Source organism: Pseudomonas sp. V98_8, assembly GCF_029967975.1.
Classification (GTDB): Bacteria; Pseudomonadota; Gammaproteobacteria; order Pseudomonadales; family Pseudomonadaceae; genus Aquipseudomonas; species Aquipseudomonas umsongensis.
This window is the reverse complement of sequence record NZ_JASCAE010000039.1, coordinates 1-57,671: the sequence shown is the minus strand read 5'-3', so window position 1 is coordinate 57,671 and position 57,671 is coordinate 1. Positions and strand designations below refer to the sequence as shown.

48 protein-coding genes and 1 tRNA gene (1 of these 49 running past the window's edge) are annotated in these 57,671 nt (G+C 60.0%); 29 read left to right on the top strand and 20 right to left on the bottom strand.

Going from position 1 to position 57,671, the window contains the following annotated elements:
• The 9 genes from QLG10_RS11400 to QLG10_RS11360 all read right to left on the bottom strand — a co-directional run.
• On the bottom strand, positions 1-532 hold the 5' portion of the coding sequence (locus QLG10_RS11400; protein ID WP_033044298.1) for a phosphoglycolate phosphatase. The gene continues 287 nt to the left of window position 1, outside the view; the window shows 532 of its 819 coding nt (coding positions 1-532); its start codon is at positions 530-532; its stop codon lies off the left edge, out of view.
• Positions 529-1,203: a ribulose-phosphate 3-epimerase gene (gene rpe / locus QLG10_RS11395; RefSeq protein ID WP_033044299.1), complete on the bottom strand. Its 675-nt coding sequence runs from the start codon at positions 1,201-1,203 to the stop codon at positions 529-531. Before rpe ends, QLG10_RS11400 begins: the two co-directional genes overlap by 4 nt.
• Positions 1,204-1,283: 80 nt before the next feature.
• On the bottom strand, positions 1,284-2,432 hold the full coding sequence (locus tag QLG10_RS11390) for an iron-containing alcohol dehydrogenase (RefSeq protein ID WP_188265126.1): 1,149 nt from the start codon (positions 2,430-2,432) through the stop codon (positions 1,284-1,286).
• 221 nt (positions 2,433-2,653) lie between these two features.
• Positions 2,654-3,478, bottom strand: coding sequence for an ABC transporter permease (locus QLG10_RS11385; RefSeq protein ID WP_008061581.1), 825 nt, complete (start codon positions 3,476-3,478; stop codon positions 2,654-2,656).
• A 12-nt stretch (positions 3,479-3,490) separates the two neighbouring features.
• Entirely contained in the window at positions 3,491-4,738 is a 1,248-nt protein-coding gene (locus tag QLG10_RS11380) for an ABC transporter permease (RefSeq protein ID WP_188265125.1), read from the bottom strand.
• Positions 4,739-4,930: 192 nt separating this feature from the next.
• Positions 4,931-5,974, bottom strand: coding sequence for an ABC transporter substrate-binding protein (locus tag QLG10_RS11375; RefSeq protein ID WP_020798800.1), 1,044 nt, complete (start codon positions 5,972-5,974; stop codon positions 4,931-4,933).
• A gap of 48 nt (positions 5,975-6,022) precedes the next feature.
• Positions 6,023-7,147, bottom strand: coding sequence for an ABC transporter ATP-binding protein (locus QLG10_RS11370; RefSeq protein WP_110754844.1), 1,125 nt, complete (start codon positions 7,145-7,147; stop codon positions 6,023-6,025).
• A gap of 254 nt (positions 7,148-7,401) precedes the next feature.
• A complete protein-coding gene (locus tag QLG10_RS11365) occupies positions 7,402-8,031 on the bottom strand; it encodes a response regulator transcription factor (RefSeq protein WP_020798801.1) in 630 nt (209 codons plus the stop codon).
• Complete coding sequence (locus QLG10_RS11360; RefSeq protein WP_282487348.1) at positions 8,032-10,431, bottom strand: sensor histidine kinase; 2,400 nt, start codon at positions 10,429-10,431, stop codon at positions 8,032-8,034.
• Positions 10,432-10,504: 73 nt separating this feature from the next.
• Between QLG10_RS11360 and QLG10_RS11355 the strand changes: the two genes are divergently transcribed.
• A complete protein-coding gene (locus QLG10_RS11355) occupies positions 10,505-11,497 on the top strand; it encodes an alpha/beta hydrolase family protein (RefSeq protein WP_282487347.1) in 993 nt (330 codons plus the stop codon).
• 44 nt (positions 11,498-11,541) lie between these two features.
• Here the strand turns inward: QLG10_RS11355 and QLG10_RS11350 are convergent, their stop codons facing one another.
• The 3 genes from QLG10_RS11350 to QLG10_RS11340 are packed head-to-tail and all read right to left on the bottom strand — an operon-like array spanning position 11,542 to position 13,998.
• On the bottom strand, positions 11,542-12,309 hold the full coding sequence (locus tag QLG10_RS11350; RefSeq protein ID WP_110754841.1) for a TerB family tellurite resistance protein: 768 nt from the start codon (positions 12,307-12,309) through the stop codon (positions 11,542-11,544).
• A 1-nt stretch (position 12,310) separates the two neighbouring features.
• Complete coding sequence (gene murU, locus QLG10_RS11345; protein WP_110754840.1) at positions 12,311-12,982, bottom strand: N-acetylmuramate alpha-1-phosphate uridylyltransferase MurU; 672 nt, start codon at positions 12,980-12,982, stop codon at positions 12,311-12,313.
• Complete coding sequence (locus QLG10_RS11340) at positions 12,979-13,998, bottom strand: phosphotransferase (protein WP_110754839.1); 1,020 nt, start codon at positions 13,996-13,998, stop codon at positions 12,979-12,981. Before QLG10_RS11340 ends, murU begins: the two co-directional genes overlap by 4 nt.
• Before the next feature lie 130 nt (positions 13,999-14,128).
• On the opposite strand from QLG10_RS11340, the gene QLG10_RS11335 reads away from it, so the two are divergent.
• The 11 genes from QLG10_RS11335 to QLG10_RS11285 all read left to right on the top strand — a co-directional run bounded on the left by QLG10_RS11335 (position 14,129) and on the right by QLG10_RS11285 (position 28,319).
• Positions 14,129-16,927 (top strand): LPS-assembly protein LptD, encoded by a 2,799-nt coding sequence (locus tag QLG10_RS11335; protein WP_248678476.1) that lies wholly within the window; start codon positions 14,129-14,131, stop codon positions 16,925-16,927.
• Complete coding sequence (surA, locus tag QLG10_RS11330) at positions 16,908-18,224, top strand: peptidylprolyl isomerase SurA (protein ID WP_110754837.1); 1,317 nt, start codon at positions 16,908-16,910, stop codon at positions 18,222-18,224. Before QLG10_RS11335 ends, surA begins: the two co-directional genes overlap by 20 nt.
• Complete coding sequence (pdxA, locus tag QLG10_RS11325; RefSeq protein WP_110754836.1) at positions 18,221-19,210, top strand: 4-hydroxythreonine-4-phosphate dehydrogenase PdxA; 990 nt, start codon at positions 18,221-18,223, stop codon at positions 19,208-19,210. Before surA ends, pdxA begins: the two co-directional genes overlap by 4 nt.
• A complete protein-coding gene (gene rsmA / locus QLG10_RS11320) occupies positions 19,207-20,025 on the top strand; it encodes a 16S rRNA (adenine(1518)-N(6)/adenine(1519)-N(6))-dimethyltransferase RsmA (protein WP_110754835.1) in 819 nt (272 codons plus the stop codon). Before pdxA ends, rsmA begins: the two co-directional genes overlap by 4 nt.
• A gap of 121 nt (positions 20,026-20,146) precedes the next feature.
• A complete protein-coding gene (apaG, locus tag QLG10_RS11315) occupies positions 20,147-20,527 on the top strand; it encodes a Co2+/Mg2+ efflux protein ApaG (protein ID WP_110754834.1) in 381 nt (126 codons plus the stop codon).
• Positions 20,527-21,411 (top strand): symmetrical bis(5'-nucleosyl)-tetraphosphatase, encoded by an 885-nt coding sequence (locus QLG10_RS11310; protein WP_110754833.1) that lies wholly within the window; start codon positions 20,527-20,529, stop codon positions 21,409-21,411. Before apaG ends, QLG10_RS11310 begins: the two co-directional genes overlap by 1 nt.
• A 33-nt stretch (positions 21,412-21,444) precedes the next feature.
• Positions 21,445-21,774: a thiosulfate sulfurtransferase GlpE gene (glpE, locus tag QLG10_RS11305; RefSeq protein ID WP_282487346.1), complete on the top strand. Its 330-nt coding sequence runs from the start codon at positions 21,445-21,447 to the stop codon at positions 21,772-21,774.
• Positions 21,775-22,071: 297 nt separating this feature from the next.
• On the top strand, positions 22,072-23,994 hold the full coding sequence (locus QLG10_RS11300; protein WP_020798814.1) for a PrkA family serine protein kinase: 1,923 nt from the start codon (positions 22,072-22,074) through the stop codon (positions 23,992-23,994).
• A 204-nt stretch (positions 23,995-24,198) separates the two neighbouring features.
• The gene (locus QLG10_RS11295; protein WP_110754831.1) at positions 24,199-25,470 is read left to right on the top strand and encodes a YeaH/YhbH family protein; all 1,272 of its coding nucleotides are present in this window, start codon (positions 24,199-24,201) and stop codon (positions 25,468-25,470) included.
• The gene (locus tag QLG10_RS11290) at positions 25,467-27,029 is read left to right on the top strand and encodes a SpoVR family protein (RefSeq protein WP_020798817.1); all 1,563 of its coding nucleotides are present in this window, start codon (positions 25,467-25,469) and stop codon (positions 27,027-27,029) included. Before QLG10_RS11295 ends, QLG10_RS11290 begins: the two co-directional genes overlap by 4 nt.
• A 63-nt stretch (positions 27,030-27,092) precedes the next feature.
• Positions 27,093-28,319 carry a multifunctional CCA addition/repair protein gene (locus QLG10_RS11285; protein ID WP_282487345.1) on the top strand — a complete coding sequence of 409 codons (1,227 nt, stop codon included), beginning with the start codon at positions 27,093-27,095 and terminating at the stop codon, positions 28,317-28,319.
• Positions 28,320-28,402: 83 nt separating this feature from the next.
• On the opposite strand, the gene folK is transcribed toward QLG10_RS11285, so the two are convergent.
• Positions 28,403-28,921, bottom strand: a complete 519-nt coding sequence (folK, locus tag QLG10_RS11280; RefSeq protein ID WP_282487344.1) for a 2-amino-4-hydroxy-6-hydroxymethyldihydropteridine diphosphokinase — start codon at positions 28,919-28,921, stop codon at positions 28,403-28,405.
• On the bottom strand, positions 28,912-29,268 hold the full coding sequence (folB, locus tag QLG10_RS11275; RefSeq protein ID WP_110754828.1) for a dihydroneopterin aldolase: 357 nt from the start codon (positions 29,266-29,268) through the stop codon (positions 28,912-28,914). The genes folK and folB overlap by 10 nt, the downstream gene beginning before the upstream one ends.
• 74 nt (positions 29,269-29,342) lie before the next feature.
• Here folB and plsY point away from each other — a divergent pair, with 74 nt between their 5' ends.
• Positions 29,343-29,912, top strand: coding sequence for a glycerol-3-phosphate 1-O-acyltransferase PlsY (plsY, locus tag QLG10_RS11270; protein ID WP_110754827.1), 570 nt, complete (start codon positions 29,343-29,345; stop codon positions 29,910-29,912).
• 22 nt (positions 29,913-29,934) lie between these two features.
• On the opposite strand, the gene tsaD is transcribed toward plsY, so the two are convergent.
• Positions 29,935-30,960, bottom strand: a complete 1,026-nt coding sequence (gene tsaD / locus QLG10_RS11265; RefSeq protein WP_110754826.1) for a tRNA (adenosine(37)-N6)-threonylcarbamoyltransferase complex transferase subunit TsaD — start codon at positions 30,958-30,960, stop codon at positions 29,935-29,937.
• Between the two features lie 199 nt (positions 30,961-31,159).
• Between tsaD and rpsU the strand changes: the two genes are divergently transcribed.
• The 5 genes from rpsU to QLG10_RS11240 all read left to right on the top strand — a co-directional run bounded on the left by rpsU (position 31,160) and on the right by QLG10_RS11240 (position 39,701).
• Positions 31,160-31,375, top strand: a complete 216-nt coding sequence (gene rpsU / locus QLG10_RS11260) for a 30S ribosomal protein S21 (protein ID WP_002551877.1) — start codon at positions 31,160-31,162, stop codon at positions 31,373-31,375.
• Positions 31,376-31,857: 482 nt separating this feature from the next.
• A complete protein-coding gene (dnaG, locus tag QLG10_RS11255) occupies positions 31,858-33,828 on the top strand; it encodes a DNA primase (protein WP_033043880.1) in 1,971 nt (656 codons plus the stop codon).
• A gap of 67 nt (positions 33,829-33,895) precedes the next feature.
• Positions 33,896-35,743: an RNA polymerase sigma factor RpoD gene (gene rpoD / locus QLG10_RS11250; protein WP_110754824.1), complete on the top strand. Its 1,848-nt coding sequence runs from the start codon at positions 33,896-33,898 to the stop codon at positions 35,741-35,743.
• 121 nt (positions 35,744-35,864) lie between these two features.
• Positions 35,865-39,611 (top strand): EAL domain-containing protein, encoded by a 3,747-nt coding sequence (locus QLG10_RS11245; RefSeq protein ID WP_282487343.1) that lies wholly within the window; start codon positions 35,865-35,867, stop codon positions 39,609-39,611.
• A 13-nt stretch (positions 39,612-39,624) separates the two neighbouring features.
• Positions 39,625-39,701 (top strand) — tRNA-Ile (locus QLG10_RS11240).
• Between the two features lie 84 nt (positions 39,702-39,785).
• On the opposite strand, the gene QLG10_RS11235 is transcribed toward QLG10_RS11240, so the two are convergent.
• Both QLG10_RS11235 and QLG10_RS11230 read right to left on the bottom strand, forming a co-directional pair.
• Positions 39,786-40,463 carry a peptidase M41 gene (locus tag QLG10_RS11235; protein ID WP_282487342.1) on the bottom strand — a complete coding sequence of 226 codons (678 nt, stop codon included), beginning with the start codon at positions 40,461-40,463 and terminating at the stop codon, positions 39,786-39,788.
• Positions 40,464-40,855: 392 nt separating this feature from the next.
• On the bottom strand, positions 40,856-43,210 hold the full coding sequence (locus QLG10_RS11230; RefSeq protein WP_188265119.1) for a glucose/quinate/shikimate family membrane-bound PQQ-dependent dehydrogenase: 2,355 nt from the start codon (positions 43,208-43,210) through the stop codon (positions 40,856-40,858).
• A 185-nt stretch (positions 43,211-43,395) separates the two neighbouring features.
• On the opposite strand from QLG10_RS11230, the gene QLG10_RS11225 reads away from it, so the two are divergent.
• From QLG10_RS11225 to QLG10_RS11180, 10 genes are all read left to right on the top strand, one after another.
• Positions 43,396-43,857 carry an Lrp/AsnC family transcriptional regulator gene (locus QLG10_RS11225; RefSeq protein ID WP_110754775.1) on the top strand — a complete coding sequence of 154 codons (462 nt, stop codon included), beginning with the start codon at positions 43,396-43,398 and terminating at the stop codon, positions 43,855-43,857.
• 183 nt (positions 43,858-44,040) lie between these two features.
• Positions 44,041-45,723 (top strand): NAD(P)/FAD-dependent oxidoreductase, encoded by a 1,683-nt coding sequence (locus tag QLG10_RS11220; protein ID WP_110754773.1) that lies wholly within the window; start codon positions 44,041-44,043, stop codon positions 45,721-45,723.
• Between the two features lie 12 nt (positions 45,724-45,735).
• Entirely contained in the window at positions 45,736-46,530 is a 795-nt protein-coding gene (locus QLG10_RS11215) for a carbon-nitrogen hydrolase family protein (protein ID WP_188265117.1), read from the top strand.
• Positions 46,531-46,568: 38 nt separating this feature from the next.
• A complete protein-coding gene (gene pqqF, locus QLG10_RS11210) occupies positions 46,569-48,998 on the top strand; it encodes a pyrroloquinoline quinone biosynthesis protein PqqF (RefSeq protein WP_282487341.1) in 2,430 nt (809 codons plus the stop codon).
• Between the two features lie 154 nt (positions 48,999-49,152).
• Positions 49,153-49,227 carry a pyrroloquinoline quinone precursor peptide PqqA gene (pqqA, locus tag QLG10_RS11205; RefSeq protein WP_003422658.1) on the top strand — a complete coding sequence of 25 codons (75 nt, stop codon included), beginning with the start codon at positions 49,153-49,155 and terminating at the stop codon, positions 49,225-49,227.
• An 83-nt stretch (positions 49,228-49,310) separates the two neighbouring features.
• The gene (gene pqqB / locus QLG10_RS11200; protein WP_110754766.1) at positions 49,311-50,222 is read left to right on the top strand and encodes a pyrroloquinoline quinone biosynthesis protein PqqB; all 912 of its coding nucleotides are present in this window, start codon (positions 49,311-49,313) and stop codon (positions 50,220-50,222) included.
• 126 nt (positions 50,223-50,348) lie between these two features.
• Positions 50,349-51,101: a pyrroloquinoline-quinone synthase PqqC gene (pqqC, locus tag QLG10_RS11195; RefSeq protein WP_110755350.1), complete on the top strand. Its 753-nt coding sequence runs from the start codon at positions 50,349-50,351 to the stop codon at positions 51,099-51,101.
• Positions 51,098-51,373, top strand: a complete 276-nt coding sequence (gene pqqD / locus QLG10_RS11190; RefSeq protein ID WP_282487340.1) for a pyrroloquinoline quinone biosynthesis peptide chaperone PqqD — start codon at positions 51,098-51,100, stop codon at positions 51,371-51,373. Before pqqC ends, pqqD begins: the two co-directional genes overlap by 4 nt.
• A complete protein-coding gene (gene pqqE / locus QLG10_RS11185; protein ID WP_282487339.1) occupies positions 51,345-52,517 on the top strand; it encodes a pyrroloquinoline quinone biosynthesis protein PqqE in 1,173 nt (390 codons plus the stop codon). Before pqqD ends, pqqE begins: the two co-directional genes overlap by 29 nt.
• Positions 52,483-54,309, top strand: coding sequence for a S9 family peptidase (locus tag QLG10_RS11180; RefSeq protein WP_110750507.1), 1,827 nt, complete (start codon positions 52,483-52,485; stop codon positions 54,307-54,309). The genes pqqE and QLG10_RS11180 overlap by 35 nt, the downstream gene beginning before the upstream one ends.
• Positions 54,310-54,333: 24 nt before the next feature.
• On the opposite strand, the gene QLG10_RS11175 is transcribed toward QLG10_RS11180, so the two are convergent.
• Together QLG10_RS11175 and QLG10_RS11170 are read right to left on the bottom strand one after the other, a co-directional pair.
• Positions 54,334-54,492, bottom strand: a complete 159-nt coding sequence (locus QLG10_RS11175; RefSeq protein ID WP_003228885.1) for a YqaE/Pmp3 family membrane protein — start codon at positions 54,490-54,492, stop codon at positions 54,334-54,336.
• Positions 54,493-54,709: 217 nt separating this feature from the next.
• A complete protein-coding gene (locus QLG10_RS11170; RefSeq protein WP_282487338.1) occupies positions 54,710-55,993 on the bottom strand; it encodes an aspartate aminotransferase family protein in 1,284 nt (427 codons plus the stop codon).
• A gap of 169 nt (positions 55,994-56,162) precedes the next feature.
• Here QLG10_RS11170 and QLG10_RS11165 point away from each other — a divergent pair, with 169 nt between their 5' ends.
• Positions 56,163-57,092 (top strand): LysR family transcriptional regulator, encoded by a 930-nt coding sequence (locus tag QLG10_RS11165; RefSeq protein WP_020796023.1) that lies wholly within the window; start codon positions 56,163-56,165, stop codon positions 57,090-57,092.
• Between the two features lie 227 nt (positions 57,093-57,319).
• On the opposite strand, the gene QLG10_RS11160 is transcribed toward QLG10_RS11165, so the two are convergent.
• Positions 57,320-57,671 (bottom strand): acyl-CoA dehydrogenase C-terminal domain-containing protein (locus QLG10_RS11160; protein WP_282487337.1); only part of this gene is annotated, 352 nt, incomplete at its 5' end.

Sequence of the window (57,671 nt, the reverse complement as noted above, 5' to 3'; positions counted from 1 at the left end):
AGGATTGCGAGGCCGGGATATTGGCCATCTTCATTACGAAAAACAGCGCAGCCGGGTCGGGTTTTTTCTGTGGCAGGGTGTCGCCGCCAATGATCCACTTGAAATATCGGCCGATTTTCATCTGGTCCAGCAGCGGCGCGACGAAGCGCTCCGGCTTGTTGGTAATCAGCGCCATCTCGACGCCCTGCTTTTGCAGCCATTTAAGGGTATCGCGCACACCGGGGTAGACCACGGTCAACCCATGGCTATCGGCATAGGCCTGCATGAAAATCTCCAGCGCGCTGTCGGCCTCGGCGTCATCGACCTTCGAGTGGTCGATACCGCCGGCCAGGGCGCGGCGCACCAGCACGGGCGCGCCATTACCGACCCATTCACGCACCGCTTCGATACCTGCCGGAGCGCGACCGAGCTTGAGCAGCATTTTGTCCACCGCCACCGCCAGGTCCGGGACCGAGTCGACCAAGGTGCCATCCAGGTCGAACATCACCAGTCGTGGCAGGGTTCCGGGAAACAGCTGCTCAAAGCCACTCATGGGCGGGCCAGCGCCAGTTCGGAACGCATTTTTTCAATCACTTCCTGGTAGTTCGGTGCATTGAAGATCGCCGAACCGGCAACGAAGGTGTCAGCACCCGCCGCAGCGATTTCACGAATGTTGTTCACGTTGACGCCACCGTCGATTTCCAGGCGAATGTCACGACCCGACGCGTCGATCAAAGCCCGCGCCTCACGCAGCTTGTCGAGGGTGCCAGGGATGAACTTTTGCCCGCCGAAGCCCGGGTTGACGCTCATCAGCAGGATCATGTCGACCTTGTCCATCACGTACTTGAGCACGTCCAGCGGCGTTGCCGGGTTGAACACCAGGCCCGACTTGCAACCACCTTCACGGATCAGTTGCAGGGAGCGGTCGATGTGCTGGGTAGCCTCCGGGTGGAAGGTGATGTAGGTCGCGCCGGCTTCGATGAAGTCACCGACAATGCGGTCCACCGGGCTGACCATCAGGTGCGCGTCGATCGGCGCGGTCACGCCGTACTTGCGCAGCGCCGAGCAGACCATCGGGCCGATGGTCAGGTTCGGCACGTAGTGGTTGTCCATGACATCGAAATGCACGAAGTCGGCGCCGGCGGCCAGGACGTTGTCCACTTCTTCGCCCAGGCGGGCGAAGTCGGCGGAAAGAATTGACGGAGCAATTACGAAGGGCTGCATGACGCACCTTTTCTGAGCAGAATCACGATGGCGCGCATTGTATACCTCATGCTTTGGCCCGCGCACCGAAAGCGCGATGATCAGTAGGCCGCCCGGTAGATTTTCTCGATATCGACAGCACTCAACCGGCGCGGATTGTTGCGCATCAGGCGCTCGATCCCCGCTGCCTCCACGGCCATCGCCGCAATCGCATCCTCGGGAACCCCGACACTACGCAGGCCTTGGGGGATTTCCACCGCCGTGCACAGCGCAGCCATGGCCTCCACGGCCTTGTCGGCCGCTTCATTGGCGCTCAGATGAGCCGTCCTCACGCCCATGGCTTCGGCGATATCCTGCATGCGTTCAATGCAGGCCATCTTGTTCCAGGTCATGACATGGGGCAGCAGCAAGGCGTTGCTCACGCCATGGGCGATGTTGAAGCGCCCACCCAAGGGATACGCCAGCGCATGCACCGCACCCACCCCGGCATTGCCGAATGCCATGCCCGCCATCAGGCTGGCGGTGGCCATGTCTTCACGGGCCTGCAGGTTGGACGGGTTGGCGTAGGCCTTGGGCAACGCCTTGGCTATCAGTTTGATGGCGCCAATGGCCAAGGCGTCGGTAATCGGCGAGGCATTGACCGACAGATAGGATTCGATGGCATGCACCAGCGCATCGACGCCGCTGGCCGCCGTGACCCCGCGCGGACAAGTCAGCGTCATCTGCGGGCTTATCAATGCCACGTCCGGCAACAAGTAATCGCTGACGATGCCTTTCTTCAATTGCGCGACCTTATCGGAAAGGATCGCCACGTTGGTGACTTCCGAGCCGGTGCCGGCGGTGGTGGGGATGGCGATCAGTGGCGGGCCTTTGCGTGGTACCTGGTCAACCCCGAACAAATCTTCAAGGGCACCGTGGTAACCGGCGTAGGCCGCCACGCTCTTGGCGATGTCGATGGCGCTCCCCCCGCCCAGGCCGATCAGCCCGTCATGCCCGCCGTCGCGGTAGACCCGCATGCAGTCTTCGACGATGGCGATTTCCGGATCCGGCAGCACGCGGTCGAAGATTTCGAAGGTGCGACCACCCAACTGCGCCAGCGCCAGCTCTACCGTGCCAGACTTGACCAGCGCGGCGTCGGTGACGATCAGCGGATGGTCGATGTCCAGGCGTGCCAGTTCGGCAGACAGTTGCTCGATGGCCTCTGCGCCGGTGATCAGTTTGTGAGCGATCTTGAAGGAGGAAAGACCCATGTGCGCAGCCTCTTATGGATGTGGGAGCTGGGCACAAGAGTAGCTGGGGTTTAGGGGTGGGCTGATATTCAGGCGGTGAATGACCGGCGTGCTTCTGTGTCGATCGTTTCCCACGCTCCGCTTGGGAATGCAGCCAGGGACGCTCTGCGTCCCAAAAGCGGACGCGGAGCGTCCGATGAGGCATTCCCACGCAGAGCGTGGGAACGATCGTTAACCGTAGATCAGACCTGCGCGGTACGCAGTTTCTCGCTGCGCCCACGCAGCCATTCCAGGGTCAGCAGCAGGATCACCGAGAAGGCGATCAGCAGCGTCGCGGCGGCGGCGATGGTCGGACTGAGGTTTTCGCGGATGCCGCTGAACATCTGCCGTGGCAAGGTCGCTTGCTCGGGGCCGGCGAGGAACAGCGTTACCACCACTTCATCGAAGGAAGTGGCGAAGGCAAACAAAGCACCGGAAATCACCCCGGGCGCAATCAACGGCAAAGTCACCCGACGGAACGCCGTCAGCGGCGAAGCACCGAGGCTGGCCGCCGCGCGCACCAGATTCTGGTTAAACCCTTGCAAAGTCGCCGACACGGTGATGATCACGAACGGCACGCCCAACACCGCATGCACCACAATCAGTGAGAAGAAGCTGTTGCCCAGGCCCAAGGGCGCAAAGAACAGATAGCTGGCCACACCAATGATCACCACGGGCACCACCATCGGCGAAATGACCAGCGCCATCACCAGCGGTTTGCCGGGGAAGTCACCACGGGTCAGGCCGATGGCCGCCAGCGTACCGAACACCATGGCCAGCACCGTAGCGGCCGGCGCGACGATAATGCTGTTCTTCAGGGCGCGCATCCATTCCGCCGAGGCGAAAAAGTCGTGATACCACTGCAGCGAGAAGCCTTGCAGCGGGTACACCAGGAAACTGCCGGAGTTGAACGACAGCGGGATGATCACCAGCACCGGCAGGATCAGGAACAACAGAATCAAGCCGCAGAGAATCCGCAAGCTGTAGAACCACACCCGCTCGATGGGCGACATATAAGGACTCAGCATTTCATTCTCCCCTTAGCTCAGGCGCAGGCGACTGGCGCCCACCAGCCAGCTGTAAATCAGATAAAGCACCACGGTCGCCAGGAGCAACAAGCCGCCGAGTGCGGTCGCCATGCCCCAGTTGATGCTGGTGTTGGTGTAGAAGGCGACGAAGTAGCTGACCATCTGATCGTTCGGGCTGCCCAGCAACGCCGGGGTGATGTAGTAGCCGATGGCGAGGATGAACACCAACAGGCAACCGGCGCCGACACCGGCATAGGTTTGCGGGAAGTACACCCGCCAGAAGCTGGCGAATGGATGGCACCCCAGGGAAATCGCCGCACGCATGTAGGTCGGCGAAATGCCTTTCATCACGCTGTAGATCGGCAGGATCATGAAGGGCAGCAGGATGTGCACCATCGAGATGTAGACACCGATGCGGTTGAACACCAGCTCCAGCGGCTTATCGATGATGCCCATGGCCATCAGGCCGCTGTTGATCAGGCCACCCGATTGCAGCAAGACAATCCACGCGGCAACCCGTACCAGGATCGAGGTCCAGAACGGTAGCAGCACCAGAATCATCAGCAGGTTGCTCTGGCGCGACGGCAGGTTCGCCAACAGGTAAGCCAGGGGATACGCGAGTACCAGGCAGATCACGGTGATGATCAGGCCCATCCAGAACGTGCGGGCAAAGATGTCGAGGTAGATCGCCTGGTCCGGGGTGGCCGGGGCGATTTCGCCGAGGTCGTCGATGCGGTGATCGACCGCGGCCAGCAAATAATACGGCGTAATGCTGCTGGTATTGCGGCGTACGGCTTGCCAGTAGGCCGGGTCACCCCAGCGCTCGTCGAGACCTTCCAGCGCTTCTTTATAAGAGGCCGGTTCAGCGGCGAACGGCAAGGCGCGGGCGGTTTTGGTCAGCAGGCTGCGATAGCCGGCCAACTCCATGTTCAAGCGCTTGGACAAATCGCCCAGGGTCTGATTCTTGCGCGCTTCGGCGAGGTCTTCGCTGGCCGCCTTGTAGACCGGTTCGGCAGGCAGGCCTCGGCCGTCCCAACTGGCGATGGCCGCCACGGTGCGCGGCATGCCACCGACCACTTCCGGGTTACCCACGCTTTTGTAGAGCAGCGCCACGATTGGCACCAGGAACACCAGCAACAGGAACAGCACCAGCGGCGCGATCAACGCCTGGGCCTTCCAGCGGTTGACCCGCTCGGCGTGCTTGAGCCGCTGCTTCAAGGTGGGGTCAGTGCCCGCGTTCACGGGAACGGCGATAGCCATGGCGTACTCCGGAAATCTTTGGATGGGCGGCATCAAACAGCGCGATGCCGCATTACATCAATGTTCTTGAACCATTCACTGGCCCCTGTAGGAGCTGGCGCAGCCTGCGATCTTTTGGCGGCTTAGAGACCGCTGAAGATCAAAAGATCGCAGCCTTCGGCAGCTCCTACAGCGTAAGCCCGCGCTACGGTCTTACTTCGCAGCCCAGGAATTGAAGCGCTGTTCCAGTTGCTCGCCGTTGTCAGCCCAGAAGCTGACGTCGATCTGTACCTGGTTGGCGATGTTTTCCGGGGTGGTCGGCATGTCCTTCAGGACATCCTTGGCCAGCAACGGTACGGCCTGGGTGTTGGCCGGGCCGTAGGCGATGTTTTCCGAGTAGGTCTTCTGCTGCTGTGGCTGTACCGAGAAGGCGATGAATTTCTTCGCCGCTTCCGCACGCTTGGCATCCAGACCTTTTGGAATAGCCCATGCGTCGAAGTCGTAGATACCGCCGTTCCACACCACTTTCAGGTTGCTTTCTTTCTGCACGGCGGCGATGCGGCCGTTGTAGGCAGAGCTCATGACCACGTCACCGGAAGCGAGGTATTGCGGCGGTTGTGCGCCCGCTTCCCACCACTGGATGTTGGGCTTGAGTTCGTCGAGTTTCTTGAACGCGCGATCCTGTCCATCTTTACCGGCCAGCACTTTGTAGACGTCTTTTGGCGCAACGCCGTCAGCCATCAGTGCGAACTCCAGGGTGTACTTGGCGCCTTTACGCAGGCCTCGCTTGCCTGGGAATTGCTTGGTGTCCCAGAAATCCGCCCAGCTGGTCGGTGCGGTCTTCAGCTTGTCGGCGTTGTAGGCCAACACGGTCGACCACACGAAGAAACCTACGCCACATGGCTGGATAGCGCCTTTGACGTAGTCCTCGGTCTTGCCGAACAGGGCCGGGTCGAGTTGCTCGAACATGTCTTCGTCGCAACCACGGGACAGTTCTGGTGATTCGACTTCTACCAGATCCCAGGACACGCTCTTGGTGTCGACCATGGCCTTGACCTTGGCCATCTCACCGTTGTATTCGCCCGCCACGATCTTGCCGTTGCCTGCCGCTTCCCACGGTGCGTAGAAGGCTTTGACCTGCGCCGCCTTGTTCGCCCCGCCAAAGGACACCACGGTCAGGTCCGGGCCAGCCGCCATTGCGCTTGCTGCCCCCATCATGCCCAGTGCCAGAGCGGTGAATTTCAGGGATCTCAACATTTATTGTTCTCTCCACGTGCAGGGTTTGTGTTGTTGAAGCCGGGGCGATCAGTTCGCCTCTAGAATGGGATCGAGCGCGCGAACGTGTTCGACCTGCCAGCCAAGCGGAACCACGTCGCCGACCGCGAGCGCAGGATCGAGCTCGGCAATCGGTTGTTTCACGAAGAAGTCGGTCTTGCCACAGACCTCCAGGCGAACCCGGACGTGGTCGCCCAGATAGATGAATTCCGCTACCCGTCCCGAGAAGCGGTTGATGCAAGACTCGCTGGAGCCATTGAGACTCACGCGTTCGGGGCGAATGGACAAGGTCACCGGTTCACCGGTCCTGCCGACGTTCACCGCCAGGGCTTCAACTTTTTCACCACGGCCCAGTTCGACCACGCAACGGTCGCCGGTCTGACTGTGCAGACGGCCATTAAGACGGTTGTTTTCGCCAATGAAGTTGGCGACGAAGGTGTTTTTCGGCTCTTCATACAACGTACGTGGAGGCGCGATCTGCTGGATCTCGCCCTGATGGAAAACGGCCACACGGTCGGACATGGTCAGGGCTTCGCCCTGGTCGTGGGTCACGTAGACCACGGTCACACCCAGACGCTGGTGCAGGTGCTTGATTTCCATCTGCATGTGTTCGCGCAACTGTTTATCCAGTGCGCCGAGGGGTTCGTCCATCAGCACCAGTTGCGGCTCGAACACCAGTGCGCGGGCCAGTGCCACGCGCTGCTGCTGTCCACCGGAAAGTTGTGCCGGATAACGCTGGGCAAAGGCGTCGAGCTGCACCATGCTCAGGACTTTTTTGACCTTATCGCTGACGTCGCTTTTGTTCAGCCCGCGCACAGTCAGAGGGAACGCCAGGTTCTCGGCAACCGTCATGTGCGGGAACAACGCATAGTTCTGGAAGACCATGCCGATGTCACGCTTGTGCGGCGGCACGTTGTTGATGGCGCGTCCGGCCAGCAGGATCTCTCCCGCTGTCGGAGTTTCGAAACCGGCGAGCATCATCAGGCTGGTGGTTTTGCCGGAGCCGGAGGGGCCAAGCAAGGTGAGGAATTCGCCTTTGCGAATGTCCAGGTTGAGGTCCTTGACGATCAGGTTCTCGCCATCGTAGCTCTTCTGCACTCCACGAAAGCTGACCAGAACATCATTGGCCCCTGCGCTTGAATCGACCTGGCTCATACCCACACCTTTGTTGTTGATGACTGCTGTGGACTAAGCCTAGTGGACGCTGGGACCTGCGCAAATCGGGGGGCAAGAGAGAATCGCCTCAGCCATATGGAAGGCTGGGGGTAGGGATTGCCCTACAAGGATGGCGCGCTTTGGCAAGCGCAGCGGCGAGCGGTGAGCTGCACGCCGCAAGAACGAGCAATAAGCGGTTGTCCAGGCATGTCGCAAATGGACATGGCGACGCGCGCAGGGGGGCGGGGGTGTTTTCAGAGGAGCTTGTGTTCCATCGCGTACTTCACCAGCTCCGCCAGCGAGGTGATATTGAGTTTCTGCATCAACCGCGCCTTGTGGGTACTGATGGTTTTGCTGCTCAACGCCAGTTGCTGGGCAATGTCGTTGACGTTGGCGCCCTGGGCCAGGCGTTCGAACACCGAAAACTCACGCTCCGAGAGCAGTGAGTGCAACGGCCGCGAATCGGTCAGGCCGACTTCGAAGACCATCCGGTCGGCCAGGTCCGGGTCGATATAGCGCCCTCCCGCTGCCACCCGGCGGATGGCCGTCAGCAACAGCGCCGGATCACTGTCCTTGGTGGCATAGCCTGCCGCACCGACTTTCAACGCCCGTGCCGCCATTTGCGCCTCGTCATGCATCGACAACACCAGGATCACCGGCGGATTGTTCAAGGCACGGATCCGCGGGATCGCCTCAAGGCCGTTGACACCCGGCATGGAGATATCCAGCAGCACCACTTCGCAGGGCACATGCCGCAGGGTCTCGAGCAGCTGTTCGCCATTGCTCGCCTCCCCCACCACCAGCAAGTCCTTGGCCAGGCCGATCAATTGCTTGATGCCTTCGCGGACAATGGTGTGGTCTTCGGCAACCAGTACACGGATCACTTACGTCTCCTTATCCAAGGGTACTCGCACAGTCAGGGTCGTGCCCTCACCCGGCTCACTCTCAAGGGACAGTTGCCCGCCCATGATCAACACCCGCTCGCGCATGCCGACCAACCCAAAGGAAGTTTGCCTGCCGCTTTCGGCGACAAATCCTACGCCATCATCGCTGACGGTCAGGCACAACTCTTCGCCTTCAAGAGTAAGTGTCAGTTCGACAGTATGCGCCTGGGCGTGGCGCATGACATTGGTCAGTGCTTCCTGAAGTATACGAAACAGGCCGATGGCCTTGGCATCACTGAGCACGGGCAAGTTTTCAGGCACCTGTACCAGGCACGGAATCTGCGTGCGCGCCTCGAACCGGCGTGCCTGCCATTCGATGGCCGAGGCTATCCCGGCATCTAGAATCGGTGGCCGCAACGCCGTCGCCACATCGCGTACCAGCTGGAACAGCTGTGCGATCAAACGCTTCATGCTGTTCAGGCGCTCGTTCAATCCGGGGTCGAGTTGCGCATAAGCCAGCTCGCACATGGACGTTTCCAGCTTGAGCACCGTCAACATCTGGCCCAGTTCGTCGTGAACTTCCCGGGCAATGCGCGCCTTCTCCTCTTCGCGCACGCTTTCAAGGTGCGCCGACAATTCGCGCAGTTGCTCACGCGAGCTCGCCAGTTCCAGTTCGATGCGTTTGCTCTCGCTGATGTCCCAGACAATGCCATCCCAAACGTAGGCGCCGCCCTCGAGTCGACGGGTTATCGCCTTGATCTCCGCCCAGCGTTGTTCCCCCTGACGCGTAAGGATCCGCCCCTGCCAGGACCAGTCGCTGTCAGTGTCCAGCGCACGATCCTGGGTCTGGTGATAGCTGGCCTTGTCGTCCGGATGCACCAGGCTGCGCAGGCCTTTGTCACGATGGGCCAGGGTCGCTGGCGAATAACCCACCAGGCTCTCGCTGCCCTCGCTGATGTAGGCAAAGTCGATCTGGCCTGTCACCGGCGCCCGTTCCAGGCGAAAAACCAGGCCCGGCACATTCGCCGCGATCCCTTGCAAGCGTGCTTCACTTTCCTGCAACGCCGCCAGGGCGCGACGCCGTTCGGTGACATCGGTCAGGTAGACCACCAGGTACTCGCCATCGCGAAAGCGCAAAAAACTCAGGGAGACATCGGCCGGCAGGATGCTGCCATCGGCCCGCAGGCAATTGGATTCGAAACTTTGCGGCGCGTCGTCGCTGGCCCTGGCGCGCTTCCACAGGTTCAACCAGCGATCCATGTGCAGTTCGGGCTCGAACTCGATCAATGGCCGGTCGATAATCCCTCCGGGCGGATAGCCCAGCATGGTTTCGGCAGCGCGGTTGGCGTAGCGCACGTGGCTGTCCCAATTCACCCAGAGAATGCCGACGGTGCTCTGGTCGATGGAAAACTGCGTGAGCCGCAGGGCCTCTTCACTGGCGGCACGCAGGGCAATGTCTGCCTGCGCCGCCACCAGTCGTTGTTCCAGGCTGTGCTGCTGGCGTCGTTGCCAGAACACGATGGCCATGGCGCTGAGCGCCACCACCAATAGCAACAGGCAAAGGTTTTGCCAGAATCCCGGGGATTCGGTGAGCCGCGGGTACTTGGGTTGCAGCCACTGGTTGTGCAGCGCCTCCAGGTCCTTGGCCGGGATCGCCCGCAGCGCGCTTTCGACAATGCCGGCCAACTCGGGCAGGTCGCGTCGCGTGGCCACCCGCAGCAGCTGTGGCAAGCCGATATCACCGACCACCACCAGCCCGGAGAACTCAGGTTCAACGGACAGGCGCCCCAATTGTGCCTCGTCGACCACTGCGTAGGCGGCTTGCTGGCTCAACAACAGTTGCAAGGCCTGGCGTTCGGCCGGTACACCCTGCAGGTTCAAATGCGGATAGTTTCCACGCAGGTAGTCGGCGGTGGCACTGGGCATGCGCACGGCGACGCGGGTTTGGCTGTCGAGCTTTTCCAGCTCAACCGCCCCGGTGCTTTTCTGGTCGCTGACCACCAGTTGTGGCACCCGCATGTACGGGTCGGAAAACTGCCAGAGGCGCAGGCCGCCAGGGGTCTGGGTCAGCCCCGGGGCGAGATCGATTTCGCCGGCGCGCGCGGCCGCTTCCAATTGCTCGAGATCGGGAAAGTTGCGCCAGCTCAGTTCGACCTTGAGCGACTTGGCCAGCCACTTCATCAGCTCGACATTGACCCCGGACAGGCGCTGCAAGCGGCGGTCGTACTGCGCGTAGGGCGCTTGCAATACCAGTCCCACCCGCAAATCGCCCTGCCGCGCCAACCACTGTTGCTGGCCTGCCGACAATGGCGCGACATGCGCCGGTGGCGCGGCCGCCGCCCAGCCCATCAAGGGCAACCACAAACAGCCGATAACCCACAGGCAGCGAAAACGCATCATCGAACTCTCACACACTGACAAAAACTGACCAACCCATTAGGCTGCCGGAATAACTTCTGGCCTGGAATATCCAATGCTCCCTGTCTACCGCCTGGCACTGCCAGCATTGTGCCTGTCGCTGGTCCTGCCATGGGCTTTTTCCGTTGAAGCAGCCGACCCGACGCCTGCCACGGCAGAAACCCCCTCCGAAGCAAAACCACTCGAACGCCAGCCGTTGCCTGAGCGTAGTCAGGAAGAAGCCATTGCACTGGAGCGAAAAATTCCGCTCCAGGAACAACAGCAATTGCAATCAGGCTCCGATACGTTCCTGGCCCTGTGGAAGCCGGCCAATACCGCCGACCCCAAAGGTGCGGTCATTATCATTCCTGGCGCTGGCGAAACCGTTGACTGGCCGCAAGCAATCGGCCCGCTGCGCCGCCAATTACCGGATGCCCAATGGAGCAGCCTGAGTATCACCCTGCCTGACTTGCAAAGCGAAGCCATGGCGCCGCGCGTGGTGCAAGCCACTCCAGCAGCCAAAGCGCCAGACGTCGGCAGCAAAGACTCGACCACCGCCGCGCCCATCGAACAGGCCGCGGGCGGCGAAGCCGAGGTGGCGGACAAGGCCGTCGCCGAAACCGCTGACGAACAGAGCAAGGCTGACGCCGAGCGAATCTTCGCCCGCATCGACGCAGCCATCGCTTTTGCCGAACAGCAAAGTGCTCGCAGCCTGGTGGTGCTGGGGCATGGTACCGGCGCCTATTGGGCTGCGCGGTATTTGAGCGAGAGGCAGACGGCACAGGTCGAGCGCTTCGTCATGGTCGCCGCGCAGACGCCGAACAAGGCGGTCCCTGAACTGGACGACCTCGCGCCAAGCCTCAAGCTGCCCACCGCCGACTTCTTCTATATGGACAAGCCGCTGGACCGCAACGCGGCGCTGGCCCGCCTGCAGGCCAGCAAACGCCTGAAGACTTCGGCCTTCAGCCAGGTCTCGCTCAAGGCTCTGCCGGGCAATAACCAGGCACAACAGGAACAATTGGTGCGCCGGGTGCGGGGCTGGTTGAATCCGCAGAATGCGTCGAACTGATGGACTGAGTCGCCCCACTCTTGGGGCGACGCAACGCTTCGCTGCTAACGAAAGTCCCGCCGTTGACGAATCAACGTATAGGCATTGTGCAGCTCGCGTGTCTTATCGGTGGCCTCTCGAACCTGCGACGCCGTGGCACCACTGCCGGCAATCTTGTCCGGGTGATGACGACTGAGCAGGCGGCGATAGGCGCGCTTGATCTGGGCGGGCTCACTGGTGGCAGTTACACCCAACAGCCGCAAAGCGTCCTGATAGGTTGTCACACTGCTGACCAACGGACGATGCTGTGGCTCGTAATCGGCCGCCAACGCCCTGACATGCCGTTCGGACCACCCCAGCCAATTCCCCCACTGAAAGAGCAGCTCACGCTCGCGATTGCCCGCATGCCCATCAGCCCAAACCATCCGCCAACAAGCGCGCAAGACCCCTTCTGCCGCATAGGGTTGAGACTTTAGGCTGCGCAAATGGCCACGCAACCGGTCACTGCCCGACTTGCCACGATTGAACGCGGCAATCGCCCGACGCTGTGCCGATTCGGACATTTCCAGGGCACGCATCTCCGCGCGAGCCTGCTGGATATGCCCCTCCACGACCCGTCCATCACACTTGGCCAGGCGTCCCAGCAACACAAACAACAACTCGTCGTTGCGCAGGACAGGTCGCCCCCCGAGCTTTTCGCGCAAATGCGCCAGGCTTTGCAGGTGCAGGTGCCGATCCAGCACCTGCCCCAACAAGGCGCCAAGCATGGCTCCCGGAATGCTGGCGATGGCAAAGCCCACTCCGGTTCCGATCAGCGTCCCTGGCCACAGCATGTCAGCGGCTCGCTTCGATCAGGGTTTCAACTTCGGCCAGACGCTCGTGAGTGCCGACATCGACCCAATGCCCCCTCAGGCGTTCGCCGCTCACTAGCCCGTCTGCCATGGCTTTGCGCAATAGCGGCGCGAGCTTGAACGCTCCTGCCGAGCAACCATCGAACAACTGTGGATGCAGCACGGCGATACCGCTGTAGGTCAGGGTTGCGGTGTCCGGCTGACCGTCCCGGACCTGGCCGTCGCTCAGGCTGAAGTCTCCGGCGAGATGATGGGGTGGGTTGTCGGCCAGCACCAGATGCGCCAGCCCGGTAATGGGTTGATGCAGCACGCTGAAATCGTAGTCGGTCCAGATGTCACCGTTGACCACCAGGAAAGCTTCGTCACCCAATAACGGCAAGGCGCGGAAGATTCCGCCACCGGTTTCCAGGGGTTCACCTTCGGCCGAGTAGCGAATGCTCACGCCGTAGCGCGAGCCATCGCCCAGATAGTCTTCGATCTGCTGGCCCAGCCAGGCATGATTGATCACGATCTCGGTAAAACCTGCCGCCGCCAGGGCTCGCAGGTGATACTCGATCAGCGGCACGCCGCCGGCGCGCACCAGCGGCTTGGGCGTGGTCAGGGTCAAGGGACGCATGCGCTCGCCCTTGCCTGCCGCCAGAATCATCGCCTTCATGCGGTCACTCCGGCACGCAGGCTGGCCAGCAATACATCGAGCCCAGCCAGTTCAGGACGACGCGCAATCACTGCATCTATATAGGCAAAGAAGCGAGGCACATCGCCCAGGTAGCGCGGCTTGCCGTCGCGGTGGCAAATACGCGCAAAGATACCGATCACTTTCAGGTGACGCTGCACGCCCATCAGGTCGCTGGCGCGCAGGAAGTCTTCGAAGTCTGGCTGCACCGGAATGTTCAGCGCAGCCGCTTGCTGCCAGTAATTTTCCAGCCAGCCGCGCACGCGCTCCTCGGGCCAACTGAGGAAGGCATCCTTGAACAGGCAGGTTACGTCGTAGGTGACAGGACCATAGACGGCGTCCTGGAAATCCAGCACGCCCGGGTTGGGTTCGCTGAGCATCAGGTTACGTGGCATGTAGTCGCGATGCACCAGGACCTTCGGCTGGGCCAGGGCACTGTCGATCAACAGATCGCTGACCTGCTGCCAGAGCACTTGCTGCGCCGCATCAAACTCGACGCCCAATTCATGCTTGACGTACCACTCGGGAAACAATTGCAGCTCGCGTCGCAACAGCGCCACGTCGTAACTCGGCAATGGCGCAACCATCGGCAACTGCTGGAACGCCAGTAGCGCTTGCAGGGCATCGTTGAACAAATCGTCGGCGTTTTCGCTGTCGATCACGTCCAGGTAGGTCTGGTTGCCCAGGTCATTGAGCAAAAGAAATCCGCGTTCAAGGTCTTCGGCGTAGATTTTCGGCACATTTATCCCGGATTTCGCCAGCAGAAATGCGATATCCACGAAAGGCTTGCAGTTTTCCTGGGGCGGAGGTGCGTCCATCACGATCAAGCTTTGACCTGCACCCTCCCACCGAAAATAGCGCCGAAAACTCGCGTCGCTGCTTGCCGCAGTCAACGTGGCCGGGGGTACGGCACCCCACCCCTGTTGTGCAAAAAGAATTGCCAATTGCTCATCGAGCCAAACTTTCAGGTGTTGCAAACGTATATCTTGGTCAGGCATTGCAAGGGTCTCCGACGGCGCTAGCCGTCAAGCGGGTCATGCTTTATTATCCAGCATCTTTTTCAGACCATCGAGAGGCGTGCGGCCCACACCGCGGGCAGATGGCACGCAGGAAGCCCGGACTATTAAGATGGCATTGAAATCCCCCGCGTTTCGTAAAAAATTTCCGTTGTTGATGACCGGCAGTTTGCTGGCTCTGCAACCCTTGGCCACCCCTTTCGTGGTCGCCGCGGAACAGTATGACTGCTCGGTCTCCGCTTCGGGAGCCTGGAATTGTGCGCCAAAATCGCCAGCGGCTGCATTGCCACCGCGTCCAGTCCACGAGGGCAGCGCAGTCTCCGCCACCGGCGAGTCACCCGCCGAAACGGGCGCCAGCGAAGACACGGGGGCCAAACCTGCACTGGTCACCGAATCCAAAGGCCGTGGCCTGAAGTCGCGTAGCGCAGACTACAGCCACCTCGACTGGGTTCCGCGCGAGCAGCTCACTGCAGCACAATTGGCCGAAACCGGTCCTTATTGCTCTGGTTCCTATATCGAACCGATTCGTCCTGGCATGAATGACAAGACGAATAAAAGTGACGCTCCCACCTTTGTCGGCGCCAAAGCCTCCCGCTACAAGCAGGATGAGCAGGTCGCCAGCCTGGCCGGTGACGTGGTCATGCGCCAGGGCAGCATGCAGGTCGAAGCCGATGAAGCCAACCTTTACCAGGCCGAGAGCCGTGGCGAGCTGAGCGGCAACGTGCGCATTCGCGACAACGGTGCACTGATCGTGGGTGACCACGCCGACGTGCAGCTCGATACCGGTGAAGCCAAGATCGACAACGCCGAATACGTGATGCACAAATCGCGTATCCGCGGTAACGCGCTGTACGCCAAGCGTGCCGAGAACGCGATCATCCGCCTCAAGGATGGTACGTACACCACGTGCGAACCGAACAGCAACGCCTGGCAACTCAAGGGCAACAACATCACCTTGAACCCGGCGACCGGCTTCGGTACCGCGACCAACGTGACACTGCGGGTCAAGGACATTCCGGTCCTGTACACGCCATATATCTACTTCCCGATCGACGACCGCCGTCAATCCGGCTTCCTGCCGCCGACCATCGGCACCGGCAGCGATACCGGCTTCCTGCTGGTTACGCCGTACTACTTCAACCTGGCACCCAACTACGATGCCACGTTGTACCCACGCTACATGAGCGATCGCGGCCTGTTGATGGAAGGCGAATTCCGCTACCTGACCAAGTCCAGCGAAGGTCAGTTCGGCGCCGCGTACCTCAATGATGAGAACGACGATCGCAAGCTGCAGACCGATTACGATAAAACCCGCTACATGTACAACTGGCAGCACAAGGGTGGTCTTGATTCGCGTGTCCTGACCCAGGTCGACTACACCAAGATCAGCGACCCTTATTACTTCCAGGATCTGAAGACCGACCAGATTGGCGTGAAGAGTGCCGACTACGTCAACCAGCAGGGTGCTGTTACCTACCGTGGCGACAGCTACACCGCCCGCGTGAATGCCCAGGCCTATCAACTGGCGACTGTGTCGAACATCACTCCGTACGACCGTTTGCCGCAGATCACCTTCAACGGTGCGCTACCGGATCGTCCAGGCGGTCTGAATTTCACGTATGACACTGAGCTTGTGCGGTTCGATCGGGATTTGAAGACCGGCGACTACACCGATGAAGACGGCAATGTTGAGCCACGCCTCGACCAAAACGTTCAAGGCCTGGCCCGTGCCAATGGCGATCGCCTCAACCTTGCGCCAGCGGTCAGCTTCCCGATGGAGGCGAGCTATGGGTTCCTGACGCCTAAACTCAAGTACCAGTACACGCAGTACCAACTGGACCTGGACAGCATCGGCAAAAGCCAGATTGCCGCGCAGACTGCAGAACAGGACCGACTCAACGGCACGTTCGACAGCAACCAGAACCGTGGCGTGCCAATCGCCAGCATCGACAGCGGCCTGTATTTCGATCGCAAGACCAGCTGGTTTGGCAAGAACTATAACCAGACCCTCGAACCACGCCTGTTCTACCTCTACGTACCCGAGAAGGACCAGGAAGACATTCCGGTATTCGACACCAGCGAATACACCTTCAGCTATGCCTCGCTGTTTCGCGACAATCGTTTCTCTGGCTCCGATCGCGTCGGCGACGAGAACAAACTGTCCCTGGGCGTAACCAGTCGCTGGATCGAAGAAAACGGCTTCGAACGCCAACGCATCAGCGTCGGCCAGGCTCTCTACTTCAAGGACCGCGAAGTCCAGCTGCCGGGCATCGATGCAAAAACCCGCGAAGACGCGCACTCTGACGTTTCTCCTTATGCGCTGGAGTACGAATATCGCTGGAACCGCGACTGGCGCACCACGGCCGACTACAACTGGGACCCGGACAGCCGCAGCCCTCGTTCGGGCAGTGCGATGTTCCACTACCAGCCTGAGGACAACCCGAACAAGGTTATCAACGCCGGCTATCGCTATCGCAATGACCAGGTTCGTTACGACCAGAACTCCGGTACATGGCAGGTCGGCGGTGGTGACTATGGCGTCCCGGGCCAACCTGGCTACGTGAAGGACTACTACAAGATCGAACAGCACGACTTCTCGGTGATCTGGCCGGTCGTGCCGCAATGGAACGTCATCAGCCGCTGGCAGTACGACTACAACCGCAACCGTACCCTGGAAGCCTTCGGTGGCTTCGAGTACGACAACTGCTGCTGGAAACTGCGCCTGATCAACCGTTACTGGGTCGATTATGACGAAACCAGTCAAGACGCCCCGGAAAACGAAAAAGGCGACCATGGCGTCTTCCTCCAAATTGTTCTGAAGGGACTCGGCGGCCTCACCGGCGCCAAAGTAGAGAGTTTCCTCGACAAAGGCATCCAAGGTTATCGTGAACGTGAAGACCAAGCTTTCTGATTGTCTGCGCCCGCTGTTGCTGGGCGCGCTGTTCCTGGGTACCGCGGCCAACGCCGCGGTACAGTCCATCGACAAAGTGGTGGCCATTGTCGACAACGACGTGGTCATGCAGAGCCAACTGGACCAACGGGTCCATGAAGTCCAGCAAACCATTGCCAAGCGCGGCACCGCCGTGCCACCGGCCAGCGTATTGGAGCAACAGGTGCTTGAGCGCCTGATCGTCGAGAACCTGCAACTGCAGATCGGCGAACGCTCCGGCATCCGCATCACCGATGAAGAACTGAACCAGGCCGTCGGCACGATTGCCCAGCGCAACAACATGTCGGTGGAGCAGTTCCGCGCCGCCCTGACGCGTGACGGCCTGTCCTACGACGACGCACGTGACCAGATTCGCCGCGAAATGGTCATCAGCCGTGTGCGTCAGCGCCGCGTCGCCGAACGCATCCAGGTCTCCGAGCAGGAAGTGAAGAACTTCCTGGCTTCGGACCTTGGCAAAATGCAGCTGTCCGAAGAATTCCGCCTGGCCAACATCCTGATTCCTACGCCGGAAAGCGCCAACTCCGACGCCATCCAAAATGCCGCCAAGCAGGCCGACGCGGTTTACCAGCAGCTCAAGCAAGGCGCTGACTTCGGTCAGCTGGCAATCGCCAAGTCCGCCAGCGAAACCGCACTGGAAGGTGGCGACATGGGCTGGCGTAAAGCCGCTCAACTGCCGCCACCCTTCGATCGCCTGCTGAGCACCATGGCTGTGGGCGACATCACCCAACCGATGCGCACGCCGGGGGGCTTCATCATCCTGAAGATCACCGACAAGCGTGGTGGTGAGGCGCAAGTGCGTGACGAAGTGCACGTACGCCACATCCTGGTCAAACCAAGCCCGATCCGTGACGAAGCAAAGACCAAGGCCCTGGCCGAGTCGCTCTACGCCCGCATCGAAGCAGGCGAAGATTTCGGCGAACTGGCGAAAAGCTTCTCGGAAGATCCGGGTTCCGCCCTCAATGGCGGCGACCTGAACTGGATCGACCCGAATGTACTGGTTCCGGAGTTCCGCGAAGTGATGGCCAAGACCCCGCAAGGTCAGCTGTCCAAGCCATTCCAGACCCAATACGGCTGGCACGTCCTGGAAGTCCTTGGTCGTCGCGCCACCGACAGCACGAGCCAGGCTCGCGAACAGCAAGCGATGACCGTGCTGCGTAATCGCAAATACGACGAAGAGCTGCAAACCTGGCTGCGTCAGATCCGTGACGAAGCGTATGTGGAAATCAAACTCCCTGGCGCCGACCAGGCAGCACAGTGAAACCCAAGCGTTTCGCGCTGACACCCGGCGAACCGGCCGGCATAGGTCCCGACCTGTGCCTGCTGCTCGCCGCGCACGCCCAGCCACACCCCCTGATAGCCATTACCAGCCGCGACCTGCTCCTTGAGCGGGCCGCGCAGTTGGGCGTGGCCGTCGATGTGCTGCCCGTCACGCCGGACAACTGGCCGGATGCTCCCGCTCCCGCCAACAGCCTGTATGTGTGGGATACCCCGCTCAATGCCAAGGTGGTCGCCGGGCAACTGGACAAAGCCAACGCCACTTTCGTCCTGGAAACCCTCACCCGCGCCGGCCAGGGCTGCCTGGACGGGCATTTTGCCGGCATGATCACCGCCCCGGTGCACAAAGGCGTGATCAATGAATCCGGTATCGCGTTTTCCGGGCACACGGAATTCCTCGCCGACCTGACCCATACCGCGCAAGTGGTCATGATGCTCGCCACCCGTGGTCTGCGCGTGGCACTGGTCACCACCCACCTGCCGCTGCGCGAGATTGCCGATGCGATCACGCCGGAGCGTCTGGAGCGGGTGACGCGAATCCTGCACACCGACCTGAAAGAAAAGTTCGGCATCGCCCAGCCACGCATCCTGGTATGTGGGCTCAACCCCCATGCCGGTGAAGGCGGACACCTGGGCCATGAAGAAATCGATATCATCGAACCCACACTAGAGCGCCTTCGCGGCGAAGGCATGGACCTACGCGGCCCGCTGCCCGCCGACACTCTGTTTACCCCCAAATATCTGGAGCACTGCGATGCAGTGCTGGCGATGTACCACGACCAGGGCCTGCCTGTGCTGAAATACAAAGGCTTTGGCGCAGCAGTCAATGTGACTCTCGGCTTGCCGATCATCCGCACCTCGGTCGACCACGGCACCGCCCTGGACCTGGCCGGTAGCGGCAAGATCGACACCGGCAGCCTGCAAGTCGCCCTGGAAACCGCCTACCAGATGGCCGAGACCCGTTTATGACCGAGCAATACCAACACAAGGCGCGCAAGCGCTTTGGCCAGAACTTTCTGCACGATGCCGGCGTTATCGACCGCATCCTGCGCTCCATCCATGCCAAGGCCGAAGACCGCCTCCTGGAAATCGGCCCCGGCCAAGGCGCGCTGACCCAGGGCCTGCTCAGCAGCGGCGCCCAGCTCGACGTGGTGGAACTGGACAAGGACCTGATCCCGATCCTCAACCAGCAGTTCGCTGGCAAGAGCAACTTCAACCTGCATCAGGGTGATGCATTGAAGTTCGATTTCACCAGTTTGAATGCTGCACCTGGCAGCCTGCGCGTAGTCGGCAACTTGCCATATAACATCTCTACACCGCTGATTTTCCACCTGCTGCACAACGCCCACCTGATTCGCGACATGCACTTCATGCTGCAAAAAGAAGTGGTCGAGCGTCTGGCGGCAGGGCCTGGTGGCGGTGATTGGGGCCGGCTGTCGATCATGGTCCAGTACCACTGCCGGGTCGAGCATCTGTTCAACGTAGGTCCTGGCGCGTTCAACCCGCCACCAAAAGTCGACTCGGCCATCGTGCGCCTGGTGCCCCATGCAGTACTGCCGCACCCGGCCAAGGATCACCGCTTGCTGGAGCGCGTCGTGCGCGAGGCTTTCAACCAGCGCCGCAAGACCCTGCGCAACACCCTCAAGCTCCTGCTGAGCAACGCCGAAATCGAAGCCGCTGGCGTCGATGGCAGCTTGCGTCCCGAGCAGCTCGATCTGGCGGCGTTCGTACGCCTTGCTGACAAGCTCAGCGAACAAGCCCTACAGAAAACCGCGGACGCCTGACAGGACTGAAGCGTTATCGGGTAGGACACCAGCGCCCATGTCTGGTTTACTATCCGATACCTGGCCTAGACTGACTTATCAGCTATGTCCCGCGTTTCGCTTCGTTTTTAAGGCCCTTTGCATGTCCGATCCTCGTTATCAGGTCGACGTCAGCGTCGTCACCCGCTATCTGGCAGAACAATCGCAACCCGAGCAAGAGCGTTTTGCCTTCGCGTACACCATCACCGTGCAAAATAACGGCCTGCTACCGGCCCAACTGCTATCACGGCATTGGGTCATCACCGATGGCGATGGGCATGTCGAGGAAGTTCGCGGTGCGGGCGTGGTAGGTCAGCAACCGCTGATCGAGCCTGGGCAAAGCCATACCTACAGCAGCGGCACCGTCATGACATCCAAGGTCGGCACCATGCAGGGCACTTACGAGATGCTCGCCGACGACGGCAAACATTTCGATGCCATCATCGCCCCGTTCCGCCTGGCGGTGCCTGGAGCCTTGCACTGATGGCCACCTATGCCGTCGGCGACCTGCAAGGCTGCCTTGAAGCACTGCAATGCCTGCTCAAGAAGGTCGCCTTCGACCCGGCCGAAGACCGTCTGTGGCTGGTCGGCGACCTGGTTAATCGCGGCCCGCAGTCGCTGGAAACCCTGCGCTTCCTCTATAGCATCCGTCACTCACTGGTGTGCGTGCTTGGCAACCACGACCTGCACCTGCTGGCGGCCGGCAAGAATATCGAGCGCCTGAAGAAAGCCGACACCCTGCGCGAAATTATCGAAGCCCCGGACAGCGCCGAGCTGCTGGAATGGCTGCGCCAGCAAAAACTCATGCACTACGACGAGCAGCGCAACGTGGCGATGGTACATGCTGGCATTCCGCCGCAATGGTCGCTGCGCAAAGCACTGAAATGCGCGGCCGAAGTCGAGACGGCCCTGCGCGATGACAACCTGCTGCCGCCTTACCTCGATGGCATGTACGGTAACGATCCGGCGAAATGGGACAGTGACCTCAAGGGCGTCACGCGCCTGCGGGTGATTACCAACTATTTCACGCGCATGCGCTTCTGCACGGCCGAGGGCAAACTCGACCTCAAGAGCAAGGAAGGCCTGGGCACGGCACCTGCAGGCTTCAAGCCGTGGTTCCAGCACAAGGAACGCAAAACCAGGGACGTAAAGATCATCTTCGGCCACTGGGCAGCACTGGAAGGCAAGATCCAGGAGCCGGGCGTCTCGGCCCTCGACACTGGCTGTGTCTGGGGCGGTGCCCTGACCCTGATGAATGTCGACACGGGTGAACGCCTGGCCTGCAAATGCGACGAACACGGCCATGCCGCCGAGCCGCCAGTCGCCCCACAGATTTCCGAACCATCGCCAGCCAGCGCCCCGCGCTAGACTGCATTTTCTGCCGAGCCACAGGAGCCCGCCATGAGCGAATTCAAACGTATTCCCCCGGAACAGGCCCAGGCCCTGCGCGAACAAGGTGCAGTGGTGGTCGATGTCCGGGACCCTGCAACCTTTGCCGCCTTGCACATCAGCGGCTCGAAGCATCTGGACAACCACTCCCTGCACGCCTTCATCCAGGGCGCCGATCTGGGCGCGCCCACCGTGGTGGTTTGCTATCACGGCAACTCCAGCCAGGGTGCCGCCGCCTACCTGGTCAGCCAGGGTTTTTCCGACGTCTACAGCATGGATGGCGGCTTCGAGCTATGGCGTACGACTTATCCTTCAGAAACAGCGCAAGGCACCACCGAATAATTTTTTTGTCATGCGCAAGGCCCCGCCCCCCGCGGGCTAGCGCGGTGGCAGACGAACGGTCTGCCACAACTAATTACGTATCTCGCCTTTACCTCCCGAATTCCCAACTATCCTTAAGCGCAGGCCATCCAAAACAGGGGAGAGCCGGTACACCGGCGCACGGGTCATCGGGAGTAGCTTTCGGGGTAGTCAGCTCCGAAAGAGTTCTGGGGGGTAAACAGCGACCGCCTGTTCGGTTGCTGCCAGCATCGACTGAGTGATCCGGCGTCGGCTCCACGTATCGAGCGAGGTGACGTCATGAGTATCTTTAGCCACTTCCAACAACGCTTCGAGTCCACACGCCAGGAAGAACTCTCTCTGCAAGAGTATCTGGAGCTGTGCAAAAAGGACCGTAGCGCCTACGTTTCCGCCGCCGAGCGTCTGTTGCTGGCCATCGGTGAACCGGAACTGCTCGACACCTCGACCAACTCGAGGCTGTCGCGAATCTTCTCCAACAAGGTAATCCGTCGCTATCCGGCCTTTGAGGACTTCCACGGGATGGAAGAATGCATCGACCAGATCGTGTCGTATTTCCGCCATGCCGCCCAAGGCCTGGAAGAGAAGAAACAGATCCTTTACCTGCTCGGCCCCGTCGGCGGCGGTAAGTCGTCCCTGGCCGAAAAACTCAAACAACTGATGGAAAAAGTGCCCTTCTACGCGATCAAGGGCTCGCCAGTATTCGAATCTCCCCTGGGTCTGTTCAACGCCACTGAAGATGGCGCGATCCTCGAGGAAGACTTCGGCATCCCACGGCGCTACCTCAACACCATCATGTCGCCATGGGCCACCAAGCGCCTGGCCGAATTCGGCGGCGACATCAGTCAGTTCCGCGTGGTCAAGCTCTACCCGTCGATCCTGAATCAGATCGCCGTGGCCAAGACCGAGCCGGGAGATGAAAACAACCAGGACATCTCGGCACTGGTGGGCAAGGTCGATATCCGCAAACTGGAAGAATTCCCGCAGAACGACGCCGACGCCTACAGCTATTCGGGCGCATTGTGCCGGGCCAACCAGGGCCTGATGGAGTTCGTCGAAATGTTCAAGGCCCCGATCAAGGTGCTGCACCCCTTGCTGACGGCCACCCAGGAAGGCAACTACAACAGTACCGAAGGCCTCGGGGCGATTCCGTTTACCGGGATCCTGCTGGCCCACTCCAACGAATCGGAATGGCATACCTTCCGTAACAACAAGAACAACGAAGCGTTCATCGACCGGATCTACATCGTCAAGGTGCCGTACTGCCTGCGGGTCAGCGACGAAGTGAAGATCTACGACAAGTTGCTGTTCAACAGCTCGCTGGCCAAGGCCCATTGCGCGCCCGACACCTTGAAGATGCTCGCCCAGTTCACCGTGCTGTCACGCCTGAAGGAGCCGGAAAACTCCAACATCTACTCCAAGATGCGTGTGTATGACGGCGAAAACCTCAAGGACACCGATCCGAAGGCCAAGTCGATCCAGGAGTATCGCGACAACGCCGGTGTCGACGAAGGCATGAACGGCCTGTCGACCCGCTTCGCGTTCAAGATCCTGTCCAAGGTCTTCAACTTCGATCCCCACGAAATCGCTGCCAACCCGGTGCACCTGCTCTACGTGCTGGAGCAACAGATCGAACAGGAACAGTTCCAGGCCGAAACCCGCGAACGCTACCTGCGCTTCCTCAAGGAGTACCTGGCACCGCGGTACATCGAATTCATCGGCAAGGAGATCCAGACCGCCTACCTCGAGTCCTACAGCGAGTACGGCCAGAACATCTTCGATCGTTATGTACTGTACGCGGATTTCTGGATTCAGGACCAGGAGTACCGCGACCCGGAAACCGGCGAGATTCTCAACCGAGTGGCACTGAACGAAGAACTGGAGAAAATCGAAAAACCGGCCGGCATCAGCAATCCGAAGGATTTCCGCAACGAAATCGTCAACTTCGTGCTGCGCGCCCGTGCCAACAACAACGGCAAGAACCCGACCTGGCTCAGCTACGAAAAACTGCGGGTGGTCATCGAGAAGAAAATGTTCTCCAACACCGAGGACCTGCTGCCAGTCATCAGCTTCAACGCCAAGGCCAGCAAAGAGGACCAGCAGAAACACAACGACTTCGTCACACGGATGGTCGAGCGGGGTTACACCGACAAACAGGTACGACTGCTGTCCGAGTGGTACCTGCGGGTCAGAAAATCACAATAACCCGCTGCCGGTCAGACCGGTTGTCGTCAGCCAGAGACCTGTGCGTGCTTTTTCTGCTACACAGGCCTCTGGAAGGTGTTCGAAAGTCGGTAGCGAGTTCAGGCAGCATCCAAAGCGCTTGGGGGAGCGTTGAATATCCCTTGGCTCTCGGTCCGATGCTGCATCACCGCTCGCCCCTTTCAGGACAGCTTCTAAGGAGCAGTCATGAGCTATGTGATCGACCGACGTCTCAATGGCAAGAACAAGAGCACGGTAAACCGCCAACGGTTTCTGCGGCGTTACCGTGATCACATCAAGAAGGCTGTCGAAGAGGCGGTCAGCCGGCGCTCCATTACCGATATGGAACACGGCGAGCAAATCAGTATCCCGGGGCGCGACATCGACGAACCGGTGCTTCACCATGGTCGCGGTGGCAAACAGACCGTCGTGCACCCGGGCAACAAGGAATTCACCAGCGGCGAACACATTGCCCGGCCACCGGGGGGTGGAGGCGGCAGAGGCCCTGGCAAGGCTGGCAACTCGGGCGAAGGGATGGACGAATTCGTCTTCCAGATCACCCAGGAAGAATTCCTCGAGTTCATGTTCGAAGACCTGGAGTTGCCGAACCTGGTCAAGCGCAACCTGACCGGCACCGACACCTTCAAGACTGTACGCGCGGGGATCAGCAACGAGGGCAACCCGTCGCGGATCAACATCATCCGCACATTGCGCTCGGCCCATGCACGGCGAATCGCCCTCTCGGGCAGCAGCCGGGCGAAACTGCGCGAAGCCAAGGAAGAACTCCTGCGACTCAAGCAGGAAGAGCCGGACAATTTCGGTGATATTCAGGATCTTGAGGCAGAAATCGAAAAACTCAGCGCACGTATCCATCGCGTGCCGTTTCTCGACACCTTCGACCTCAAGTACAACCTGCTGATCAAACAGCCCAACCCCAGCTCGAAGGCGGTGATGTTCTGCCTCATGGACGTTTCCGGCTCCATGACCCAGGCGACCAAGGACATCGCCAAGCGCTTCTTCATCCTGCTGTACCTGTTTCTCAAGCGTAACTACGACAAGATTGACGTAGTGTTCATTCGCCACCACACCAGCGCCCGCGAAGTGGACGAGGAAGAGTTTTTCTACTCCCGCGAAACCGGCGGGACCATCGTCTCCAGCGCCTTGAAGCTGATGCAGGAGATCATGGCCGAGCGCTATCCGGCCAACGAATGGAACATCTACGCCGCCCAGGCCTCCGACGGCGACAACTGGAACGACGACTCGCCGATCTGCCGCGACATCCTCATCAACCAGATCATGCCGTTCGTGCAGTACTACACTTACGTTGAGATTACCCCACGGGAACATCAGGCCCTGTGGTTCGAATACGAGCGTATCGCCGAAGCCTTTTCCGACACGTTTGCCCAGCAACAACTGGTCTCGGCCGGGGATATCTATCCGGTCTTCCGTGAACTCTTCCAGCGCAGGTTAGTGACATGACCGCCAAAGAGCTGAAGCGCCAACCCATATCCACCGGATCGGAGTGGACGTTCGAGCTGATCCAGGCGTACGACCGTGAAATCAGTCGTATTGCAGCTCGCTACGCGCTCGATACGTACCCTAACCAGATCGAAGTGATCACCGCCGAACAGATGATGGACGCCTATGCTTCTGTCGGCATGCCGCTGGGCTATCACCACTGGTCCTATGGCAAACACTTCCTCAGCACCGAAAAGTCCTATACCCGCGGCCAGATGGGGCTGGCCTATGAAATCGTAATCAACTCCGACCCCTGCATTGCCTACCTCATGGAGGAAAACACCATCTGCATGCAGGCGCTGGTGGTGGCGCATGCGTGCTACGGGCACAACAGCTTTTTCAAGGGCAATTACCTGTTCCGCACCTGGACCGATGCCAGCTCGATCATCGATTACCTGGTGTTCGCCAAGCAGTACATCATGCAGTGCGAAGAACGCCATGGCATCGATGCGGTGGAAGACCTGCTCGACTCCTGCCACGCGCTGATGAACTACGGGGTCGACCGCTACAAACGTCCCTATCCTATCTCCGCGGAGGAAGAACGGCGCCGGCAAAAGGACCGGGAAGAACATCTGCAGAAGCAGATCAACGATCTGTGGCGCACCATTCCAAAAGGCGCGGACAAGTACAGCGACAAGGACAACGCGCGCTTCCCCGCCGAACCGCAGGAAAACATCCTGTACTTCATCGAAAAACATGCACCGCTGCTGGAGCCCTGGCAGCGGGAAATTGTGCGGATCGTACGCAAGATCGCCCAGTATTTTTATCCACAGCGCCAGACCCAGGTCATGAACGAAGGCTGGGCGACATTCTGGCACTACACCCTGATGAACGACCTGTACGACGAAGGCCTGGTGACCGACGGCTTCATGATGGAGTTCCTGACGTCACACACCAGCGTGGTCTTCCAGCCTGGCTTCGACAGCCCCTACTACAGTGGCATCAACCCTTACGCCTTGGGCTTTGCCATGTACCGCGATATCCGTCGCATGTGTGAAGAACCCACTGAAGAGGATTACCGCTGGTTCCCTGATATTGCCGGCACCGACTGGCTCGCCGCCATCAAGTTCGCCATGAGCAGCTTCAAGGATGAGAGCTTCATCCTGCAGTACCTTTCACCCAAAGTGATTCGCGACTTGAAACTGTTCAGCATTCTCGATGACGACCAGAAGGACGACCTGCTGGTGCCAGCCATTCACGACGAAGGCGGTTATCGCATCATCCGTGAAACCCTTGCGGCACAGTACAACCTTGGTAATCGCGAACCCAACGTGCAGATCTACAGCATCGACAGGCGCGGCGATCGCTCCCTGACCCTGCGCCACCAACAGCACGACCGTAAACCCCTGGGAGAGTCCACCGAGGAAGTACTCAAGCATCTGCACCGTCTCTGGGGTTTCGATATTCATCTGGAAACCCTGCAAGGTGACCAGGTCATGAAAACCCACCATGTGCCACCTAAGGGGGAACACAGCGAAGGCGATTACGGACGGCTGGACCTGGCCGTCATCCATTTGTGATCCTGGTTGTGCCTCCGAACGCTCGACGTAAAGGTTATCCTGTCGAGCTAACGGAGGTTTTTCATGCAGATTTATAAAGTTGGCGGTGCCGTACGTGATCGCCTGCTCGGCATAGCAGTCACCGACATCGACCGCGTAGTGGTCGGTGCGACCACTGAGGAAATGCTCGCCAAGGGTTTTCGCCCGGTAGGCGCTGATTTTCCGGTATTTCTTCATCCGAAAACCGGCGAGGAATATGCCCTTGCCCGGACCGAACGCAAAAGCGGGCGTGGTTACGGCGGGTTCACGTTCCACGCCAGCCCTGACGTGACACTGGAAGAAGACCTGATTCGCCGCGACCTGACGATCAATGCGATGGCCGAAGACGATGAGCAGAACCTGACCGACCCCTATCACGGCCAGCGCGATCTCGAGGCACGAATACTTCGCCACGTTTCCCCCGCGTTCGCCGAAGATCCCCTCAGGGTTTTGCGCGTTGCCCGTTTCGCCGCACGCTATGCAGAGCTTGGCTTCACTGTTGCCCCCGAAACCCTCGAATTGATGCGCCAACTCAGCGAGTCAGGCGAACTCCAGGCGCTGACGGCGGAACGCAGCTGGAAAGAGATCTCCCGCGCCCTCATGGAAAATCAGCCGCAGGTGTTTGTCGAGGTGTTGCGCGCCTGCGGTGCGCTCAAAGTGCTGATGCCGGAAGTCGACGCGCTGTTCGGTGTACCGCAGCCCGCGATACACCACCCCGAAATCGACACCGGCGCCCACACCCTGAGCGTGCTTCAGCAAGCGGCACACCATAAACAACCGCTGACCGTGCGCTGGGCCTGTCTGCTGCATGACCTGGGTAAAGGGCTGACGCCAGAGGAGCAATGGCCTCGCCATATCGCCCATGAGGCCAAGGGGCTGAAGCTGATCAAGGCGGTCAACGAACGTTTCAAGGCGCCAAGGGATTGCCAGGAGCTGGCGCTGCTGGTGGGCGAATATCACACCCACGGGCATCGCGCGCTGGAGCTGAAGGCATCTACTTTGCTCGAGCTACTGCAGAGTTTTGACGTTTACCGTCGACCGCAGCGGTTCGAGGAATTTATTGCCGCGTGCGAAATGGATGCACGCGGACGCAAGGGACTGGAGGAGAGAAGTTATCCACAGGCGGACTATTTGCGCGGGGCAGCGACGGCGGCGCGCAGCGTTGCTGTTCAGCCTTTGCTGGAGCAGGGATTTAAAGGGCCTGAACTGGGTGAGGCGATCAAGCGAGAGCGGCTCAAAGCATTGAAAGCCTACAAAGAGGCGTCGTCCTGAAAAGCTTAGCGAGCAGGCTCGCTCTCACAAGGGTTGCACTGACCCCTGTGGGAGCGAGCCTGCTCGCGAAGGCGTCAGTTAAATCACAACAAATTCAAAGGTGTCAGTTGCTCACCGCGCCATTCGAAAGCCACTGGCGCCAACACCTGGTCAATCTGCGATTCGGCCCACAACACGGCGAAACTTTTACCTACGCCCGGGTGCACGCGCTCCGGAGCAATCAGCGACAGCGGCCACAACACAAAGGCGTTTTTAAGAATTTCCGCCCTCGGCAGCACCAGGCCATCGAAGTTGCCCACCAAATCACCGAAGAGTAAAACGTCGATATCCAGAGGCAAACCTCGGCGATCGGGTGCGTAACGCCCATTATCCGCTTCGATAAACTTCAGACGGCGATCCAATTCCATCAACGGCAAGTCGGTATAAGCCGACACCACGAAGTTGAAGAACGGCCCGCTCTTGATCCCTACCGGCAGGCTTTCGAAGACCGCCGAGCAACGCATATCCACGAGAAAGCTCGCCAGGGCATCCAGGCCGGCCTGCAAATGGGTTTCGCGCTCGATGTTGCTGCCGAGCCCGAGATACACCTGAGTCAGCGACATCCGCGCTCGATCTCCACACCCACGCCACCTGTGGCGGCAGGAACCGCACCTGGCTTGGTCAGTTTGAGGCGCATCCAGGTAATCTTGAATTCGCTCATCAGCGCTTCAACCAGGCGCTCGGCAAAGGTCTCGACCAGCTGAAACTGTGCCTGCTCGGCAAAGGCCTGGATACGCGATGAAACGCTCGCGTAATCAAGCGCCAGGGTCAGGTCATCGCCAGCGGCGGCTGGACGATTGTCCCAAGCGAAACTCAGGTCAAGCCGCAAGCACTGTCGGATGCCTCGCTCCCAGTCATAGGCACCGATCACGGTGTCGACTTCCAGGCCCTCGATAAACACTCTGTCCAAGCACTTTTCTCCGCTACACGACAAGGGCGCAATGCGCCGTTAGAATCAGGGCGTCCTCGCCCGGAATAGTTAGCATGTTTTGGTTACTGGCGATCCTCGCCTACCTGCTCGGCTCGCTGTCCTTCGCCATCTTGCTCAGCCGCATGACCGGTAACCCCGATCCGCGAATGAGTGGTTCGGGCAATGCTGGCGCCACCAACATGTTGCGCCTGGCCGGCAAGAAACTCGCCATCCTGACCCTGCTCGGCGACCTCTGCAAAGGCCTGCTGCCCGTACTGGTCGCCAGTGCCGCCGGCCTGTCACTGCAGGACCAGGCCTGGGTCGGCGTTTGCGCCGTCATCGGTCACCTGTTCCCGCTGTACTTCCGCTTTCGCGGTGGCAAGGGTGTCGCCACCGCTGCCGGCATGTTGCTGGGGTTATACCCGCCTGCAGCCTTGATGGCGGTCTGTGCCTGGCTGCTGACGTTCTACCTGACCCGCACCAGCTCGCTGGCTGCCTTGATCGCCACGCCCTTGACCCTGCCACTGCTGGCCTGGCAAGAACCGGCAGCGCTGCTGCCCATGTGCGCCCTGACCGGCATGATCGTCTGGCGCCACCGGGGCAATCTACGCGACCTGTTTGCCGGGCGCGAACGGCATTTTTAGCGGCCCGCATGAGTACGCTTCATCACAGGGGCGACAACTGCTCCATCGGCCACCGCGCCTGCACACTGATCGCCAGGCTTTCCTGCTGACCGGCCTGTAGGCGCTGGCAGCCCGCAAACGCAATCATGGCGCCATTATCGGTACAGAACTGCGCACGGGCGTAAAAAACATCGCCCTTCATGTCGCCTAGCATCTTTTCCAGGGAAGAGCGCAACGCCTTGTTGGCACTAACGCCCCCAGCGATCACCAGACGCTTCATGCCAGCTGCTTTCAGGGCACGCTTGCACTTGATGGTCAAAGTCTCCACCACGGCCTGCTGGAACGCCAGCGAGATGTCGCAACGGGCTTGCTCACCGTCGTCCCCGGCACTCACGCACTGCTGCCAGGTGTTCAAGGCGAAGGTTTTCAAGCCGCTGAAACTGAAGTCCAGGCCAGGGCGGTCGCACATCGGGCGCGGAAACACGAAACGCCCTGCAACGCCTTGCTCTGCCAGGCGAGCGATTTCCGGCCCACCCGGATAATGGAGCCCCATCATCTTCGCGGTCTTGTCGAACGCTTCGCCCGCGGCATCGTCCAGGGTCTCACCCAGAAGCGTGTATTGGCCGATCCCGTCGACCTGAACCAACTGCGTATGGCCGCCCGATACCAACAAAGCGACGAACGGGAATTCCGGCGGTTGCGACTCCAACATCGGCGCCAGCAAGTGACCTTCCATGTGATGCACGCCGAGTGCCGGAATGCCCCAGGCAAAGGCCAGTGCCTGAGCGCAGGAAGCACCCACCAGCAAGGCACCGACAAGACCAGGGCCGGCGGTATAAGCGATGGCGTCGATCTCGGTTGGCACACAGTCGGCTTCGGCCAAGACCTGGCGAATCAAGGGCAGCATGCGCTTGACGTGATCACGCGAGGCCAGCTCCGGTACTACGCCACCATACGCCCGGTGCAGGTCGATCTGGCTGAACAGCGCGTCGGCCAGCAGGCCTCTTTCACTGTCGTAGAGTGCGACACCAGTTTCGTCGCAAGAGGTTTCTAATCCCAGTACTAGCATGGGTTTGCGCCTTGTTTAGGCTGAATTCGAAGGCGCGCATAATAGTCGTCGCGTGATGCCCCGACCAGCGGTTTTCGATCAGAGGCTTTGCATTCCGTGCGATGAGGGGTTAACATCCGCAACCCTTAAAAACCGACGTCTTCAAGTGCTCTTTTGCCGCGAGGATGTTGACCCCGGTAATGAATGAAGGTAGCTCTGGATGCCAGCCGTCAAAGTAAAAGAGAACGAACCCTTCGACGTAGCTCTGCGTCGTTTCAAGCGCTCCTGCGAAAAAGCCGGTGTACTGGCTGAAGTTCGTAGCCGCGAATTTTACGAGAAGCCAACTTCTGAGCGTAAGCGCAAAGCAGCAGCCGCTGTTAAGCGTCACGCCAAGAAAGTTCAGCGCGAACAGCGCCGCGCCGTTCGTCTGTACTAATACACAGACGATCGTAGCAAGCTTCTGCCAAGCCCGGCTCTGAGCCGGGCTTATGGCATTTGCGTAAAACGCTTGATGCTTCACCGTCGAAGCCGCAGACGCGACTGAGACAAATCTGCTTCACCGCGTCAGACCTGGCTCTTTTGCCAGCGGTGCACGTCTTTTCTGACGAGCCTTTCAAGGCTACTGACGAGCACACCCACTGATTCCTCTCACGACGATCAGCCCAAGGCACCTGTTTGCGTGCCGAATTACGAGCTATCCGAGACCATTGACTGGTCGCAGCCGGATTCAGCGTAACATTTTCAAATAGTCGAATACTGATGAGCAGTAACGTCGGTGGATTTTCGGCAGATACACTTCCCGACAGCGATCATGCAGGCGATACCGGTCGAGCCGCACACTTTGCGCGCCTCAAGCAATGACCCGCGCTCAGCCGCCCTTCGCTTCGGTTCCTTTTCAGCGCAGATGACGAGAACGCCATGGCCGGGCTAATTCCCCAGAGCTTCATTGACGACCTTCTGAACCGCACCGACATCGTCGACGTGGTCAGCTCGCGCCTGCAATTGAAAAAGGCCGGAAAAAACCATACTGCCTGCTGCCCGTTCCACAAAGAGAAAACCCCCTCTTTCAGCGTGAGCCCCGACAAGCAGTTCTATTACTGCTTCGGCTGCGGCGCTGGCGGCAATGCCCTGGGCTTCATCATGGACCACGACAACCTGGATTTCCCCCAGGCTGTCGAGGAACTGGCCAAAGCCGCCGGAATGGAAGTCCCCCGCGAAGAAAGTGGGCGCTCGCACAAACCACGCCAGCCAACTGACTCGCCGCTGTACCCGCTGCTCACGGCCGCCGCCGATTTCTATCGCGCCGCCCTGAAAAGCCATCCGGCACGCAAAGCCGCCGTGGACTACCTCAAAGGTCGCGGGCTGACCGGTGAAATCGCCCGGGACTTCGGCCTGGGCTTTGCGCCACCTGGGTGGGACAACCTGTTCAAGCACTTGAGCAGCGATACCCTGCAACAAAAAGCCATGATCGATGCCGGCCTGCTGATCGAGAACGCCGAAACCGGCAAACGCTACGACCGCTTTCGCGATCGCGTGATGTTCCCGATCCGCGACAGTCGCGGGCGCATCATCGCGTTTGGTGGCCGGGTGCTGGGCGACGACAAACCCAAGTACCTCAACTCACCGGAAACTCCGGTCTTTCATAAAGGCCAGGAACTCTACGGCCTCTACGAAGCGCGCAAGAACAATCGCAACCTCGACGAAATCATCGTCGTCGAGGGCTACATGGACGTCATCGCCCTCGCCCAGCAAGGCTTGCGCAATGCCGTCGCGACCCTGGGCACCGCCACCAGCGAAGAGCACATGAAACGACTGTTTCGAGTCGTGCCCAGCGTGCTGTTCTGTTTTGACGGCGACCAGGCCGGCCGCAATGCGGCCTGGCGCGCACTGGAAGCGACACTGACAAGCCTGCAGGACGGTCGCCGCGCGCGATTCCTGTTCCTGCCCGAGGGTGAAGACCCGGACACCCTGGTCCGCTCCGAAGGCACCGACGCCTTTCGCGCACGGATCAACCAGCACGCGCAGCCGCTGGCCGATTACTTCTTCCAACAACTGACCGAAGAGGCCGACCCTCGCTCGCTCGAAGGCAAGGCCCACATGGCCACCCTCGCCGCACCGCTGATCGACAAGGTCCCCGGCGCCAACCTGCGCACCCTGATGCGCCAGCGGCTGCTGGAAATCACCGGACTGAGCGGCGAGGCGGTGAGCCAACTGGTACACAGCGCGCCCCAGGACGCGCCACCGGCCTATGACCCTGGCATGGATTACGATGCCATGCCGGACTACTCCGACTTCCACCAACCCCAGGAGGCCTACACGCCCCAGCAGGAGTGGACGCCGAAGAAATCCGGGGCCGGCGGCAAGAAATGGGACAAGAAACCCTGGAGCAAGAACGGCAAGCGCGGTGATCGCGACGAGCCTTATGCCCCACGCAAGCCAGTCGCAGTGGAAGCCCCGACGCTTATCGCTTTGCGCACACTGATTCACCACCCGCAACTGGCCAAAAAAGTTGAGAGTGCCGATCATTTTGCCAACGAGAGCAACACGTACGCTCAGGTACTAATCGCCCTGATCGAGGCTGTGCAGAAAAATCCTGGGCTAAACTCTATTCAGTTGATGGCCCGTTGGCACGGTACAGAGCAAGGACGCCTATTGAGAGCCCTCGCAGAAAAGGAATGGCTAATTGACGGCGATAACCTTGAACAACAGTTTTTAGACACCATTACTAGGTTATCTGCGGGTCAGCACACGCAGACCCTCGATGACCTCATCAAGAAAGCAAGGCAGCCGGGATTGTCGGCTGAAGAGCAAATTCAGATAGCTAAACAGATGCGCGACCTCTTAAAACAGAATGTTTCCGCATCAAACCCGACCTCAACTGGCGCGTGAGGTCATAGCTCAGGTATAATCCTCGGCTTGTTTTTTGCCCGCCAAGACCTTCAGTGGATAGGGTGTTATGTCCGGAAAAGCGCAACAGCAGTCTCGTATTATTGAGTTGATCAAACTGGGTCGTGAGCAGAAGTATCTGACTTACGCCGAGGTCAACGACCACCTGCCCGAGGATATTTCAGATCCAGAGCAGGTGGAAGACATCATCCGCATGATTAACGACATGGGGATCCCCGTACACGAGAGTGCTCCGGATGCGGACGCCCTTATGTTGGCCGACGCCGATACCGACGAGGCCGCTGCGGAAGAAGCCGCCGCCGCGTTGGCAGCGGTGGAGACCGATATCGGTCGCACCACTGACCCAGTGCGCATGTACATGCGCGAAATGGGTACGGTCGAGCTCCTCACGCGTGAAGGCGAAATCGAAATCGCCAAGCGTATTGAAGAGGGCATCCGTGAAGTGATGAGCGCAATCGCGCACTTCCCTGGCACGGTTGATCATATTCTCTCCGAATACACTCGCGTTACCACCGAAGGTGGCCGCCTGTCCGACGTCCTGAGCGGTTATATCGACCCGGACGACGGTATTGCGCCGCCTGCTGCGGAGGTTCCGCCGCCGATCGACACCAAGACCGCGAAAGCGGATGACGATTCCGACGACGATGACGCCGAAGCTTCCGATGACGAAGAAGAAGCCGAAAGCGGTCCGGATCCAATCATCGCCGCCCAGCGCTTTGGTGCTGTCGCCGATCAGATGGAAATCACCCGCAAGGCGCTGAAAAAGCACGGTCGCCACAACAAGCTGGCGATTGCCGAGCTGTTGGCCCTGTCCGACCTGTTCATGCCGATCAAACTGGTTCCGAAGCAATTCGAAGGCCTGGTCGAGCGTGTACGCAGCGCCCTGGATCGTCTGCGCCAGCAAGAGCGTGCAATCATGCAGCTCTGCGTTCGTGATGCACGCATGCCGCGTGCCGACTTCCTGCGCCAGTTCCCGGGCAACGAAGTCGACGAAAGCTGGAGCGATGCACTGGCCAAAGGCAAAAGCAAATACGCTGAAGCCATCGCTCGCGTGCAGCCGGACATCATTCGGTGCCAGCAGAAGCTGACCGCGCTGGAAACCGAAACCGGTTTGACGATCGCCGAGATCAAGGACATCAACCGTCGCATGTCGATCGGTGAGGCCAAGGCCCGCCGCGCGAAGAAAGAGATGGTCGAAGCGAACTTGCGTCTGGTGATCTCCATCGCCAAGAAGTACACCAACCGTGGCCTGCAATTCCTCGACCTGATCCAGGAAGGCAACATCGGCCTGATGAAAGCGGTAGACAAGTTCGAATACCGCCGCGGCTACAAATTCTCGACTTATGCCACCTGGTGGATCCGTCAGGCGATCACTCGCTCGATCGCCGACCAGGCCCGCACCATCCGTATTCCGGTGCACATGATCGAGACGATCAACAAGCTCAACCGCATTTCCCGCCAGATGCTGCAGGAAATGGGTCGCGAACCGACCCCGGAAGAGCTGGGCGAACGCATGGAAATGCCTGAGGACAAGATCCGCAAGGTATTGAAGATCGCAAAAGAGCCGATCTCCATGGAAACCCCGATCGGTGATGACGAAGACTCCCATCTGGGTGACTTCATCGAAGACTCGACCATGCAGTCGCCAATCGATGTTGCAACCGTTGAGAGCCTTAAGGAAGCGACTCGCGAAGTGCTGTCCGGCCTTACTGCCCGTGAAGCCAAGGTACTGCGCATGCGCTTCGGTATCGACATGAATACCGACCACACCCTCGAGGAAGTTGGTAAGCAGTTCGACGTTACCCGCGAACGGATTCGTCAGATCGAAGCCAAGGCGTTGCGCAAGCTGCGCCACCCGACGAGAAGCGAGCATCTGCGCTCCTTCCTCGACGAGTGATACCAGAACCCCCGGCCCAGGCCGGGGGTTTTGTTTTTGCAGATAATTCCCCCCGCTTCACCCCACCCGCCGATTTGCCCGTCTACACTCGAAACATTCCCCGAGCCATAACGAGACCGTTATGCCCAGACTGCCGACCGTGTGTTTTTTGCTGTCGCTGATGACTTGGACCGCAACGGCTGGCGCGCTGACTCTAACTGACGAAGAACGTAGCTGGCTGGCGGCCCATCCGGACCTGCGCCTGGGTGTCGATGCATCCTGGCCGCCCTTTGAGTTTCGCGACGACCAGGGGCGTTACCAGGGCCTTGCTGCAGACTATATCGACCGTATTCGCCAGCGGCTGGCCATCAAGCTCACACCCATTGAGCCCGTGAGCTGGACGGTGGTACTGGACCAGGCCAAGCAAGGCAAGCTGGACCTTTTGCCGGGCATCATGTCGACCCCGGAACGTCAGGCCTACCTGTCATTCACCCGTCCCTACCTGGATTTCCCGATTGTCATCCTGGCGCACGTCGGAGGCGCCCAACCGCGCAAACTCAAAGACCTGTACGGACTAAAAATCGCCGTAGTGGAAAACTACGCACCTCACGAACTGTTGCGCACCCACAATCCCGATTTGAACCTGGTGGCGATGCCCAATGTCAGCTCCGCTTTACAGGCGCTGGCTACCGATGAAGTAGACGCCGTGGTAGGCGACCTCGCTTCCAGCGTCTGGAGTTTGCGCCAGCTCAAGCTCGACGGGCTGTACGTCAGCGGCGAAACCCCCTACCGCTACCAGCTGGCAATGGGTGTCCCCCGGGACAACAAAATGCTGGTCGGCATTCTGGATAAAGTCCTCGCCGACATGACACCGGCCGAAATCAGTTCGATCCAGGAACATTGGGTCGGCAACGTACTGGATCATCGTACATTCTGGTCCGATCTATTGGTCTACGGCTTGCCTGGGCTACTGCTGCTGATCGCCGTGCTCGCCGCCGTGATCCGCGTCAATCGCCGCTTGAGTTCGGAAATATCCCGCAGGGTCGACCTGGAGCAGGAACTGCGCAGCAGCGAATACCATTACCGCGGGCTGGTGGAGAGCCTCTCGGCCATCGCCTGGGAAGCGCGGATGAGCGACTTCACCTACAGCTATGTGTCGCCCCACGCCGAAGACCTGCTCGGTTACCCCTTGTCGCATTGGCTGATCCCAGGCTTCTGGCGCAACATCATCCATCCCGCCGACCTCACCCGCGCGCAGAGCTTCTGCGACCACGAAGTGTTGGCCGGGCGAGATCACACTCTCGATTACCGGGTCATCACCGCTGACGGTCGTTGCATCTGGGTCCGCGACATCGTCAGCCTGATCGAACACGGTCATGAGCCGGTGATGCGCGGCTTGATGATTGACATCAGCGAAACCAAACGCACCGAAGAAGCACTGCGCCTGTCTGAACAGAAGTTTGCCTCGGTGTTCCAGCAGTGCCCAGACATCCTGGTGATCGCACGCCTGAGTGACGGTTGCCTGCTGGAGGTTAACGATGCGTTCGAAGAACAGATCGGCCTAAAGGCCGAAGATGTGATCGGCCAGACTGCCACCGACCTGAACATCTGGGGTATTCCAGGTGTCGGGCCAGGGCTGCTGCAGCGCTTGCAGGCCGGCAGCATTCGCAACCTGGAGATGCCCTTTCGTCGCAGCAATGGCCAGGTGTTCACCGGCTTGATCTCGGCCGAACCCTTCGACCTCGATACCACCCCGGCGCTGGTCGTCGTGGTGCGAGACATCACCCAACTCAAGGAAACCCAGCAACAACTGCAAACCTCCGAAGAAAAGTTCGCCAAGGCCTTCCACGCCTCCCCCGACGGCTTGCTGCTGTCGCGCCAGAGCGATGGCCTGCTGTTGGAGGTCAACGAGGGGTTCAGCCGCATTACCGGCTTCAACAGCGCGATGTCGGTGGATCGCTCGGCCCTTGACCTGGGGATCTGGGTCAACCTCAACGAGCGCAAACAAATGCTCGACCTGTTGCACCGGGATGGTTACGTCCGCGATTTCAGCTGCCACATCCGCCGCAGCGACGGTCAGATCCGCCTCTGCGAAGTCTCCAGCCGTCCGCTACCGATCGGTGACGACGACTGCATGCTGACCATCGCCCGGGACATCACCGAACGCCACCTGATGCAGGAAAAACTGCAGCAGGCCGCGACGGTATTCGAGAGCACCGCAGAAGGCGTGTTGATCACCGATACCCAGCAGCACATCAGTGCAGTCAACCGTGCCTTTACCGAAATCACCGGCTACAGCGAAAGCGAAGCACTGGGGCATACCCCGCGCCTGCTTGCCTCGGGCCTGCATGACAGTGCGTTCTACGCCGCCATGTGGCATCAACTGACCGACGAAGGTCATTGGCAAGGCGAGATTTCCAACCGACGCAAAAATGGCGAACTGTATCCCAGCTGGTTGACCATCAGCGCCGTACGAAATCGTAACAACTTCATCACGCACTTCGTGGCTGTGTTCGCCGACATCTCCAGCCTCAAGCACGCCCAGGCCAAACTGGACTACCAGGCTCACCACGACCCGTTGACCGGTCTGCCAAACCGCACGTTGTTCGAAAGTCGCCTGCTCAACGCGCTCAATCACCAGAAGGAAAACGGCGGTCAGGGCGCAGTGCTGTTCCTGGATCTGGACCGTTTCAAGCACATCAATGACAGCCTTGGTCACCCGGTCGGCGATCTTTTGCTCAAGGGTATTGCCGTGCGTCTCAAGGAGCAGTTGCGAGACATCGACACTGTCGCGCGCCTGGGCGGCGACGAATTCATCATCCTGCTCCCCGGCCTGCAGCAAGCCAGCGATGCGGACAACATCGCCACCAAGCTGCTCAATTGCTTTACCGCGCCATTCCAGGCGGGTGAGCATGAGTTTTTCATCAGCTCCAGCATCGGCACCAGCCTCTACCCCAAGGACGGCAGTGACGTGGCCACGCTGATCAAAAACGCCGACGCGGCTATGTACCGCTCCAAGGCCAAAGGCCGTAACCGCGTAGAAAGCTACACCTGCGATCTCACCGCTCAAGCCAGCGAGCGTGTGGCGCTGGAGCACGAACTGCGACGCGCCATCGAGCGCAATGAACTGCACCTGTGCTACCAACCCAAGATCAGCCTCGACGACTATCGCCTGGTGGGGGCCGAAGCCCTGATTCGCTGGCGTCATCCGACCTTCGGCGACGTGCCGCCCGAACACTTCATCTCACTTGCCGAAGAAAACGGCATGATCCTGCAGATCGGCGACTGGGTACTCGAGACCGCCTGCCGACAGATGTTCGAATGGAACCAGATGTACGAAGGCCTCGGCCCGCTGTCGGTCAACCTCGCCGGTGCCCAACTGCGCCAACCGAATCTTTTGGGGCGAATCGAACAACTGCTCAAGGACAACCGCCTCAATCCCGGTTGCCTGCAACTGGAGATCACCGAAAACTTCATCATGAGCCAGGCCGAAGAAGCGCTTGCGGTGCTGCACCAACTCAAGCATCTGGGTGTGCAATTGGCGATCGACGACTTCGGCACCGGGTACTCCTCGCTGAGTTACCTCAAACGCCTGCCGCTGGACATACTCAAGATCGACCAGTCCTTCGTCCGCGGTTTGCCCGACGACCCTCACGATGCCGCCATCGTGCGTGCCATTATCGCCCTCGGCCGCAGCATGCAATTCACGGTCATTGCCGAGGGCGTCGAAACCCAGGCGCAGCAGCAATTCCTGGCTGCCGAAGGCTGTGAGCAGATCCAGGGCTACATCGTCAGCCTGCCCCTGCCCCCTGACGAATTCGCCGCGACGTTTCTTCGTACAACAGTAATGGATTTTTCGGATAGCACAGCCGCGAAACCATCGCTATAATCCGCGACCAATGGGGCCTATAGCTCAGTTGGTTAGAGCAGAGGACTCATAATCCTTTGGTCCACGGTTCAAGTCCGTGTGGGCCCACCAAACAAGAAAGCCGCGCAATGCGCGGCTTTTGCGTGTCTGAAGCGCCCATTTGAGCGGCGACGAACTGCAAGGACTAGCGGCGGCTCACCTGCGAACTACACGCCCCGACCTTTCGGGGCCTGCAATTGTCATTGACGGAATGGCTTGCACTGCCCGCAGCCGCTCCAACATTGGCCCGGTGTACACAACCTCATACGTATCCGCCGCCCGCCCCCACTGCTCCACGATAACCATGCCGTCAACCAAGACCGCTGCCAATTCGGCAATGATCCCCGACAGCTCTTCCACGATGTCTTGAGTCCGCTGCCACGCGCGATCCGTCAGCATTTTAAGCTCGGCCGTAATGCGCTCAGATGAGACCGGATCGGTCTCAGGGTAGAGGATATTGCGCAGCAGGTGCTGCAACTCCCGGATCTTTGCGTAATCCTGGTGTGCGCCCTGCTCACCTTTAAGGATGGCTGTCGCTTTCAACTTGTCGACGCGCTGCCCGGCTGATTTTTTTAAAGGCAGGGTCTGCGCCATCGCGCCAGCCAGGAGGACCATCATCCGGGCCTCCAGATGTTGCTTCATGGCGTCCATCGACGAAATCGCCCGCACCAGGCTGATGGACGCCCCGCCTTGGTGCCGCAAGTCCATGGTCACCGTCAGGTTCACGCTGCCCGTGGCAAAACCCAAGGCACGGGCCACGACGTAGTGGCCCATTTCGTGATGGGCGATCTGCCAGGCGTGATCCCTTACAGTGGGCGGCAACTTCTTCGTCATGACCTGTCCCCTCGCGCCACGGCCTCAATTGAGCGTTCCTTTACGATTTGTCATACATCACAGACCCAATGGGGGTCCAGGGTCAATCATCAAAACCCGAATCGAACCACCGTTCGCCAGATGTTCTCCAGCCGCCCCTTGGCACCTTCACAGACCTCTGCGCGACCCAGGGCCACGGAAAAAATCAATGATCGGCAAGTGGGCCCCGCCGTGTATGTCAGACACGTCCTGAAATGGCGTTGCTTTTTTCCCTCCCAATTAGCGCCCACGAAAAAGCCGCGACATTGCGCGGCTTTTTCGTCGGCGGGTTCAGTCAGCTTGCCTGAATTACCGAGTTATCGTTCTTCGCGGGCAAGCCTCGCTCCTACGGTTCGTGAGAATGGCCGCGTTATCTATGGCAATGCATAGGCAACCACATAATCACCACGGTCCGGCGACTGACGTGCACCGCCAACGGTGAGCAGGATGTACTGCTTGCCCGTTTTCGGCGAGACATAGGTCATCGGGCCGGACTGGCTGCCCACCGGCAAACGCGCCTTCCAGATTTCCTTGCCGTTGCCGGTATCGAAGGCGCGCAGGTAGAAGTCCTGGGTGCCGGCGAAGAACAGCAGGCCCGACTGGGTGGCGAGCGAGGCGCCGAGGGTTGGCATGCCGATCGGGATCGGCAGGTGCATGCGGATGCCCAGTGGGCCGGTGTCCTGTACGGTGCCGACCGGTACCTGCCACATCAGTTTGTGGGTCTTGAGGTCGATGGCAGACATGGTGCCGAACGGTGGTTTCTGGCACGGAATACCGACCGCCGAAAGGAAACGCTCACGCATGGCGCCGAACGGCGTGCCTTCCTGGGGTACCACGCCCATTTCGATGCCACTGGCCCCGGCTTTGATCTTGTCGCGCGGGATCATGTAGTTGGCCAGGCCCAGGCGCATGTCGTTGACGAACATGTAGTTCGTGTTCGGGTCGACCGAGACGCTACCCCAGTTCATCCCGCCCAGCGAGCCCGGGAATTGCAGGGCGCGATCCATGCCTGGCGGGGTGTAGACGCCTTCATGACGCATGCCCTTGAACTGGATGCGGCACATCAATTGGTCAAACGGCGTGGCGCCCCACATGTCGGATTCAGTCAGGGTCTTGTTGCCGATTGACGGCATGTCCACGGAAAACGGTTGGGTTGGCGAGTAGCGTTCGCCAGGCACATGGCCCTGCGGCACCGGGCGCTCTTCGACCCGCGCTATCGGCACGCCAGTTTCGCGGTTGAGCAGGAAAATCTCGCCCTGCTTGGTGACCTGCGCCAACGCAGGCTGGGTGCCGCCCTTGTCGTCCGGCACGTCATACAGCAGCGGCTGAGCAGGCAGGTCGAAGTCCCACAGATCATTGTGAGTGGTCTGGAAGTGCCAGCGCACCTGACCGGTTTTCACATCGAGGGCAACGATGGACGAGTTCCATTTGTTGTCCATGTCGGTCCGCTGACCGCCGAAGAAGTCCGGTGTCGCGTTGCCGGTTGGCAGGTAGACCAGACCGAGCTTGGCGTCGTAGGACATCGCCGACCAGACGTTCGGCGTACCCCGGGTGTAGGTCTCGCCGGCCGGTGGGCGTTTGGTGGTGTTCGGGTTTCCCGGATCCCACGCCCACACCAACTCGCCGCTGCGAACGTCGTAGGCGCGAACCACACCTGGCGGCTCGCCAGTGGAGTAGTTATCGGCGACACGGCCACCGACGATCACCACGTCCCCTGCGACCAACGGGGTCGAGGTCTGCTGGTAGTAACCGGGTTTGACTTCACCCATGTCGGTGGTCAGGTCGACGGTGCCCTGGTTGCCGAACTCTTCGCACGGCTTGCCGGTTTCGGCATTGATGGCGATCAGGCGGGCATCGCCGGTCGGCAGGAACAGACGTTTCGTACAAGCACCTGGCTGCTCGGCCACAGGCGCAACGCCTGCATCGAAGTAGCCCAGGCCACGGCAGCGCTGCCAGTTGGGCGCGGTACCCTGCGGGTCGAACTTCCAGCGCTGGGCACCAGTGTCGGCGTCCAGGGCGAAAACCTTGCCGTACGCGGTGCAGGTGTAGACCGTGTCACCGATCTGCAACGGGGTGTTCTGGTCTTCGGCACCGGCCCCGGTGCTTTGCGGGATATCGCCGGTGCGGAAGGTCCAGGCCACCTGCAATTTGTCGATGTTGCCTTTGTTGATCTGGTCCAGCGCGGCGAAGCGGTTGCCGGCGGTGGTGTTGCCCCAGTGCGCCCAGTCTTTCTGTTCGGTACCCGGTACCACCGGCGTGACCGCCGGTTCAGTGGTGGCCTTGACCACCGGGGTCGGTACAAACATATAGGCCAGCGTCGCGACGACACCGACACCCAGCAGCCCGGCCAGGCCATAGGCGCCTCGACCTGCGGTTGCGCCGCAAGCGCGCACCAGCGCCGGATAAATCAATGCGACGACCAGGCCGATGACGGCAAAGGTCAGCACACGCGAGACCAGTGGCCAATATTCGAGACCGGCATCCCACACTGCCCAAACGGCCGTGAGGATCAGCGCCAGACCATAAAGCCACGCCCCCAGCGGTCTACGGCGGGCAATCAACAGGCCCGAGACCAGCATCGCCAGGCCCATCAGCAGGAAATACCAGCTGCCACCGAGGGTGATCAGATACCCGCCGCCACCGGCCAAACCGAGCCCGATCAGTGCAATCAGGACACCCAGCCCCGTCAGCAGCCATTTGCTGCCGCCGGCAGCCCCAGAATTATTCATGTCGGAATTTTTCCCCATTTGTGACAAGGGCGGAATAATGTACTACCTAGTTACTTATGGCAATTTGTCGCAGGCACAAATGTCATGAACGGTATTGAGGCTAGTCCAGATATCCGGCGCGAGCGCTGCGGGGGATGTGCCTGTAACATGCCTGGACATTGATTCCATGCCGCCGGAGACCGCCCTTGCCTGACATCCGCCCGCCCGTTCTTGACGAGATCGACCGTCAGTTGATTGCGGCCCTGCAGATCAACGCCCGTGAAAGCGTGGCCATGCTCGCCCGGCAACTGGGCATCGCCCGGACCACCGTTACCTCGCGCCTGGCGCGCCTGGAAAAGGCCAAGGTGATTACCGGTTATGGCGTACGGCTCGGCCAGCGCGTGGTGGACGGCGGGTTGCAGGCGTATGTGGGGATTACCGTACAACCTCGCTCCGGCAAGGAAGTGTTGCGGCGCTTGAGTGCGATGGGCCAGGTGCAGCAACTGTGTGCGGTAAGTGGCGAATTTGATTATGTCGCCTGGTTGCGCAGCGATTCGCCAGAGCAACTGGACCAACTGCTGGATCAGATTGGCAGTGTCGATGGGGTGGAGAAGACCACGACGTCGATCATCTTGAGCAGCAAGATCGATCGGGGGCAGCCGGTTTGAAAACTATCCAATGTGGGAGCGATTGTGGACAGTATGCACAGAGCTATCGTCATATTGATCAATTAATTGGCAAAACGACGACACATTGCGTCTTATTAACGTGTTCTACGCTCTCTAGAATGGCTGGCATCTTTTCCTATACTCAGATGCGCACTCCGCGTCGGGTCGACAGCAAGGTCAGCCATGAACAAGAACAATCGCCATCCTGCAGACGGTAAAAAACCAGTCACCATTTTCGGTCCGGACTTTCCTTTCGCCTTCGACGACTGGATCGAACACCCGGCTGGCCTAGGCAGCATTCCCGAGCACCATCACGGTGCCGAAGTGGCGATCGTCGGTGCCGGTATTGCCGGGCTGGTAGCCGCGTATGAACTGATGAAGCTCGGTCTCAAGCCGGTGGTTTATGAGGCCTCGAAGCTGGGTGGCCGCCTGCGCTCCCAAGCGTTCAATGGCACCGACGGCATCGTCGCGGAACTGGGCGGCATGCGTTTTCCAGTGTCATCCACGGCCTTCTATCACTACGTCGACAAGCTGAACCTTGAAACCAAACCCTTCCCCAACCCGCTGACACCAGCCTCAGGCAGTACTGTCATCGATCTGGAAGGCAAGACCCATTACGCACAGAAACTGGCGGATCTTCCTGCACTGTTCCAGGAAGTCGCCGACGCCTGGGCCGACGCCCTGGAAGCGGGCTCGCAGTTCTCAGATATCCAGCAGGCTATCCGCGACCGCGACGTACCGCGCCTCAAGGCGTTGTGGAACACCCTCGTACCGCTGTGGGACGACCGCACTTTCTACGATTTCGTTGCCACCTCCAAAGCCTTCGCCAAACTGTCGTTCCATCACCGCGAAGTGTTCGGCCAGGTCGGTTTCGGTACCGGTGGCTGGGACTCGGACTTCCCCAACTCGATGCTGGAAATCTTCCGCGTGGTGATGACCAACTGCGACGATCACCAGCATCTGGTGGTCGGTGGCGTGGAACAAGTGCCACAGGGCATCTGGCGCCATGTCCCGGAACGCTGCGTACACTGGCCGCAGGGCACCAGCCTCAAGTCATTGCACAGCGGTGCGCCACGTTCCGGCGTGAAGAAAATCGCCCATGCGCCGGACGGCCGCTTTGCGGTCACCGACAACAACGGCGATACCCGCGAATACGCGGCGGTGCTGACCACCTGCCAGAGCTGGCTTTTGACCACCCAGATCGAATGCGATGAAACCCTGTTTTCGCAGAAGATGTGGATGGCCCTGGACCGCACCCGCTACATGCAGTCGTCGAAAACCTTCGTGATGGTCGATCGCCCGTTCTGGAAGGATAAAGACCCGGAAACCGGACGCGACCTGATGAGCATGACCCTCACCGATCGCCTGACCCGCGGCACCTACCTGTTCGATAACGGCGACGACAAGCCCGGGGTGATATGCCTGTCGTATTCCTGGATGAGCGACGCCTTGAAAATGCTCCCTCACCCGGTGGAAAAACGCGTGAAACTGGCGTTGGATGCGTTGAAAAAGATCTACCCGAAAGTCGACATCGCCGCGCGAATCATCGGCGATCCGATCACCGTGTCCTGGGAAGCCGACCCGCATTTCCTCGGAGCCTTCAAGGGTGCGCTGCCCGGCCATTACCGCTACAACCAGCGCATGTACGCGCACTTCATGCAGGACGACATGCCGGCCGAACAACGCGGGATTTTCATCGCCGGCGACGATGTTTCGTGGACGCCGGCCTGGGTCGAAGGCGCGGTGCAAACCTCGCTCAATGCCGTATGGGGCATCATGAAACACTTCGGCGGTGCAACTCACGCCGAGAATCCGGGTCCAGGAGATGTGTTCAACGAGATCGGTCCGATCGCCCTGCCCGAGTAAGAGGAATCCGAAATGCGCGTAGCCCTTTACCAATGTCCACCGTTGCCCCTGGATGTCGCCGGCAACCTTCAGCGCCTGCATCAGCTGGCACTGGAAGCAAAGGGCGCCGACCTGCTGGTACTGCCGGAGATGTTCCTGACCGGCTACAACATCGGCGTCGATGCCGTCAGTGTGTTGGCGGAAGTGTACAACGGTGAATCGGCGCAACAGATTGCGCGCATTGCCAAGACCACCGGGATCGCCATTTTGTATGGCTATCCCGAACGCACCGGGGACGGACAGATCTACAACGCCGTGCAATTGATCGACGCCAATGGCGAGCGTCTGTGCAATTACCGCAAGACGCACCTGTTCGGTGACCTCGACCGTTCGATGTTCAGCGCCGGCACGGACGATTTCCCGATCGTGGAACTCAACGGCTGGAAGCTCGGGTTCCTGATCTGCTACGACCTCGAGTTTCCGGAAAACACCCGGCGCCTGGCCTTGGCTGGCGCCGAACTGATCCTGGTACCGACCGCCAACATGACCCCGTTCGACTTCATCGCCGATGTCACCGTACGTGCCCGGGCCTACGAGAATCAGTGCTACGTGGCTTATGCCAACTATTGCGGGCACGAAGGCGATATCCAGTACTGTGGCCAAAGCAGCATCGCCGCGCCGGATGGCAGCCGCATCGCCCAGGCCGGTCTCGATGAAGCACTGATTGTCGGTGAGCTGGATCGTCAGTTGATGGTCGAGTCGCGCGCCGCCAATCGCTATTTGCTCGATCGCCGCCCAGAACTATACGGCGCGCTGAACAAGCGCTAATCCGCTAGCATTGGCACTCCACTGTTCTGGAAGTGCCCATGCCTGCGCCGAATCCCCCTCGTCTCTACACTGAAACCCTGGCCAATGGTCTGCGGGTGACACTGCGTCACGTGCCTGATTTGAAGCGCGCCGCCGCGGTGTTACGTGTCGCTGCCGGGAGCCATGATGCGCCCCTGGCCTGGCCCGGTCTCGCGCACTTTCTTGAGCATTTGCTGTTTCTGGGGACCGAGCGCTTTCCTGCGGACCAAGGGCTGATGGCCTACGTCCTGGGTCATGCCGGCCAGGTCAATGCGCGGACCAGCGAGCGCACCACCGACTACTTTTTCGAATTAGCGCCTCAGGCGTTTAACAACGGGTTGGACCGTCTGTCAGACATGCTCGCCCATCCGCGTATGAATCCGGACGAACAACAGCGAGAACGGGAAGTTCTGCATGCGGAATTTGTTGCCTGGTCGCAGAATGCGGCGGCCCAACAGCAATTTGCGCTATTCGGCGGGCTTTGCGAAGCTCATCCGCTAAGGGGGTTTCATGCCGGAAACCGTGACAGCCTGCCAGTGCCACGTCCCGAATTTCAGCAGGCATTGAAGGATTTCCATCAGCGGTTTTATCAGGCCGGACAGATGACGCTGAGTCTTGTCGGCCCGCAATCCCTGCAAGAGCTGAAGGCGCTTGCCCAGGCATTTGCAGATGCAATTCCTGACGGCCACCCTATCAGGCAACAAGAGCCTCCTCGATTAATGGAAGCTGGGGGCAATAGTTATCAACAGGCCGGTGAACGACGGCTAGACCTGATGTTTGCCCTCGAAGCACTGCCTGACGCATCTCCACTGGCACTGGCGTTTCTCTGCCATTGGCTGAACGCTACGAAACCTGGTGGCTTGTTAGCCGCATTGCGTGAGCGAGGCATCGCCGACCAACTCAAGGCTGAGCCGTTGTATCAGTACGCCGGACAAGCCTTGTTGCACATCGAATTCACTTTATCCGATAACGCGACTGCAGTCGGAATTCGTGAACAACTCACGGATTGGTTGAGTTTTTTCGCACAACAAGACTGGAGTGGGTTGCGTGACGAATACACCACCCTGCTCCAACGCCAGCAGCAGGTCAGTACAGCCCTGCAGCTGGCCCGACAGGACAGCGAGCAACGTGAAGCTGCATTGTCCGAACCCGGCGTTATCGCCCTCAAGGACATACTGAAACAAATGGGTGCTGAGGATAACTTCAGCGGCCAATGGCAACTGCCAGCGCCAAACCCGTTTTTGCAAGCAGAAGCGCCCGCGCCCAACGCCGGCCTGATTCGTGGCCAAACCAGCGCCCACCGTGGCCTGCGCACTTTTGCCCAAGATCGCTCGCGCAGCCGCCGCGAGCGTTCGCCGATGCAATTCAGCCAGGCATTACCGGATAACACCGCTGAGGGCGCTGTGTATTTGCGTTGGCGCCTGGTCTTTACACCAGGCAGCCACCTGCAAGCGAATCTGGAAAGTCGTCTTCAGCCGTTGCGCGAAGACGCTCGCCAGGCAGGTGTGGATTTTTCCTTTGGCAAATCGGGCAATGAATGGCTGCTGAAAATGGTGGGCCTGCAGGAGCCTATGCCCATCATCCTTGAGCATGCGCTGAAAGAATTGACAAAACCTGATGCAGATTGCTTACGAGAACTTCCCGCGAGCGTTGCGCCAATGCCAATTCGACAGCTACTCAAGGTGCTGCCCGATCAGTGCCTTGAATCCGTTGCCGAATCGCAAGATTTGCAGCAACTCTGGTCAGGCGCCCGATGGGATGGCCTGGCAATAGGCCTTGGCGCTCAGACCCAAGCGGCAATGGGCCTCGCCTTGAGTCGCATCCCTGGCACTGCGGACAGCCAACTGCCGCCACCCCCAGCGATCCCCGCGAAACATCTGTGGGCCCACGTCGAAACTGGCTCCAGCGAGCACGCATTACTGCTGTTCTGCCCGGCTGCAATCGACGATATAACCCACGAAGCTGCCTGGCGCTTGCTTGCGCAGGTCTGCCAGACACCGTTCTACCAACGGCTGCGAGTGCAATTGCAACTTGGCTACGCAGTGTTCAGTGCCCTGCGCCAGATTCACGGGCAAACCGGGCTGTTGTTCGGTGTGCAATCGCCGGGTGTCCTGCCGTTGGATTTGCTGCAACACATCCAACTGTTCTTGAACGAGCTGCCGGGACTGATTCGAGATATCGATGACGCCAACTTCATGGTCTTGCGCCGGGCCTTGGCCGAACAATTCGACAAGGCCGCGCTTCCCCTTGCCCAAGCAGCCGAGTTGCTCTGGCAGGGCAAATTAGCTAGCCGTTCGTCTGATTATTTGAGCCAGTTGCCGCATGAAATTCTCAAGATTGATCGACCTATGCTAATAGCGGCAGCCCAACGTCTGATTCAGGTAGAAGGCGGTGCGCGCTGCTTGTCCAGCAGGCCTTGCCCTGGCCCGCCTTGGCAAGAGGCAAAGTGATCATTACCGGGGCTGCAATTAACTTTTTCGAACATTCGCAGCCAATCATTCTGAAATTTTGAGTAACATAGCTACCTAACTATCTGAACATCTCCCGCTGGAGGTGGGCTATATGTATAGATGCCGTTACTCCCATCAATTGAAGGAACGCCCCATGTCGTGGACCAAACCAGCTTACACCGACCTGCGTATCGGCTTTGAAGTCACCATGTACTTCGCCAGCCGCTAATCTCTGTCTTGGCAGAAATGCAGTTCAACGCCTCGGTTTATCCCGAGGCGTTTTATTTTCAGCGTTGAAATGATGGAGCATCCATGTTCGTCCAGATCCTAGGTTCCGCCGCCGGCGGCGGTTTTCCCCAGTGGAACTGCAATTGCGAAAACTGCGCAGGTTTTCGCAAGGGTAGCCTGCGGGCCAAGGCACGCACCCAATCGTCCATCGCGATTTCCGATAACGGCGTGAATTGGGTGCTGTGCAATACCTCCCCGGACATCCGTGCCCAGCTCCAGAGCTTCGCGCCCATGCAACCGGGGCGCGCACTGCGCGATACCGGGATCAGCTCGATCATCCTTATGGACAGCCAGATCGACCACACCACCGGTCTGCTCATGCTGCGCGAAGGTTGCCCGCACCAGGTCTGGTGCACCGACATGGTCCATGAGGATTTGAGTACCGGATTCCCGCTGTTCAACATGCTGACCCACTGGAACGGCGGCCTGAGCTGGAACCGCATCGAACTCGACCAGAGCTTCAGCATCCCGGCCTGCCCGAACCTGCGCTTCACCCCGCTGCCACTGCGCAGCGCCGCGCCGCCCTACTCGCCGCATCGCTTCGACCCGCATCCGGGCGACAACATCGGCCTGATCGTTGAAGACCTCAATACCGGTGGCAAGCTGTTCTATGCACCAGGGCTGGGCAAGGTCGATGCGCCGCTGCTGGAAATCATGGCCGCCAGTGATTGCCTGTTGGTGGACGGCACGCTGTGGGACGACGACGAAATGCAGCGCCGTGGTGTCGGCACCCGCACCGGCCGTGAGATGGGCCACCTGGCGCAGAACGGCCCTGGCGGCATGCTTGAAGTGCTGGAGCAACTGCCCAAACAGCGCAAGGTGCTTATTCACATCAACAACACCAACCCGATTCTCGACGAAGATTCGCCGCAGCGGGCGGAGTTGGAACGGCGCCAGGTTGAAGTGGCTTATGACGGCATGAGTATTGTGTTGTAACCGATGGCCCCTTCGCGAGCAGGCTCGCTCCCACAGGGGGAAGGCGATCTACTGTGGGAGCGAGCCTGCTCGCGAAGGGGCCGGTAATAACGCCTCATTTCTACGGCTGTTCGTTGGAGAACCGCAATGACCGACACCCCCATGTCCCCCGCCGAATTCGAAGCCGCCCTGCGCGCCAAGGGCGCCTACTACCACATCCACCACCCCTACCACGTGGCGATGTACGAAGGCCGGGCCACCCGCGAGCAGATCCAGGGCTGGGTCGCCAACCGCTTTTACTATCAGGTGAACATCCCCCTGAAGGACGCGGCCATCCTGGCCAATTGCCCCGACCGCGAGGTCCGGCGCGAATGGATTCAACGCCTGCTCGACCATGACGGCGCCCCCGGCGAAGACGGCGGTATCGAAGCCTGGCTGCGCCTGGGCCAGGCCGTCGGTCTCGACCCGGAGCAATTGCGCTCCCAGGAACTGGTGCTGCCCGGCGTGCGTTTTGCCGTCGACGCCTACGTCAACTTCGCCCGTCGCGCCCGTTGGCAGGAAGCGGCCAGCAGCTCGCTGACCGAGCTGTTCGCCCCGCAGATCCACCAATCGCGCCTGGACAGCTGGCCGCAGCACTACCCGTGGATCGACCCCGCCGGCTACGCGTATTTCCGCACCCGCCTGGGCCAGGCGCGGCGCGATGTCGAGCACGGCCTGGCCATCACCCTCGAGCACTACACGACGCGGGAAGGCCAGGAGCGCATGCTGGAAATTCTCCAGTTCAAACTGGACATTCTTTGGAGCATGCTCGATGCCATGAGCATGGCCTATGAGTTGAACCGCCCGCCCTACCATACGGTGACGAGTGAACGGGTCTGGCACAAAGGAATCACCCTATGAGTTTCGATCGCAGAAAGACCCCGTCATGGCGTCCTGGCTACCGTTTCCAGTACGAACCGGCACAGAAAGGCCACGTGCTGCTGTACCCGGAAGGCATGATTAAACTCAATGAAAGCGCCGCGCTGATCGGCGGCCTGATCGATGGCGAGCGTGATGTCGCCGCGATCATCAACGAGCTCGACCAGCAGTTCCCTGGCGTGCCTGAGCTCGCTGACGACATCGAGCAATTCATGGAGGTTGCCCGTGCGCAGCACTGGATCGAACTTGCCTGATTCGTCGAGGCAAGTACCGCCCAAGCCCGAGATCGGCCTGCCCCTTTGGTTGCTGGCCGAACTGACTTATCGCTGCCCGCTGCAATGCCCGTACTGCTCCAATCCGCTGGATTTTGCCGAACAAGGCCAGGAGCTCAGTACCGAGCAGTGGGTCAAGGTGTTCCGCGAGGCCCGCGAGATGGGCGCGGCGCAGCTGGGCTTTTCCGGGGGTGAGCCGTTGGTGCGCCAGGACCTCGCCGAGCTGATTGCCGAAGCGCGCCAGCTGGGGTTCTACACCAACCTGATCACCTCCGGCATCGGCCTGACCGAGCAGAAAATCAGCGATTTCAAAAAGGCCGGTCTCGATCACATCCAGATCAGTTTCCAGGCCAGCGACGAGCAGGTGAACAACCTGCTGGCGGGCTCGAAAAAAGCCTTCGCGCAAAAGCTGGAAATGGCCCGCGCCGTGAAAGCCCACGGCTATCCGATGGTGCTGAACTTCGTCACCCATCGGCACAACATCGACAAGATCGACCGCATCATCGAGCTGTGCATTGCCCTGGAGGCCGACTTCGTCGAACTCGCCACCTGCCAGTTCTACGGCTGGGCGCAACTCAACCGGGTGGGGCTGCTGCCGACCCGGGAGCAACTGGTGCGCGCCGAACGCATCACCAACGAATACCGCGCCAAACTGGAAGCCGAAGGGCATCCGTGCAAGTTGATTTTCGTCACCCCGGACTACTACGAAGAACGCCCGAAAGCCTGCATGAACGGCTGGGGCAGTATCTTCCTGACGGTCACACCGGACGGCACCGCCCTGCCCTGTCATGGCGCCCGACAGCTGCCGGTGCAGTTTCCCAACGTGCGCGACCACAGCATGCAGCACATCTGGTACGACTCGTTCGGCTTCAACCGCTTTCGCGGTTACGACTGGATGCCCGAGCCATGCCGCTCCTGCGACGAGAAAGAAAAGGACTTCGGCGGCTGTCGCTGCCAGGCCTTCATGCTCACGGGGGATGCGCGCAACGCCGACCCGGTGTGCAGCAAGTCGCCTCATCACGGCGTGATCCTCAAGGCCCGCGAAGAGGCCGAGCACGCGACCCAGACCATTGAACAACTGGCCTTTCGCAATGAACGAAACTCACGCCTCATCGCCAAAAGCTGAACCCTTCAGCGCCGCCAACGCCGTCGCGGCCGGCATCGATTTTGCCGAGCTGCAGGTCGGCGCCCATGGTTTGTTCTGGAACGAATACCGCCCGGAGGATGCCGCGTGTCGGATCTGGCACTGGCGTGATGGTGTCGCCAACTGCCTGACGCCACCCCCGTTCAGTGTCCGCAGTCGAGTGTATGAATATGGCGGTGGCGCGTTTTGCCTGACCGACGACGGCGTGGTGTTCGTCAATGAGGCGGATCAGCAACTTTATCGCCAATCACTGCAAGGCGAGACGCCAGAGGTGCTGACGTCAGGTGTGTGTCGATACGGTGATCTGCAGTTCGCCAATGGCCAGGTACTGGCGGTAGAGGAAAATCGCAATGAACACCGCCTGGTGGCGATCGATCTGGTGGATGGCGCCCGGCATTTGTTGGCCGAAGGCGCGGACTTTTACGCCGCACCGACCTTGAGTCCCGATGCGCAACGACTGGCCTGGATTGAGTGGAGTCGCCCGGATCAACCCTGGACCGCGACCCGTTTGATGGTCGCCCGACGCCAGGCCGATGGCGGCTTCGCTGCCCCTTGCTGCGTGGCCGGCGACCAGACGCAGGAATCGCTGCAACAACCTCGTTTCGATGCTGACAGTCGCTTGTTCTGCCTGACCGATCGCGGTGGTTTCTGGCAGCCCTGGATGGAATCGGCCGATGGCCTGGCACCATTGCCCGGCACCGCCGCCGACCACGGCCCCGCCCCCTGGCAACTGGGCGGTTGTACCTGGTTACCGCTAAGCGAAGGTACTTATCTGGCCAGCTGGACGGAAGGCGGTTTTGGCCGATTGGGGCTTTGCGGTACTTCGTGCAAAGACTTTACCGGCGATTACAGCCGCTTCCGCCATCTTGCCGTCGATGATCAGTTCATCTACTGCATTGCTGCGTCCCCCGTCAGCTCAGCGGCGGTGATCGCCATCGATCGCCAGAGCCACCAAGTAAAAGTCCTCGCCGGCGGTGTGGCACCGCTGCCCGCCGGGCAAATCAGTCGTCCGCAAACGCTGCACTACCCAAGCGGTTCGGGTGAAGCCCACGGTTTCTTCTACCCGGCGATGAACGGCGACGCCAAGCCGCCATTGGTGGTGTTCATCCACGGCGGCCCAACCTCGGCGTGCTACCCGATGCTCGATCCGCGCATCCAGTACTGGGCGCAACGAGGTTTTGCCGTGGCCGATCTCAACTATCGCGGCAGCAGCGGATACGGCCGGGACTATCGCCAGGCCCTGCATTTGCGCTGGGGCGAAGTCGATGTCGAAGACGCTTGCGCGGTGGTCAGCCATCTCGCCGAACGTGGTTTGATCGATGGCCAGCGAGCTTTCATTCGCGGTGGCAGCGCCGGTGGCTATACGGCGCTGTGCGCGTTGGCGTTCCACCAGGTGTTTCGTGCCGGTGCCAGTCTTTATGGGGTCAGCGACCCAGTGGCGCTGGGACGGGCGACGCACAAATTCGAGGGTGACTACCTGGACTGGCTGATCGGTGATCCACAACAGGATGCCGAACGCTACGCCGCACGCACGCCGTTATTGCATGCCAGCAACATTCGCGTGCCGGTGATCTTCTTTCAAGGTGAGCTGGATGCCGTGGTAGTACCGCAGCAAACCCGCGACATGGTCGAGGCCCTGCAGAACAACGGTATCCTGGTCGAGGCCCATTACTACGCGGACGAACGTCACGGTTTTCGCAAAGCCGGCAACCAGGCGCATGCGCTCGAGCAGGAATGGTTGTTCTATCGGCGGGTGATGGCGCTCACAAATTGAGAGCGCCACACAGGGAAAAACGCCTCACCGCTTGGCGATGATGTACACCGCATGCACGATCCCGGGAATGTAACCGCACAGCGTCAGCAGAATATTCAGCCAGAACGCGCCGCCGAACCCCACTTGCAGAAATACACCCAGTGGTGGCAACAGAATGGCGATGATGATGCGGATAAAGTCCATGGACATAGCTCCTGATTGAAGTGGGCTCACGCGAGCCCATACCCTATCGACCCGTACCGTTGGTCAGGGTTCAGCCCGACGGTTCAGGCCAATGTACCCAGGCCATGTTTCTGAACGATGCAACCGCCATAAAAAAACGCCCCACGCCAAAAGAATCAGGCGTGGGGCGTGCGTTATACCGCGAGACGGTTCGGGAATTCGTGCAGCAAGCGTCCGTTCAGACGGCAATCCCTTTACGGCATTGCAGCTGTGCGGTGCGCACGCGGGAGAAGGCACGGGCCAGGCGCAGCAGCATTTCATCGATATTGGACTTGCTGACCGTCAGCGCCGGGGTAAATCGCAGGCAATCGGCTTGCGGCGCGTCGATAAGCAGCCCTTCGTACAACGCGGCCTTGACCACGGCGTCTGCCGAGTCGTCGGAAAGCGTCAGCCCCCAGAGCAACCCTTGTCCGCGTAATTCGCCATGTCCGTAACGATGGGACAAACGCTGGAGGCCTTCGCGCAGGTGCTGAGCCATTTCCCCGACATGCTCGAGAAAGCCTTTGTCCTGCACGCTATCGAGCACCGCCAGGCCGGCTGCAGTCAGCAGTGCGTTGCCATGATGGGTACCGCTCATTTCGCCGGTTTCCAGGCAGCAGGCCTTGCCCCGCGCCAGCAGCGCCGCCACCGGTACGCCACCGCCAAGCCCTTTGCCGAGCACGACGATATCGGCCCGCACACCGAAGGACTGTTCAGCCAGCATGCTGCCACAGCGACCGACACCGGTTTGCACCTCGTCGAAGATCAGCAGGATGCCCAACTCGCGACACAGGCGCTCCACCCCCTTGAGGTAATGCGCGGTGGCCGCAATCACCCCGGCTTCACTCTGGATCGGCTCGAGCATGATCGCCACGGTCCGTTCATCCACCGCCGCATTCAGCGCCGCAAGATCATTGAATGGGACGCGACTGAAGCCCGGTAGCTGCGGCTCGAAGCGGTTGACCAGGGTCGAACTGTCCGACGCCGAAATCGTCCCCAGGCTACGACCATGGCAAGCCTGATCGGCCACGATAATCCGCGAAGCCCCGCCGCGGTGCCGTTGACCCCATTTGCGCGCCAGCTTGATCGCCGCCTCACAGGCCTCGCTGCCGCTGTTGAGCAGGTAGGCCTGGTCGCTGCCGGTGACGGCACACAGGCGCTCGGCGAGCTTGAGCATGCCGCGGTTATGCAGGGCGAAACCGGGATTGATCAACGCTTGCGCCTGCGCAGTAATGGCGCTGACCAGTGCCTTGGGGCTGTGACCAAGGCTATTGGCACCGCCGCCCTGGGAGAAATCCAGGTACGCACGGTCATCGCTGTCCCACAACCAGGAACCCTGGCCGCGGGCAAATACCTGTTGGGGTCGATCGACACTGGGCATCAAGTACTCGCTGCAAAGGTTGTCTGCGTTTGGGGCAGAGACGCTGTCCTGCAGCAAATCATCGAGACTGGGCGCATGTCGACGCAGGCTGAACAGATTCATGGGCGCAACCCTCGCAGAAGGTTTTTTGCGTTACCTATGCAAACGTCATCGAAGCGAAGGGAGTTCATCGCGTTCCGGGGCCCTGTAAGCCGTGTGAATGCGGTTAGACTAGGCTCCCGCAAGGCGATGAGCCATTTCGATTTCCCAGCATTTTCGATAAGAATTACTTATGGATTTCAAGCAACTGCGTTATTTCGTCGCGGTCTACGAAGAGGGCCATGTGGGCCGGGCTGCCGAGCGCCTGTCCATTTCACAGCCGGCGCTGTCTCAGCAGATCCGCCACCTTGAACAAACCCTGGATGTGAGCCTGTTCGAACGCAGCAGCAAACGCCTATTGCCGACCCTTGCGGCCCATACGCTCTATAACCATGCCCTGCCCTTGCTCGATGGCCTGCAACGGGCACGTGAAGCACTGGGCAACTTCAAGGGGCATGCGCTGCGCACCCTGGCCATTGGCGTACTGCAAACCGTGCACACCAGCCTGGTGCCACAAATGCTCGAACGGGTGCGCAAGGCGCAGCCTCATCTGGTGGTGCAGATCTATGAACTGACGGGACTGGAAATCGAGCGACGCTTGCTCAATGGTTCGCTGGACATCGGCATCGGCTACTTGCCGCCTCGTCAGCCGGGTCTGCACGGAGTGCTGTTGTACGAAGACGAACTGACGCTGGTCATCCCGGCAGACCATCCATTGCGCGAATTCAAGAAAGTCTCCATGAGCCAGGCTGCCGAACTGCCGATGTTGCTGCTGGGCGAAGAGTTTCAGATACGGCAGATCTGGCAGGCGCAAATGGCCAGCCTGGGACGGCGTCCGCAAGTGCAGGCCGAGCTGAACAACATGGCCGGCATACTCGACAGCCTGCCGCACACGCGACTGGCGACGGTACTGCCCGGACGCTCGCAGAAGACCCACGGCAACCAGCAATTGTTGTGGAAACCCCTGAGCGAGCCGCGGGTGCCGCTGAAAGTCGGGTTGGTTTGTCGCGATGTGCAACGGCAACAGGCCTCGCTGGCCTTGCTGCGCACGTTGCTGGAGGAGGTGATCAATCGGCCGGATGAACGCTTGAACAGCCCGCCGGCACTGGACGGCCTGAGCTGAACACTTTTCTCGAGGCAAAAGAAAACCCCGCCGAAGCGGGGCTTTGCAGACTGTTTCCCTGACATCCATTTCACTCCGCCGTCCTGGCAGAATCCTACGTGTCCGTGTTGTTACTTTGCGCTTCCTGCGCTACGTCCATAAGCAGTAGATTAGCTGTGGATCCAATTTACGACTATGGGAGAACAGCAGCACGTCATGTAAGAGAATGCTTACATCAGGTTACAAACTCAGAATTGCCCGGCCTCCAACAGGAACAGCGATTCGCTACCCGCCTTCACCGACGCACTCAGCGAGTGAATACGCGGTAGCAAACGGGCGAAATAGAAGCGTGCGGTGCCCAGTTTACTGGCGTAGAAATCGTCCTGCGTTTCTTTGCCCAAGGCGGCCTTGGCCATCAATGCCCACATGTAGGCATAGGCCACGTAGCCAAATACTTGCAGGTACTCGACCGACGCCGCGCCGATTTCATTCGGGTTGTTTTTCGCCCGATCCAGCAGCCATGCCGTCAGCTCGTCGAGCGTCGCCACCGCATCGTTGAGCGGCTTGGTGAACTCCGCCAGGTCAGCACTGGCCGTTGCG

Bases quoted from the DNA above. Each gene is read 5' to 3' on its own strand.
- QLG10_RS11385 (WP_008061581.1), bottom strand. From the start codon at position 3,478: ATGCTGAGTCCTTATATGTCGCCCATCGAGCGGGTGTGGTTCTACAGC.
- QLG10_RS11350 (WP_110754841.1), bottom strand. From the start codon at position 12,309: ATGCTGTGGCCAGGGACGCTGATCGGAACCGGAGTGGGCTTTGCCATC.
- QLG10_RS11215 (WP_188265117.1), top strand. From the start codon at position 45,736: ATGCGCGTAGCCCTTTACCAATGTCCACCGTTGCCCCTGGATGTCGCC.
- QLG10_RS11375 (WP_020798800.1), bottom strand. From the start codon at position 5,974: ATGTTGAGATCCCTGAAATTCACCGCTCTGGCACTGGGCATGATGGGG.
- QLG10_RS11180 (WP_110750507.1), top strand. From the start codon at position 52,483: ATGAACGAAACTCACGCCTCATCGCCAAAAGCTGAACCCTTCAGCGCC.
- folK (WP_282487344.1), bottom strand. From the start codon at position 28,921: ATGTCGCTGACTCAGGTGTATCTCGGGCTCGGCAGCAACATCGAGCGC.
- QLG10_RS11235 (WP_282487342.1), bottom strand. From the start codon at position 40,463: ATGACGAAGAAGTTGCCGCCCACTGTAAGGGATCACGCCTGGCAGATC.
- QLG10_RS11245 (WP_282487343.1), top strand. From the start codon at position 35,865: ATGCCCAGACTGCCGACCGTGTGTTTTTTGCTGTCGCTGATGACTTGG.
- rpsU (WP_002551877.1), top strand. From the start codon at position 31,160: ATGCCAGCCGTCAAAGTAAAAGAGAACGAACCCTTCGACGTAGCTCTG.
- pqqF (WP_282487341.1), top strand. From the start codon at position 46,569: ATGCCTGCGCCGAATCCCCCTCGTCTCTACACTGAAACCCTGGCCAAT.
- dnaG (WP_033043880.1), top strand. From the start codon at position 31,858: ATGGCCGGGCTAATTCCCCAGAGCTTCATTGACGACCTTCTGAACCGC.
- QLG10_RS11170 (WP_282487338.1), bottom strand. From the start codon at position 55,993: ATGAATCTGTTCAGCCTGCGTCGACATGCGCCCAGTCTCGATGATTTG.
- QLG10_RS11295 (WP_110754831.1), top strand. From the start codon at position 24,199: ATGAGCTATGTGATCGACCGACGTCTCAATGGCAAGAACAAGAGCACG.
- rpe (WP_033044299.1), bottom strand. From the start codon at position 1,203: ATGCAGCCCTTCGTAATTGCTCCGTCAATTCTTTCCGCCGACTTCGCC.
- QLG10_RS11230 (WP_188265119.1), bottom strand. From the start codon at position 43,210: ATGAATAATTCTGGGGCTGCCGGCGGCAGCAAATGGCTGCTGACGGGG.
- murU (WP_110754840.1), bottom strand. From the start codon at position 12,982: ATGAAGGCGATGATTCTGGCGGCAGGCAAGGGCGAGCGCATGCGTCCC.
- QLG10_RS11175 (WP_003228885.1), bottom strand. From the start codon at position 54,492: ATGGACTTTATCCGCATCATCATCGCCATTCTGTTGCCACCACTGGGT.
- QLG10_RS11390 (WP_188265126.1), bottom strand. From the start codon at position 2,432: ATGGGTCTTTCCTCCTTCAAGATCGCTCACAAACTGATCACCGGCGCA.
- glpE (WP_282487346.1), top strand. From the start codon at position 21,445: ATGAGCGAATTCAAACGTATTCCCCCGGAACAGGCCCAGGCCCTGCGC.
- QLG10_RS11335 (WP_248678476.1), top strand. From the start codon at position 14,129: ATGGCATTGAAATCCCCCGCGTTTCGTAAAAAATTTCCGTTGTTGATG.
- QLG10_RS11290 (WP_020798817.1), top strand. From the start codon at position 25,467: ATGACCGCCAAAGAGCTGAAGCGCCAACCCATATCCACCGGATCGGAG.
- QLG10_RS11285 (WP_282487345.1), top strand. From the start codon at position 27,093: ATGCAGATTTATAAAGTTGGCGGTGCCGTACGTGATCGCCTGCTCGGC.
- apaG (WP_110754834.1), top strand. From the start codon at position 20,147: ATGTCCGATCCTCGTTATCAGGTCGACGTCAGCGTCGTCACCCGCTAT.
- QLG10_RS11370 (WP_110754844.1), bottom strand. From the start codon at position 7,147: ATGAGCCAGGTCGATTCAAGCGCAGGGGCCAATGATGTTCTGGTCAGC.
- rpoD (WP_110754824.1), top strand. From the start codon at position 33,896: ATGTCCGGAAAAGCGCAACAGCAGTCTCGTATTATTGAGTTGATCAAA.
- rsmA (WP_110754835.1), top strand. From the start codon at position 19,207: ATGACCGAGCAATACCAACACAAGGCGCGCAAGCGCTTTGGCCAGAAC.
- QLG10_RS11380 (WP_188265125.1), bottom strand. From the start codon at position 4,738: ATGGCTATCGCCGTTCCCGTGAACGCGGGCACTGACCCCACCTTGAAG.
- pqqB (WP_110754766.1), top strand. From the start codon at position 49,311: ATGTTCGTCCAGATCCTAGGTTCCGCCGCCGGCGGCGGTTTTCCCCAG.
- QLG10_RS11165 (WP_020796023.1), top strand. From the start codon at position 56,163: ATGGATTTCAAGCAACTGCGTTATTTCGTCGCGGTCTACGAAGAGGGC.
- plsY (WP_110754827.1), top strand. From the start codon at position 29,343: ATGTTTTGGTTACTGGCGATCCTCGCCTACCTGCTCGGCTCGCTGTCC.
- QLG10_RS11310 (WP_110754833.1), top strand. From the start codon at position 20,527: ATGGCCACCTATGCCGTCGGCGACCTGCAAGGCTGCCTTGAAGCACTG.
- QLG10_RS11360 (WP_282487348.1), bottom strand. From the start codon at position 10,431: ATGATGCGTTTTCGCTGCCTGTGGGTTATCGGCTGTTTGTGGTTGCCC.
- QLG10_RS11220 (WP_110754773.1), top strand. From the start codon at position 44,041: ATGAACAAGAACAATCGCCATCCTGCAGACGGTAAAAAACCAGTCACC.
- pqqD (WP_282487340.1), top strand. From the start codon at position 51,098: ATGAGTTTCGATCGCAGAAAGACCCCGTCATGGCGTCCTGGCTACCGT.
- tsaD (WP_110754826.1), bottom strand. From the start codon at position 30,960: ATGCTAGTACTGGGATTAGAAACCTCTTGCGACGAAACTGGTGTCGCA.
- QLG10_RS11300 (WP_020798814.1), top strand. From the start codon at position 22,072: ATGAGTATCTTTAGCCACTTCCAACAACGCTTCGAGTCCACACGCCAG.
- QLG10_RS11355 (WP_282487347.1), top strand. From the start codon at position 10,505: ATGCTCCCTGTCTACCGCCTGGCACTGCCAGCATTGTGCCTGTCGCTG.
- pqqC (WP_110755350.1), top strand. From the start codon at position 50,349: ATGACCGACACCCCCATGTCCCCCGCCGAATTCGAAGCCGCCCTGCGC.
- QLG10_RS11340 (WP_110754839.1), bottom strand. From the start codon at position 13,998: ATGCCTGACCAAGATATACGTTTGCAACACCTGAAAGTTTGGCTCGAT.